Source organism: Streptomyces sp. NPDC048419 (assembly GCF_043200415.1).
In the GTDB taxonomy this organism is placed as follows: Bacteria; Actinomycetota; Actinomycetes; order Streptomycetales; family Streptomycetaceae; genus Streptomyces.
Genome location: NZ_JBICXT010000027.1, coordinates 57,672 through 112,191, shown reverse-complemented (window position 1 = coordinate 112,191; position 54,520 = coordinate 57,672). Strand labels below are relative to the sequence as shown.

At 68.5% G+C, this 54,520-nt stretch carries 44 protein-coding genes and 5 pseudogenes; 25 read left to right on the top strand and 24 right to left on the bottom strand.

Features of this window, described 5'->3' with window-relative positions:
* Positions 1-101 precede the first annotated feature (101 nt).
* Positions 102-510 (bottom strand): annotated as a pseudogene (locus ACGFYN_RS38545) (transposase family protein); the annotation flags it as partial.
* 75 nt (positions 511-585) lie between these two features.
* On the opposite strand from ACGFYN_RS38545, the gene ACGFYN_RS38540 reads away from it, so the two are divergent.
* Positions 586-1,032 carry a hypothetical protein gene (locus ACGFYN_RS38540; protein ID WP_393870634.1) on the top strand — a complete coding sequence of 149 codons (447 nt, stop codon included), beginning with the start codon at positions 586-588 and terminating at the stop codon, positions 1,030-1,032.
* Positions 1,033-1,593: 561 nt separating this feature from the next.
* Positions 1,594-2,481: an arylamine N-acetyltransferase gene (locus tag ACGFYN_RS38535; protein WP_393870633.1), complete on the top strand. Its 888-nt coding sequence runs from the start codon at positions 1,594-1,596 to the stop codon at positions 2,479-2,481.
* A 299-nt stretch (positions 2,482-2,780) separates the two neighbouring features.
* Here the strand turns inward: ACGFYN_RS38535 and ACGFYN_RS38530 are convergent, their stop codons facing one another.
* Positions 2,781-2,951, bottom strand: coding sequence for a hypothetical protein (locus tag ACGFYN_RS38530; protein ID WP_393870632.1), 171 nt, complete (start codon positions 2,949-2,951; stop codon positions 2,781-2,783).
* A 302-nt stretch (positions 2,952-3,253) separates the two neighbouring features.
* Here ACGFYN_RS38530 and ACGFYN_RS38525 point away from each other — a divergent pair.
* Positions 3,254-3,816: pseudogene (locus ACGFYN_RS38525) on the top strand (helix-turn-helix domain-containing protein).
* 663 nt (positions 3,817-4,479) lie between these two features.
* Positions 4,480-4,695, top strand: a complete 216-nt coding sequence (locus ACGFYN_RS38520) for a hypothetical protein (RefSeq protein ID WP_393870631.1) — start codon at positions 4,480-4,482, stop codon at positions 4,693-4,695.
* Positions 4,696-4,739: 44 nt separating this feature from the next.
* On the opposite strand, the gene ACGFYN_RS38515 is transcribed toward ACGFYN_RS38520, so the two are convergent.
* Both ACGFYN_RS38515 and ACGFYN_RS38510 read right to left on the bottom strand, forming a co-directional pair.
* Positions 4,740-5,687, bottom strand: a complete 948-nt coding sequence (locus ACGFYN_RS38515) for a DUF3048 domain-containing protein (RefSeq protein ID WP_393870630.1) — start codon at positions 5,685-5,687, stop codon at positions 4,740-4,742.
* Positions 5,688-6,648: 961 nt separating this feature from the next.
* Positions 6,649-9,903, bottom strand: coding sequence for a hypothetical protein (locus ACGFYN_RS38510; RefSeq protein WP_393870629.1), 3,255 nt, complete (start codon positions 9,901-9,903; stop codon positions 6,649-6,651).
* Between the two features lie 749 nt (positions 9,904-10,652).
* Between ACGFYN_RS38510 and ACGFYN_RS38505 the strand changes: the two are divergent.
* A pseudogene (locus ACGFYN_RS38505) lies at positions 10,653-11,470 on the top strand (IS5 family transposase).
* Between the two features lie 694 nt (positions 11,471-12,164).
* Here ACGFYN_RS38505 and ACGFYN_RS38500 read toward each other — a convergent pair.
* Complete coding sequence (locus tag ACGFYN_RS38500; RefSeq protein ID WP_393870639.1) at positions 12,165-13,652, bottom strand: ISL3 family transposase; 1,488 nt, start codon at positions 13,650-13,652, stop codon at positions 12,165-12,167.
* A 142-nt stretch (positions 13,653-13,794) separates the two neighbouring features.
* Between ACGFYN_RS38500 and ACGFYN_RS38495 the strand changes: the two genes are divergently transcribed.
* Complete coding sequence (locus tag ACGFYN_RS38495; RefSeq protein WP_393870628.1) at positions 13,795-14,430, top strand: cation transporter; 636 nt, start codon at positions 13,795-13,797, stop codon at positions 14,428-14,430.
* 444 nt (positions 14,431-14,874) lie between these two features.
* On the opposite strand, the gene ACGFYN_RS38490 is transcribed toward ACGFYN_RS38495, so the two are convergent.
* Both ACGFYN_RS38490 and ACGFYN_RS38485 read right to left on the bottom strand, forming a co-directional pair.
* A complete protein-coding gene (locus ACGFYN_RS38490; RefSeq protein ID WP_393870627.1) occupies positions 14,875-15,993 on the bottom strand; it encodes a fatty acid desaturase family protein in 1,119 nt (372 codons plus the stop codon).
* A 7-nt stretch (positions 15,994-16,000) separates the two neighbouring features.
* On the bottom strand, positions 16,001-17,056 hold the full coding sequence (locus ACGFYN_RS38485; protein ID WP_393870626.1) for a ferredoxin reductase: 1,056 nt from the start codon (positions 17,054-17,056) through the stop codon (positions 16,001-16,003).
* 86 nt (positions 17,057-17,142) lie between these two features.
* Here ACGFYN_RS38485 and ACGFYN_RS38480 point away from each other — a divergent pair, with 86 nt between their 5' ends.
* Entirely contained in the window at positions 17,143-18,282 is a 1,140-nt protein-coding gene (locus tag ACGFYN_RS38480; RefSeq protein WP_393870625.1) for a PucR family transcriptional regulator, read from the top strand.
* Positions 18,283-18,980: 698 nt separating this feature from the next.
* On the opposite strand, the gene ACGFYN_RS38475 is transcribed toward ACGFYN_RS38480, so the two are convergent.
* Entirely contained in the window at positions 18,981-20,051 is a 1,071-nt protein-coding gene (locus tag ACGFYN_RS38475) for a tetratricopeptide repeat protein (protein ID WP_393870624.1), read from the bottom strand.
* 267 nt (positions 20,052-20,318) lie between these two features.
* On the opposite strand from ACGFYN_RS38475, the gene ACGFYN_RS38470 reads away from it, so the two are divergent.
* The gene (locus ACGFYN_RS38470) at positions 20,319-20,486 is read left to right on the top strand and encodes a hypothetical protein (protein ID WP_393870623.1); all 168 of its coding nucleotides are present in this window, start codon (positions 20,319-20,321) and stop codon (positions 20,484-20,486) included.
* 509 nt (positions 20,487-20,995) lie between these two features.
* Here ACGFYN_RS38470 and ACGFYN_RS38465 read toward each other — a convergent pair.
* Positions 20,996-22,567, bottom strand: a complete 1,572-nt coding sequence (locus ACGFYN_RS38465; protein ID WP_393870622.1) for a carboxylesterase/lipase family protein — start codon at positions 22,565-22,567, stop codon at positions 20,996-20,998.
* A 191-nt stretch (positions 22,568-22,758) separates the two neighbouring features.
* Here ACGFYN_RS38465 and ACGFYN_RS38460 point away from each other — a divergent pair, with 191 nt between their 5' ends.
* Together ACGFYN_RS38460 and ACGFYN_RS38455 are read left to right on the top strand one after the other, a co-directional pair.
* Complete coding sequence (locus ACGFYN_RS38460) at positions 22,759-23,517, top strand: TetR/AcrR family transcriptional regulator (RefSeq protein WP_393870621.1); 759 nt, start codon at positions 22,759-22,761, stop codon at positions 23,515-23,517.
* 332 nt (positions 23,518-23,849) lie between these two features.
* Positions 23,850-24,068 (top strand): transposase domain-containing protein, encoded by a 219-nt coding sequence (locus ACGFYN_RS38455; protein ID WP_393870620.1) that lies wholly within the window; start codon positions 23,850-23,852, stop codon positions 24,066-24,068.
* A gap of 556 nt (positions 24,069-24,624) precedes the next feature.
* Here the strand turns inward: ACGFYN_RS38455 and ACGFYN_RS38450 are convergent.
* From ACGFYN_RS38450 to ACGFYN_RS38425, 6 genes are all read right to left on the bottom strand, one after another.
* Complete coding sequence (locus tag ACGFYN_RS38450) at positions 24,625-25,425, bottom strand: hypothetical protein (RefSeq protein ID WP_393870619.1); 801 nt, start codon at positions 25,423-25,425, stop codon at positions 24,625-24,627.
* A gap of 789 nt (positions 25,426-26,214) precedes the next feature.
* Positions 26,215-26,418: a cold-shock protein gene (locus ACGFYN_RS38445; protein WP_393870618.1), complete on the bottom strand. Its 204-nt coding sequence runs from the start codon at positions 26,416-26,418 to the stop codon at positions 26,215-26,217.
* Between the two features lie 570 nt (positions 26,419-26,988).
* A complete protein-coding gene (locus ACGFYN_RS38440; RefSeq protein ID WP_393870617.1) occupies positions 26,989-28,215 on the bottom strand; it encodes a PP2C family protein-serine/threonine phosphatase in 1,227 nt (408 codons plus the stop codon).
* 213 nt (positions 28,216-28,428) lie between these two features.
* Positions 28,429-28,761 (bottom strand): Uma2 family endonuclease, encoded by a 333-nt coding sequence (locus ACGFYN_RS38435; RefSeq protein ID WP_393870616.1) that lies wholly within the window; start codon positions 28,759-28,761, stop codon positions 28,429-28,431.
* 36 nt (positions 28,762-28,797) lie between these two features.
* On the bottom strand, positions 28,798-29,004 hold the full coding sequence (locus ACGFYN_RS38430) for a hypothetical protein (RefSeq protein ID WP_393870615.1): 207 nt from the start codon (positions 29,002-29,004) through the stop codon (positions 28,798-28,800).
* Between the two features lie 423 nt (positions 29,005-29,427).
* Positions 29,428-30,471: a saccharopine dehydrogenase family protein gene (locus tag ACGFYN_RS38425; RefSeq protein ID WP_393870614.1), complete on the bottom strand. Its 1,044-nt coding sequence runs from the start codon at positions 30,469-30,471 to the stop codon at positions 29,428-29,430.
* A gap of 128 nt (positions 30,472-30,599) precedes the next feature.
* Between ACGFYN_RS38425 and ACGFYN_RS38420 the strand changes: the two genes are divergently transcribed.
* The 3 genes from ACGFYN_RS38420 to ACGFYN_RS38410 all read left to right on the top strand — a co-directional run bounded on the left by ACGFYN_RS38420 (position 30,600) and on the right by ACGFYN_RS38410 (position 33,807).
* Positions 30,600-31,547, top strand: a complete 948-nt coding sequence (locus tag ACGFYN_RS38420; RefSeq protein WP_393870613.1) for a helix-turn-helix domain-containing protein — start codon at positions 30,600-30,602, stop codon at positions 31,545-31,547.
* 118 nt (positions 31,548-31,665) lie between these two features.
* Positions 31,666-32,604, top strand: coding sequence for a MerR family transcriptional regulator (locus tag ACGFYN_RS38415; protein ID WP_393870612.1), 939 nt, complete (start codon positions 31,666-31,668; stop codon positions 32,602-32,604).
* Between the two features lie 969 nt (positions 32,605-33,573).
* Positions 33,574-33,807 carry a hypothetical protein gene (locus ACGFYN_RS38410; RefSeq protein ID WP_393870611.1) on the top strand — a complete coding sequence of 78 codons (234 nt, stop codon included), beginning with the start codon at positions 33,574-33,576 and terminating at the stop codon, positions 33,805-33,807.
* 325 nt (positions 33,808-34,132) lie between these two features.
* Here the strand turns inward: ACGFYN_RS38410 and ACGFYN_RS38405 are convergent, their stop codons facing one another.
* Entirely contained in the window at positions 34,133-35,656 is a 1,524-nt protein-coding gene (locus ACGFYN_RS38405; protein WP_393870610.1) for a serine hydrolase domain-containing protein, read from the bottom strand.
* Between the two features lie 103 nt (positions 35,657-35,759).
* Positions 35,760-37,622 (bottom strand): alpha/beta fold hydrolase, encoded by a 1,863-nt coding sequence (locus ACGFYN_RS38400; RefSeq protein ID WP_393870609.1) that lies wholly within the window; start codon positions 37,620-37,622, stop codon positions 35,760-35,762.
* A 203-nt stretch (positions 37,623-37,825) separates the two neighbouring features.
* On the opposite strand from ACGFYN_RS38400, the gene ACGFYN_RS38395 reads away from it, so the two are divergent.
* Positions 37,826-38,539, top strand: coding sequence for a hypothetical protein (locus tag ACGFYN_RS38395; protein WP_393870608.1), 714 nt, complete (start codon positions 37,826-37,828; stop codon positions 38,537-38,539).
* 342 nt (positions 38,540-38,881) lie between these two features.
* Here the strand turns inward: ACGFYN_RS38395 and ACGFYN_RS38390 are convergent, their stop codons facing one another.
* Both ACGFYN_RS38390 and ACGFYN_RS38385 read right to left on the bottom strand, forming a co-directional pair.
* Positions 38,882-39,268 (bottom strand): fic family toxin-antitoxin system, toxin component, encoded by a 387-nt coding sequence (locus tag ACGFYN_RS38390; protein ID WP_393870607.1) that lies wholly within the window; start codon positions 39,266-39,268, stop codon positions 38,882-38,884.
* Entirely contained in the window at positions 39,265-39,561 is a 297-nt protein-coding gene (locus ACGFYN_RS38385; protein ID WP_393870606.1) for a DUF1778 domain-containing protein, read from the bottom strand. The genes ACGFYN_RS38390 and ACGFYN_RS38385 overlap by 4 nt, the downstream gene beginning before the upstream one ends.
* A gap of 261 nt (positions 39,562-39,822) precedes the next feature.
* On the opposite strand from ACGFYN_RS38385, the pseudogene ACGFYN_RS38380 reads away from it, so the two are divergent.
* The 9 genes and pseudogenes from ACGFYN_RS38380 to ACGFYN_RS38340 form a co-directional block, all read left to right on the top strand.
* Positions 39,823-40,530: pseudogene (locus ACGFYN_RS38380) on the top strand (zinc-binding alcohol dehydrogenase); the annotation flags it as partial.
* Between the two features lie 23 nt (positions 40,531-40,553).
* Positions 40,554-41,354 (top strand): sugar phosphate isomerase/epimerase family protein, encoded by an 801-nt coding sequence (locus ACGFYN_RS38375; protein WP_393870605.1) that lies wholly within the window; start codon positions 40,554-40,556, stop codon positions 41,352-41,354.
* Entirely contained in the window at positions 41,351-42,706 is a 1,356-nt protein-coding gene (locus ACGFYN_RS38370) for a trehalase family glycosidase (protein ID WP_393870604.1), read from the top strand. The genes ACGFYN_RS38375 and ACGFYN_RS38370 overlap by 4 nt, the downstream gene beginning before the upstream one ends.
* A pseudogene (locus ACGFYN_RS38365) lies at positions 42,703-44,615 on the top strand (glycogen debranching N-terminal domain-containing protein). The gene ACGFYN_RS38370 and the pseudogene ACGFYN_RS38365 overlap by 4 nt, the downstream one beginning before the upstream one ends.
* A gap of 177 nt (positions 44,616-44,792) precedes the next feature.
* Entirely contained in the window at positions 44,793-45,077 is a 285-nt protein-coding gene (locus ACGFYN_RS38360; protein ID WP_393870603.1) for a hypothetical protein, read from the top strand.
* Positions 45,078-45,421: 344 nt separating this feature from the next.
* On the top strand, positions 45,422-45,763 hold the full coding sequence (locus ACGFYN_RS38355; RefSeq protein ID WP_393870602.1) for an STAS domain-containing protein: 342 nt from the start codon (positions 45,422-45,424) through the stop codon (positions 45,761-45,763).
* Between the two features lie 1,058 nt (positions 45,764-46,821).
* Positions 46,822-46,959: a hypothetical protein gene (locus ACGFYN_RS38350; RefSeq protein WP_393870601.1), complete on the top strand. Its 138-nt coding sequence runs from the start codon at positions 46,822-46,824 to the stop codon at positions 46,957-46,959.
* Between the two features lie 341 nt (positions 46,960-47,300).
* Positions 47,301-47,639, top strand: a complete 339-nt coding sequence (locus tag ACGFYN_RS38345; RefSeq protein WP_393870600.1) for a hypothetical protein — start codon at positions 47,301-47,303, stop codon at positions 47,637-47,639.
* A gap of 502 nt (positions 47,640-48,141) precedes the next feature.
* Complete coding sequence (locus ACGFYN_RS38340) at positions 48,142-48,552, top strand: hypothetical protein (protein WP_393870599.1); 411 nt, start codon at positions 48,142-48,144, stop codon at positions 48,550-48,552.
* 63 nt (positions 48,553-48,615) lie between these two features.
* Here the strand turns inward: ACGFYN_RS38340 and ACGFYN_RS38335 are convergent, their stop codons facing one another.
* Positions 48,616-49,173, bottom strand: a complete 558-nt coding sequence (locus ACGFYN_RS38335) for a TetR/AcrR family transcriptional regulator (protein WP_393870598.1) — start codon at positions 49,171-49,173, stop codon at positions 48,616-48,618.
* 73 nt (positions 49,174-49,246) lie between these two features.
* Between ACGFYN_RS38335 and ACGFYN_RS38330 the strand changes: the two genes are divergently transcribed.
* The gene (locus ACGFYN_RS38330) at positions 49,247-50,404 is read left to right on the top strand and encodes an FAD-dependent monooxygenase (protein ID WP_393870597.1); all 1,158 of its coding nucleotides are present in this window, start codon (positions 49,247-49,249) and stop codon (positions 50,402-50,404) included.
* 517 nt (positions 50,405-50,921) lie between these two features.
* Here the strand turns inward: ACGFYN_RS38330 and ACGFYN_RS38325 are convergent.
* The gene (locus tag ACGFYN_RS38325; RefSeq protein ID WP_393870596.1) at positions 50,922-51,545 is read right to left on the bottom strand and encodes an NADPH-dependent F420 reductase; all 624 of its coding nucleotides are present in this window, start codon (positions 51,543-51,545) and stop codon (positions 50,922-50,924) included.
* A 33-nt stretch (positions 51,546-51,578) separates the two neighbouring features.
* A complete protein-coding gene (locus ACGFYN_RS38320) occupies positions 51,579-52,313 on the bottom strand; it encodes an SDR family NAD(P)-dependent oxidoreductase (protein ID WP_393870595.1) in 735 nt (244 codons plus the stop codon).
* A gap of 144 nt (positions 52,314-52,457) precedes the next feature.
* Here ACGFYN_RS38320 and ACGFYN_RS38315 point away from each other — a divergent pair, with 144 nt between their 5' ends.
* Positions 52,458-53,069, top strand: a complete 612-nt coding sequence (locus tag ACGFYN_RS38315; protein ID WP_393870594.1) for a TetR/AcrR family transcriptional regulator — start codon at positions 52,458-52,460, stop codon at positions 53,067-53,069.
* Positions 53,070-53,776: 707 nt separating this feature from the next.
* Here the strand turns inward: ACGFYN_RS38315 and ACGFYN_RS38310 are convergent.
* Complete coding sequence (locus ACGFYN_RS38310; protein WP_393870593.1) at positions 53,777-54,151, bottom strand: fic family toxin-antitoxin system, toxin component; 375 nt, start codon at positions 54,149-54,151, stop codon at positions 53,777-53,779.
* A complete protein-coding gene (locus ACGFYN_RS38305; protein WP_393870592.1) occupies positions 54,151-54,372 on the bottom strand; it encodes a hypothetical protein in 222 nt (73 codons plus the stop codon). The genes ACGFYN_RS38310 and ACGFYN_RS38305 overlap by 1 nt, the downstream gene beginning before the upstream one ends.
* Between the last annotated feature and the right edge of the window lie 148 nt (positions 54,373-54,520).

Below are 54,520 nucleotides of genomic sequence, written 5' to 3'. Positions count from 1 at the left end.
AGATCACCACACCAACGACGAGGGGCTTCGCCACGTCACCCCACCTGACCAGCCTGTTTCACTCCTCAGACCCCAGGATGAAAGAGGTTCACTGAGCCCGTTCAGCGTTGGCGCTCCAGGGTGAGGACGGCCTTGGCGATTGACGTCATTCGATTCGGGCTGCATCGCGCCTTGCGGAAGATCTTCCAGGTCCTGAGTCGGGCCGGACCGCGCTCGACGGCTGCCCTGGTCCGCGACAGCGCTCGGTTGACGGTCTGCTGGGTCGGTGTCAGCTCGCCTCCGGGAGGGCACCGTTTTGGGGTGGTGACCTAGGAGCCAGCCCCGATGTAGGCGCAGTCAGCCAGGATCGGGACGCCCTGGCGCTCGCAGATCCGGATGATCCGGTGGGTCCGGGCGGCCGTCAGGTCGTTGGGTGCGTCCGGGCAGAGCCGGGGAGATCCACAGCAGCCGTCCGTCCTGGTCGCTCACCAGCTGCAAGTTCACGCCGTGCAGGCGGTGCTTGGCCGAGTAGCCGCCACCCATCGGACGGATGGCTGCACGAGCACTACTCTGACGGCAGTTTTCCGGATCTGAAGGGGAACCCGCGTGCCCGACCAGAACACCCGCAGCGAGGATGCCGGGAGCACTCCCTCCACCGGCGGTACGGCCATGAGCCTGCTGAAGGGAGCCGCCATCCTGGCTGCAGTTGCGGCTGGCCTGCTCATCAAGGGCGCCATGAAGCAGTCCACCGTGGGGGCCGTCGAGGTCGACGAGTCGCCGGGCACCAGGATCCCGACGCCTGCCGAGATCGAGTTCGCCGCCCTCGTGCGTGCCGTCGCAAAAGACGCCTGGAGGGTCAGGAAGGTCGTGACGAACGGCTTCTGCGTGGAAGCACTGATCGAGTCCAGCGGGAGAGGAACGTGGACGGCGTTCTTCGTTTTTGATCCCGAGACAGGCGACTACCACCACTCCCACCCTTATCCGGGCGCGAAGGCTCCTGTGTTCTTCGGTGACGAGGTGCGTCGCCGGATGAGGGAAGCCGCGGGCTACTGACAGCCAGCTCCAACCGAGCGCGTCACTTCGCGTGGCGCTGTTGCAGGTCCTCGCCTTTGGGCTGCTGGGCCCACGGGCGCAGGCCCCACCCTTCGTTGAGCTCGGCCCCGTTCCGGGCCCACTCGTCGACCGCGGCCGCAATCGCTCGCTGGCTGGTCTCGATCGCGTCCCATGCCTTCCAGGCGGCCCCTGGGGCCGAAAACGGGCGGACGGCGGCCTTGCGCGACGGCCCGACTCCCCTGTGCGGGCCGTCGCGTAGCAGGCCCCCGCGGCCCAGAGGCGGGCGGAGTTCACCGCGGCCTCCGGCCACCCCGCAGCGGATCGTCGCCGCACACAGGGAGCAGCCATCCGCCGGGGTGTTCACCACCAGGCAGACCAGAGCCTAATGCGTTCGCAGTGTGATGGTGCCGGCCCGTCAATTTCTCACTCAGCGTCCGGGCCTTCGCCCCGTCAGGAACGGCACCGCCGCTCCAGCCCCAGGCAGCAACGTCGACCTCGTATGACGGCTTCTCCCTGACCTCGAACGGTGCACATCGTTGGTGAACAGGAAACAATGAGTGGATGTTCGCGTCGATGGCCCCGCTGGACCCTGATATCCGGCACGCGTACCTGCACCGCCTCGGTCTCGAGGCCATGCCACCGTCGGTGGACGCCATGCGCCTGCTGGTCGCGCGCCATGCCGAACGCGTGCCGTACGAAACCCTGTGGATTCCTGCCGGCGAGGCCTGGGCCATCGACCCCTACGAATCCGCGGCCCGTATCGCCCTGCACGGCCGAGGCGGCTACTGCTACCACATGAACGGCGCGCTGGGCCTGCTGCTCGGTTCACTCGGCTACGCGGTACGCGGCCACGTCGGCGGAGTGCACGGCCCTGACGGCCCTCAACCCGCCGCGATGGGAAACCATCTGGTCCTGACCGTGGAGCAGCTGCCGAGCGACACCAACCCCGGCGGTGTCTGGTACGTCGACAACGGGCTCGGCGATGCCCTGCACGAACCGCTCCCCCTGCTCGCGGGAAGGCACGACCAACCGCCGTTCGTCCTCCATCTGGAACAGGCCGCCGACCGGTCGCAGTGGCATCTGACCCACGACCCCCGCGGCGGCTTCACCGGAATGACCTGGACCGTGGCCGACGCCCGCCTGTCCGACTTCGAGGCCCAGCATCAGTGGTTGTCGACGTCGCCGGAGTCGGGCTTCGTCCAGGTGCCGATGGCCGAACGCCGCGACGCGACGGGGGCGGACGTCATCCGCGGCCTGGTGCTGAGCCGGATCGGCGACGGCGCACGCACCGACGAACACGTCACCCGCCGCGCGGAATGGTTCGACCTGCTTGCCGACCGATTCGACCTGCGACTGCACGGCATGCCCGCCGAGACGCACGAACGACTATGGACGAACGTCCTGACGGCACACCACCGCTGGCAGGAGTCACAATCCGCCCAGCGCTGAGGTGTGTTGGCGGCGCCTGTGTCCACGCCGCCCTGCCCGACTACCGGATCAAGGCACCGACCCCCGTCAGCTTCGGCGCCGGCGGGTGAGCTTGGGATGTGAAGCGCAGTACTACACAACCAGAGGCAGCCGGCCCTCCCGCCAGACGGGCACCACGTCGGAGCCCGCACCACAATCACTCATTCCGGCCCAGCCCCCCCGCCCGCAGCCGAAACGGCCGATCCCGACCCGCAAACGGCCTGACATCCTCCCCTTCCACTCACGAGGCCGGACCAAGGCAACGAGGCTTGCCTGCATCACTAATTGCCGTCCAGCGAGCGGCGGATCTCGAACGCAAGAAGCTGGAACTGCTCGAACTCCCTGACGAACGCGCACCACAGCGTCGCATTTGGCTTGAGGCGGCGGCCGTGCAGAACGCCGTTACCCGCTACGCGCGAGCTGGGCGCCAGAACCGCTTCGGCGTTGAACACCAGCTACGGAGAGGTGTCAGGGGCGACAGCAACAGATGATTCGGCGACCCGCCGCCCGGCGGGGCCGACCTCATTCCCAGGCACCGGAACGGTGCGATCAGCGCCCCTGGCGGCGCTCCCACCCTCGGTACGCTACATGTTGGGCAGGTCGACCATGCGGTGGTAATCGGGTTCGAAGCGGACGGCCGCCCTACCGGTCTGTCGCCAGTTTCCCCTGCCAGACGCAACCTCCTGCCGGACAAGGGAGTTCGGCTTCCTACAGAGCCGTACAATGATCCACAATGCGAAGTCCGGAAGAGACGATGCCTGAGCGGAACATCGAGTTCGGCAAGTACGGCGCCAGCGGCATCAAAGGCCACGAAGCCGCCGCCCGCCAGCTGGACGCCCTCGCCGGCTACATCGCCACCCCCGTCACCGCCCAGCGCGGCCTGCTTGCCTGCCTGCGCTATCTGACCCGCACCGACCACGCCCGCACCGCCGGCCTGACCGTCACCGAAACCGCACCCTGCGCGCCTGGCTCGAGGGCCGCCGCGCGCCCTCGAGGAAGAACCTCGAACGCATCGAGCAGGCCTACCGCACCGTGCGGCGCGCGAACGTCGCCCGCTACCTGGCCGCCCGCCTCAACCGGCAGGACCGCGGTACCCGCGTGGAGATCCACCCGCTCAAGCAGTCCGGCGTCTCGCGGCCGCGGCAGAGGGCGGTGGGCTTTCGCGCCCTGAACGTTCGCCGCTGGGACCGGATCGTCGCCGTCTGGGCAGCCGACGACGACCAGCAGCTTGACGACGCCTGGGTCGACCAGATCGTCGACGTCGGCTCGCAGTGGGGCCAATACGAGTACGTCACCAACGTCGGCTTCGCCGCCTGATGAGTCTCAACAGGCCCAGAGCGGGGCGCAATTGCCCGTAATCAACGGTGGCCGGCCGCCGCAGCGGAGATAACCTGGTCTTTCGTCATGTCAGCCGCCGATATGGGTTCCACGATGGCCGGTTGGCTGAACTGCTCGTGCGAGCAAGGCGGGGGTAGGGTGCCCTTATCGTCGGAAGCTGTGCCACGGTGGGGGCGCCGCCTGACCGCCCCGGGCCGCAGGGGATTGCCACGCATCGGTATCGCACGCTCGACTACGCTGGCGCGAGCACCTACCGCCCGCAGGCGGGCCCCGACCCGACCTGTATGGAGAGCAGTCCAGACGAGCCGGACCTGGAGCCGGAAGGGATTGCTCTAGTCCCCGGCGACTACCCCTACCAGCGTTTCGCCCTGGACGAGGTATTCCACCGCCGGCGGAATCGCCTGGCACGGCGTCGGTGGAGCAGACCACCGAAGAGCCTCCGAGCCGACGCGGCCGCCCACCGGAGCCGGTCAGCGACGAAGTCGGCGCCACCCACCGCGCGTGGCTGGAGCCCGTAACCGGCTCTTTGCCAGAGGCCTGACCCTCGACGAACTCGTCAGCAAGTCCGACGACTCCAAGGCCCGGCTGTCCGAACTCCTGCGCCGGTAAGGCTACTACCCCGGCTGGGAGATCACCTACAGCGTGGTCCGCGCCCTGGACATCCCCGTCTGGCCCGTGCGCCGGCTGTGGACAGCCGCGGCCCGGGAGGCGAACAAGAACCCCAACTGGATCAAGAATCGTATCCACGACGTGCAGCCGTTAGGTTCCGAGGAGCGGCCGGTGGCCCACGAGGGCTTCACCAAAGCCATGACCCACCCCTATACCGCCTACGCGCGTGCCTTCCCTGCGCCCGCTTGAGCTGTGCCGTCGTGCGGTGCGGCTTTTACGCCTGCCTGAGGATGTCAACGGAGTATGATCCATGTCCGGCCGGTGTGCAGCTTCATGGTTGTGCCATGGAACGTGTAATGCGTCGAAGCTGACTTGGAGCTTCGGCTCCAACTACCGTGGTACGCCTTACCGTCGCGGTAAACGGTGGCTTTGCCGTCCCCCAGCGTATCGGAGAACGGCACCGGCCCGCCGTGGCTTTTGCGGACCATACTGACGGATACGTCCTGAATGACCACGTTGTCTGCGTGCCAGGGCGACCGGCTGTGATCCATCCCCACGTTGTAGTTCTTGCCGTTCCAGTGGAACTGGAAACTGGCTGCTGGCATGGATGCGGAAATGCTTGCCTGAGAGGCGCCACCGGCCGGCAGAGGGCCGAACTGCAGTCCGATGGACCTCGCCGCCGGCACGCCGTTCAGGAGCTGAGGAGGCGTCCTCAGATACTCATTGTGAGGTGCGAATCGATTGTGGTTCCGGTAGAAGTCTCCGAACTGCCCTGGGGTTACGTTCTTCCATGGTCCGGCGTTCAGCTCCGGGATGATGGACGTAGTGGCACCCGAGTATGCAAAGGCCACGCGGCCGAACTGCGGAATCAATGTCAGGTCAGTCTCGCGCGCGGACCTGACCGGCCCAACGAAGCTAGGAAGACGATGGCCGTCGTAAACAGCCATGATGCGTGACAGGCCGCCTTCTACCTGAATGCCATACACGATGTCTGCCTGGTCCAGGTTGCTGGCCGGGCGAGCCGGGGTCGCATTGTCAATCTTGACGATAAGAACGGAGCCTGCTTTGCCGGACTTACCCGTGAGAGCATTCACGGCGCCGCGCGGCGTACTCGCCTTTGGAGTTGGCGTTGTTGTCGAGACATCACCTCCTCCCAACATGGCACCGAAAACGATCCCGATCCCTGCAAGAAGGACGAAGGTGCCGGTGATCAGTATGTGCTTTTTCGTCAACCTCCTCATTTCCGTGACCTCCTTCCTGTTGTGGCCTAATTCTGCCGCGCCTCCGACCCAATTCTTGTTGTTTTACAGCTTTTGGTTGTGTCGGTCGGTGCGTCACACCTGGAGGGCTAAGGGCGCATTATTGTGCGCGTATAGCCCCGACTCGGCAATCGACCGTTTCTCTCGCCATGGCATTTTTGCGGGTAGATCAACGGTTTCGACGCAAAATCTCCTGGTGGATGCTTGCTTCAGTCGAGCATGTGTGAGTCGGGGAACTTACCTTCCCGGAGGACACCTCCGATCGGGTGACCGTCGAGCGTTCCCTGGCCGGTGAGGACGGAATGGCCGTTCTCACCGGCGATCATCCAAGCTCTAGTATGGAACCAGAAGAAGGAATGAGAACCCCACCATGTTGAGCTAATAGAATTTGAGGCCGTAATTCATGACATTAGCTTTTGATTCTCGCTAATGTCTCCATTGTGCGCCCCATGGCTCTGATCGGCGAGTCGGTTCAGTCGATGTGATCCCTTTCGTCTGGGACTGAACTCGGGTTGTCGTAGCCGCTGACAGTCCTCGATCCTCGCGGTGCGCCGTTGTCGAGAAGTACGCGCAGGGCGTATGCCTGTTGGATGGGCGCAGGCACTTCCGCGAGGGGATCCGCATGATGGCCGCTGAGTGGTTCGCCTCTGGTTCGGTGGTCGCGAAGGGGTGCGCAGGCTGCCGATCGGGCACGGCGTCTCCTGCCAGGTCTCGGCCAGACGGGCCGTCGAGCGTGATGAAGAGCAGATCACCGGCTGGGTGAAGGAGCCTCGGCCGCAGCTAAGAAGGACACGGCGGCGCTCGGGGCACGGATCGTTACCGCCTGATGGTGCGGGTTCGGCGAGCGGGGACGGAGAGCAGTACACGAGGAACCGGCGTCTGTACGTCTCTTAAGCCCGAAACGCCCCCGACCACGCTGGGCCACTGCAGTGGACGGGCTCCGTCACTCTTCCGGCTCTCGGCCCGACCGGGTTCCCCGCACGGGCGCCCCCTCGGGGAACGGCGTCAAGGGCGAGGGGGAGTCAGGCTCCTCCCCACCACCTTCCCCGTCCGGGATGGTGCCGAGTTCGGCCGAGCCCTCGCGGTACTCGACTGGGAATACGCCGGTTCCGTCAGTGCCGTGCAGAGTGTCAATGCCAAGCGCTTTAAGTGGCATATCTGTACGCATATCCGTCGAAAGGATTTCGGCGATGCGTCGGAGAACGGACCCGACGCCGAACATCGCTTCAGCGTCAGGATCAACGATGCGCACGTCGTTATCGACTCCGATGAACACATAAGTGTCTCCGAAGGGGCGGTACCATCTACCGCTGTGCATTGTGATGCCCTGACTGAATCCGAGGTCAGTGATAACACGGTTCTGCCATCCCGTTTGCTCTGCTCCGCTCAGCACATCAAGTAGCCGCATGCTGGCCTTGGTAGCCCTTCTTCCGTCATGGAAGATTTCGACCATTGCGGCAAATTTGATGACCCTGCCGCCCCCCATTGAGTAGGCAACTATGGCATCCGAGTACCGGAGGCTCCCGCGGGCTGCACGACCGCCACGGAGTTGAGTGAAGGTCCAATGCCCGTTGCCGAACCGGAGTCCCACGAAAGCATTGCCCGTGTGCCCCGTACTCTTGTATTCCTGCTGCCCCTTGTCGGAGAGCCCATCGGCGACTCCCTCTGGCGAGGATGATGAGGAGAGCCCGGAGGTGGGTGCACCGCTGGCTGTACCCGGACCACCGCGGAACGTGACAGGGAACACACCCGTCCCGGTTGGGGCGTGCGTAGTGTCGATGCCCAGTGCACGGAGTGGCAGACTGCTAGACAGATCCATTCCGAGGATTTCAGTGACGGATTTACGTCGACTCTCGCCGGCAGCCATAACCTGGGTGGAGGGATCCACGATACGCACTTCACCATCGCCCCCAATGAACACATAGGTAGACATGAAGGGTCGGTACCATGTGCCCCCGTGCACTATGTCACCGCTGTGGTATCCGGTGGCGAAGATCGTGCAGTTGTCCCATGCCGCGGATGTCTCCGCTCCTCCAGTAACCCTCATTAGCTGCATACTGGCCCCCGTTACCCTCCCCGGCGCCTCCACAGACCCGCCGGTGTGGTGAATTTCCACCTGCGCAGCAAAGGTGATGACCCGGCCACTCCCCGTCGTATAGGTAACCGTACTTTCCGGGTACTGGGTGCTACCGCCCGCGAAGTGCGCGCCCCCGAGTTGTTGGAAAGCCCACTGCCCCCCATTGCCGAACCGGAGCCCCACGAATGGTCCGGCGTCGACGGTCTTCTTCTCCTCCACACGCTTGTCTTCGGGAGCGCCGCTGTATCCTGGTGCATCGACAGTTATGCCAACCCCTCGGAGAGTCTCTTCCGGTATGGTATAGGCCTCGCTAACAATGCGGGCAATATCATCGGGCGAAAGCCATTTCGCGAGATCCGGAGGAAATATGCTCATGATACAGCGAGCGAATATCCTCACCGCGAGGGCGACGGCCGGATTGGCCAGTCCGGCGGACAAGGCGAAATCGGCCCCGATCGTGCCTGTTGTCAACTTGCCCGCCTCGTGCTTGAGGACGGCGGTCGTGCCAGGCACAGCTTCCCCCTGCACGACGCCCAAGAGTCTATCCGCGAGTTCCTTGCCTATCCCCTCGCGTTCTGCAGAAGTCATCGTTTCGAGATTTTTCTCGAGTTCGTCCTTATATGCACCGAATATGCCGCTGAGCGTGCCGGTGATAATGTCCCAGATGCCAGGGATGGGGATCCAGGAAGCTGCGAACCCCGCAAGTCCCAGTGCGAGGTTGAAGTTGGCCTCCATGCGGGCAATGGCTCCCTTGCCGATCCTTCCGGTACCGTCTTGTTGCATCGCCTCCAGGAGCGACTGTCCGTTCTCTTTCGCCTGTTGCACCAGCTTGTCGTATGCCGCTTGAGACTGCCTATCGAGTACAAAGCGCTTGACCCCTGCTTGGGTCAGACCTGCCGCCGCGAAGATGGGATTGCCCGGTAGCGCGAAGACTGGAGCGAGGCTCGTGGCGTAGGCGCGACCGAGGCCAAGACCAAGGCTGGTCGCCCTGTCGACATTGTCCAAGGTCACAAGCGCTCCTTGAGCCTGCTCCCATCGTGACTGGTCTTGCTCTCGATCCTTCTCAATTTCCTCCTTTTTAGCAGTGGCGTAGTCCTTCGTCGCCTGCCGTACGATACTGTCCAACTCGCGGACAAGGGCCGTTCCAGTAGTGGCTCCCAGTGCGGCCAGCTTTCGGTATTTCTCTCCTACCTTGTTCCCCTCCTTGACGTATAGCGCCACATTTTCGCCCAGCGCTATCGCGCCCTGCATACCCCCGACGCACAGAGCGCGGAATTCATCCTGAGCAGGGACTACGGGAACCTGCGTGCTCAAAGCGACGGCCTCATCCCTGAGCTGCCTGAGAGATTCCACTATGCGTCGATAGGCCGCGACATCTCCTGCAATCTTCAGGCGCAACGCGCCGGCGTGAGCTAGTTGACTACCTTGCACTTGTTCCAGCAGGTGTATGAGATGTTCGTAGTATTCAATGCGCGCACTGATGGAGGATACCTGCCCTGTAAACTCGGGCTTTTGGCTTTCTTCGGGATTGAAGAGTGCCAGCTGGGCCTGCAAGGCCGTTTCATAGGTCCGGCGAAGCGCCTCAACACGATCAGAAAATTCGTACAGTCCCACCGTTGCACTCAGAGCGGTCTCCAGCATGCGGGATCGCGCCGCGAGTACTCGTTCAAGATTCTTGCGGCGCCACTTTCTTTTGTCGAGATAGTGATAGATTGCTGCCGCCATATTGCGGACTCGGGTTTCTCGGGCTTCCCTGAGCTGCGCGACAACAAGGCCGATGTCACCCCCTGCCGGGACGGCAGGACCTTGGTCAGGTTCTGCGGACTCCTCGTCCGGTTCTGCGAAAAACTCGTCGATATCTACTTCCTCCGCTGGTTCTTCATCAGAATCTGCAACCTCGAGTTCCGGAATTTCCGTCACCGAGTTCTCCCCTATAAGTCTATTGGGGTTCGGTGTGGGCGGAGTTGCCGCGAAAGGAGGTTCATTTCGCTTTACTTCGAGCGCCTCATCATCTCCGTCGTCGGATTCGATGATGTATGCGTCGGGTTCGGGAACGTCGTCTTCATTCTCGTCGTCATCGTCGGGTTCTGGAGCAAGCCTAAATCCTTCATCCTCTGACATGTTCTCTCCTCATTGCTTTACTCACTGAGCTGCTCCCGATCTGCCCGCGAAGGGAACGTCGGATTGCGACTGGATAGTGCCGGTGGTCAGGTGACGGATTTTCGTGAAAGTTCTATACGCAGGCCACCTGGTCAAGGTCTGCGCTCAGGAACATTTTCAGGTTGTGGCAAGAACTCGTTGAGGGTTTCCACCGATGACGCTCCCGCTCGGTTGTCACCTGGTTCTCGCTGCGAGGGTCAACGAGGCCTCCCGGGATTGGCGGTCAAGGCACCCACTGCCAGCCGTCGCCGTACTGGTAATTGAGTACGGCATCCGGACCGACGAACTAAAACTATCTGGCCTACCGGACTGCCAGAGGCGCACCATTGGGAGGTGCGGGTCCTGCTGCCCGGTTTGCGCTGGATCACTCCTATGGCCAATGTACGCCGGTCTGGACGACCTGGGTATCGGCGCGCGAACCCACCAACGCCTACCTGCTGGCGGATGCCCTCGATGCTCAGGTGCCCAGTGAAGCGCACATTCGTATATTGCACTCGGCCTCCGATTGGTGAATGGGCGAACCGCACCCACGTGTTTACCCTCGTGGGTGGGGCGTCACAGCGCCATCCGAAATGGCACGTCGACCAGCTCCACGTCCCGCTTGACCGAGTCGAAGTCGATGCGGCCCAGCGCGCCATGCTGGGACTTACTGGCTCTAACAAAAGCTGATGATCATGTGACTGTTGGCTTGTCTGCTCGTTGGGCTGGGGGTGGGGAAACGTCAGTCGCGGCCGTGGATCGTGTCGGATGAACTCTGGTCGCTGATCGAACCGTTGCTGCCTGGGCCGGCAGCAAAGTTGGTCGAGGGCAGACCTCGAGTGCCGGACCGGCAGGCGCTGTGCGGGATCCTGTTCGTCCTGCACACCGGCATCCAATGGGAATACCTGCCCCAGGAGCTGGGCTTCGGTTCGGGCATGACGTGCTGGCGGCGCCTGGCGGCCTGGAACGATGCCGGCGTCTGGGAGCAGTTGCATGTAGTGCTGCTGGAGAAGCTGCGGTCGAAGAACCAGCTGGACTGGTCCCGGGCGGTGATCGACTCCTCGCATGTGCGGGCTGCCCGGCGGGGCCCAAAAGCGGTCCCAGCCCGGTCGATCGCGCACGGCCGGGCAGCAAACACCACCTCATCGTCGACGGGCAGGGCATCCCGCTCGCGGTGACGCTGACCGGCGGCAACCGCAACGACGTCACCCAGTTGATGCCCCTGCTCGACAAGATTCCGGCCATCGCGGGCCGGGTCGGCAGACCGCGACGGCGCCCCGACGCGCTGCTGGCCGACCGCGGCTACGACCACGACAAGTACCGCCGCCTGCTCTGGCAGCGCGGGATCCGGCCCGTGATCGCGAAGCGGGGCGAGCCCCACGGCACCGGCCTGGGCATCTTCCGCTACGTCGTCGAACGCACGATCGCCTGGCTCCACGGCTTCCGCCGCCTGCGCATCCGCTGGGAACGACGCGACGACATCCACGAAGCATTCCTCGGCCTCGCCGTCTGCCTGATCACCCACCGCCACGCCCAACGGCTTTGTTAGGGACTGTTAGGCACGGCCAAGACGTAGCCGACGCCTGCTTCCTTCAAAGCATGCGGCGCAGCCGCCATTCCTGGCCGTAGGCGGAGTCCACGGTCACCCAGGCAACGGGCAGCGGCGAGTCCTGGGCCTACCGCCTCGTCCACCAGATGGGCGGCGGTTTGTGCGGCGCCCGGGCACCGACCGCCCAATGGCGCGGTCCGCCTTCCTGGCCTGAAGTCGGCTGAGGCACGCATGAGAGCTCGGAGAACTCCGGCTCCTGCCACACGAGTTGCTGGCCCAGCTACTCGCCCGTCTCAACCGTGAAGGCCGTGGCACCCCGGTCGAGTTCCACCCACTGAGCTTCTTCGAGTTGGCCACCGATCGGGTGTCGGCCAGGTTGGTGCAGGTCAGATGGTTTTGTCCCTCCGCTTGGGGCGCCGGGTTGAAGAAGCTCACTCAACCAGTCCCAGCGTCTGCGCCTCGCTGCGGTGGTGGTCAGGGTGCGCAGGGGATAACCAGACGCCCGTGACGGATCGGAGCCGGTGGGCTTCCGAGCTCAGCGTCTCGAACCGGGTGCGGGGCTGAGCTGTGGCACCGACCTTGACGTACGAGGCCGGTCCGGCCACCTGCAGGACGTAGATATAGCCAACGACGGGGGAGGGGACTGTAAGACGTTCGGCTCTGGCCCGTAGTCGGTGGTGACGCCGAGTAGCAGTCAGGGGAGAAGGATGCGGTGGCGGAGGAGGTCGAATCCGGCGCGTCCGTGCATCTGCCTCATGATCCTCTTGGTGCGGGTGTTGACGCCTTCGGTGCGGCCGTTGTGGTAGGGCAACGTGAGGCCGGCGTTCACGGCGGACCGGTCGATTTCGAGACCGTTGGTAAAGCTGCGCAGGTGAGGCATGCCGATGGCTCGGGCGGCCGTGATCCACCCGGTGAGCTTCACGTCGTTGCCCTCGGCTGGTTTCAGCAGGGTGGCGAAGTTGCGTATGAGGTCGGCGAGTGCGGTCATCTCCGGGCAGGCTGCAACGATCTTCTCCAGGAGGGTCGTTTCCTTCGGGCGCAGGTTTTCGGGGTCGGTGAGCAGGAGGCGGCTGACGTGACGTGGGGTGGTGACGGGGCGGTCGCCTTCGGTGCGGCCCTGGTTGAGGTAGCGGACCAGCAGGTTGGCGCTGCCGGTGTAGCCCAACTCCCGGATCTCTTCGAGGAGGTGGGTGACCGGGACGGCTGGTTCTTCGGCACGGAGCCGGCGAAGGTGTTCGCGGTAGGGGTCGACGAGGGTGGGCCGGTAGGCGGCGGTGATGCGCAGGGCCTGGGGTTCGGGCATGCGGGCGTAGCGTTTGACGGTGTTCAGGGCCAGGTTGAGGCGGCGGGAGCAGTCGAGCAGGCCGATGCCCTGGCCGAGGAGATCGTGGATCTTGTTCCAGCGTTCGAGTGTGGTCTGCTCGCGTACTCCGCCGGGACGGGGCGGGTTGATGGTGGCCCAGCCCTCGAGCTGGACTTTGTCGCAGAGATTTCGCCAGAGGTGCCATCGGTCGCTGACCTGCACCGCGTCGGGCAGGGCTCGGCGAACGGCCTCGGCATAGGTGGCCGAGCCGTCCCGGCACACGATCTCGGCACCAGGATGTTCGCGCAGCCAGGACTCCAGAGTGGCCGCCTCGCGGTCGGGCAGGACCGCGACGCGCCGGCCGGTCTCGGCATCGGTGATGATCGTGGCGTAGCGGTGGCGGCGGCGCAGAGCGAAATCGTCCACGCCGATCACCCGCGGGACCGCCTGCCGCGGCAGCGGCAGGCGCCGCAGATGGCGCAGCGCGGCACTCCGGGAAACGGGCACGGCCAGCAGGCCGGCCAGGCGTGCGGCCGCCCGGCCGCATAACTCCCTCGCCACCTGGGATATCTGCCCGACAAGACGCACCGTGCGGCGCTGATGGCGCTCCAGCAGTCCGGGAATTTGCTCACGGAAGATCTGCCGCCGACAGCCCAGGGCCGGACAGGCCAGCCGCCTTACGCGCAGGTGGACGACGACCTGGCGGCCGTCGACCGGCACGTCCCTCACCGTTCGGAGGTGATAACCGTGCACCTTCGCCGTCGGGGTCTCGCACACCGGACACGACACCGCCACGTCCCGGGTGCGGGCCGAGACCACCACCGCGTCGCCGCCGTCCGCCACGTCCTCGACGACCAGCGCCGAAAGCCCCGAAAACACCTTCCCCATAAGGAAGTTGATATCCACCACAAGATCATGATCAAGGGCTGCTACTCGGCGTCGCCACCGACTACGGGCCAGAGCCACTCGTTTGACAGTCCCGAACGTCGTACGCAAGTGGCTGATGCCATGTGACCGGGGTGTGATCGACGGCTGGGAGGATGCGGGCATGCCATCGTCTTCTCTTGCGGCTGCTGCAGACACCGCTCACCTGCTGCGGCGGGGATTCGCCCTTGAATGGGCGACATTGGGGTGGAATGTTGTCGGCATCGTGGTACTCGCGATCGCGGCGATCAGTGCGCGGTCTGTCGCACTGGCCGGGTTCGGCCTGGATTCCCTGATCGAGATCGGTGCATCGACCGTGGTGATCTGGGAGCTGTCGGGGACCGGTGAGGAACGCCAGCGTCGTGCCCTGCGGCTGATCGGTGTGGGGTTCGCTCTGCTCGCTGCGTATCTGCTGGTGCAGTCGACGCTGGTGCTGGTCAGCGGCCATCACCCGCGTCACTCGGTGCTGGGAATCGTGTGGACCGCGGTGACCGCGGGCGTGATGTTCGCGCTGGCGGCCGGCAAGGCTCGCACCGGTGCCGCGCTGGGAAACCCCGTGTTGCAGACGGAAGGCCGGGTGACGCTGGTCGATGGCCTGTTGGCGGCCGCGGTACTGCTGGGCTTGGCGCTGAACGCGGCGATGGGCTGGTGGTGGGCAGATCCAGCGGCCGGCTATGTGCTGGTGTACTACGCAGTTCGCGAAGCGCGCGAGATCTTCTGGGGCGAGCACTGAGCCTGGCGGAGCGCAAGGCCAAGGCGGAGCGCCAGCAGCGAGTGGCGGCGTGCATCGCTCGGTGGCGACGGTGTGCAGACCATGTGCCAGGGCCCGCAGGTGCGGCCAGTGACGCTGCCCCCAACCCGTACCGTGCGGGCGACCTCTTCGGCGGGCGGGGGCAGAGAGGCGATCTCCAGAGATCCGTACTTCTAGCCGGCTCGTCCGTATCGGAAACGAGCCGCCCGCACATGGGGCTCGGGGGCGGCTTCGCCACGCTCGTGCGTTCTTCAACTACATCATGGCTCAAGGGAATTGGGGTAGAGACCGGCGCTGCCATCGTCGGGGTCGGCGCTGACGGCGGCCGCACCGCGTGTGAGGCCCTCATGGTACGAAGGCCTCACACGCGGGATGTCCTCGCAGCCACCCCGCGGGCGGCCGAAAGATCTGAACCGGCGCCGGGAATCAGGCCGCGACGAGCTCCTGCTCGCGAGCCGGCGTCTTGACCTCGGGCTTCTTGTTCGGCAGCGAGAGCCGGAAGACCTTGTGCCACGCGGAGAACACCTGCTTGGGCAACGGTCCGGTGACGTACTCCAGCTCGTACTTCTCGAACAGCGCGCGCACCTTCTCCGCGACCTCGGCGTACCGGTTGCTCGGCAGGTCCGGGAACAGGTGGTGCTCGATCTGGTGCGACAGGTTGCCGGTCATGAAGTGCATGGCCTTGCTGCCGCTGATGTTCGCTGAGCCCATCATCTGGCGCAGGTACCACTGGCCGCGCGTCTCGCCCTTGATCGACCGGCGCTCGAAGACCTGCACGCCCTCGGGGAAGTGCCCGCACATGATCACCGAGTGGGACCAGATGTTGCGGACCACGTTCGCGGTGAACGTGGCGGCGAGCGTGGGGAGGAACGACGGGCCCGACAGCAGCGGGTGGATGACGTAGTCCTTGAGCACCTGCTTGCGGATCTTGCGGCCCACGGCCTTGGCCCGCGCGCGGAACTCCGGGTTCTTGCGGCGGCGCTTGTTCAGGTTCTTGCCGAGCTCCAGGTCGTACGCTGCGATGCCGTACTCGAAGAAGCAGGCGTTGAGGAAGTTCCACAGCGGCTGGCCGAGGTGGAAGGGCTGCCACTTCTGGTCCTCGTCGACGCGCATGATGCCGTAGCCGAGGTCGTTGTCCTTGCCGATCACGTTGGTGTACGTGTGGTGCAGCTCGTTGTGCGAGTGCTTCCACTGGTCTGCCGGCGAGACGTGATCCCAGTCCCAGGTGGTGGAGTGGATCTTCGGGTCCCGCATCCAGTCCCACTGGCCGTGCAGGACGTTGTGGCCGATCTCCATGTTGTCCATGATCTTCGCCACGGACAGACCGGCGGTGCCGATCAGCCACGCGGGCGGGAAGATCGAGAACAGCAGTACGCCCCTGCTGGCCAGCTCGAGCTTGCGCTGCGCCGAGATGACCTTGCGGATGTAGGCGGCGTCCTTCTCGCCGCGGCCGGCGATCACCTCGTCTCGGATCGCGTCCAGCTCGCGGCCAAGGTCCTCGATCTGCTCCGCGGTCAGGTGGGCGGTGGGGTCGATGGCGGTCAAGGTGCTCCTACCGTTCGATGTCGCAGGGGCCCGCCGCGGCGGACACGCAGGTCTGGATGAGGACGCCCGGCTCGGCCTCGGTGATCTCGCCGGTGCGCAGGTCGCGGACGGCGCCCGCCTTGAGCGGCGTCACGCAGCCGAAGCAGATGCCCATGCGGCACCCGGAGGGCATGAGCACGCCGGCCTCCTCGCCGGCGTCCAGCAACGGCGTGGCGCCGTCCGCGTCGACGGTCTTGCCGGTGGTGCTGAACGTGACCTCGCCACCGTCGCCGGCGACGACGACGCTGGGGCGGAAGCGTTCGGTGTGCAGGCGCTCCGGGATGCCGTGCTCGGTCCAGTGCTCTTCGGCGGCGTCGAGCAGGCCCGCGGGCCCGCAGGCCCAGGTCTCGCGCTCGGCCCAGTCGGGCACGAGTTCGTCGAGACGGGCGATGTCGAGCATGCCGTCGGTGTCGGTGTGCAGCTCGGTGAGGCGCAGTTTCTTGTCCGCGACCAGGTCGTGCAGTTCGTTGCGGAAGATGACGTCTTGCGGCTGTGGCGCGGAGTGGACCATGACGACGTCGTCGAACTCGGTGTCGCGCAGCATGCCCATCACGGGCGTGATGCCGCTGCCGGCCGTCAGGTAGAGCACCTTGGCCGGCTTGGCCTGTGGCAGCACGAAGTCACCGGTCGCCTGGTCGAGCTGGATCAGCGTGCCCGGTTTCGCCCGGCGGACCAGGTGGTTGCTGACCTTGCCGTCCGGGATCGCCTTCACGGTGATCGTGACGCGGCCGTCCCGGCGGTTTGCCGGTGAGGTGACCGAGTAGGCACGCCACAGGCGCACCCCGTCGACGTCGACGCCGATCCGCAGGTACTGACCGGCGGTGTGGCCGCGCCAGCCCCGTCCCGGCCTGATCACGAGGGTCGCGGCGTCACCCGTCTCGGGGTGCACGGCCTCGATGCGCCCACGCAGGTCAGCGCCCGCACGCAGCGGGCTGACCAGGTCGAGGTAGTCCGACGGCAGCAGCGGTGTCGTGACCATCTCCAGCAGTTTCCACGCCCTGCTGCGGAGGGTTGCACTCGTCATGACTCCAGTTTGATGCGCCTTAGGGCGTAAAGTCCTGACCGCAGGACGTAAATCTGACCGGCTGAATTGTTCGCAGGGAACAAAACATGACCCATGCAATCCGGAGAGTCACCGAACTGGCGCTGGATGAGACGACGGTCACCGCACTGCGGGCCGCGCTGAAGAGCACCGCAGACGAGGTCGTCCAGGCGATCATCGACGAGGTCCCTCCCTACGCCAACGCCCTGTCGGGCCACATGGGCGCCACCATCCGCCGAGCCGTCCGCACCGCCCTGGGGCACTACCTGGACCTCGCGAGCGGGAACAGCACGGGTGGCGACGCCGGTGACGCAGCCTACGAGCTGGGCCGCGGCGAGGTCCGGGACGGCCGTTCGATGGACGCCCTGCTCAGCGCCTACCGCGTCGGCGCCCGCGTAGCCTGGCGATGCCTGGCCGCGGGTGCCGTACCCGCAGGTCTGCCCGCCGCCGAGGTCGCCAAGTTCGCCGAGCTGACCTTCGCCTACATCGACGAGCTCTCCGCCGCGAGCGCCGCGGGCCACGCCGACGAACTGGCCGCCCGGGGGCGGGCCCACGAGCGCCACCTGGAACACCTGGCCCGCGACCTCCTCGCCGACGCGAGCCCGGACGTGCTGCTTGTCTCTGCTCAACGGGCCGGGTGGCAGCCTCCGGTTTCGCTGACCGCGGTCCTGTTGCCCGCCGACCAGGCCCGGCCTGCCTACCGCGCGCTCGACCCGAGCACCCTTGTCCTCGACGATCTGCCGGAGGCCACCGGTGTGCTGCTCGTCCCCGATGGCGACCGATCACATCTCTTGAGGCAGCTGACCGACCGCACCGCCGTGGTCGGCCCGGCAAGGCCATGGACTCGTGCATCCGCCTCGTACACGCGAGCCGTACGCGCGCGCTCCCTCTCCTCCGATATCCGCGACACTGAGGACCACCTGCCCGAGCTGGTGCTGAGTGCCGACGTGGACGCGTTCGCGGACCTACGTGCCCGAGCCCTCGGACCGTTGCGGACCTTGCCTGTCGCCACCGCACGGCGGCTGGAGGAGACGTTGCGGGAGTGGCTGCTGCACCAGGGCCGGCGGGAAGAGGTGGCGGCGGCCTTGTTCGTCCATCCCCAGACCGTCCGGTACCGGATGTCGCAGCTGCGGGAGCTTTTTCCGGATCTCGCATCGCCGCACCGGGTCCTTGAACTGACGCTGGCCGTCGGTCTTCGGGTCACCTGACCGCGTTCTTCGACCGTCCTGGACCGCGTTCTTCGACCGTCCTGGACCGCTGAGCGGACTGGTAGCGGGATGTTCGCACCGCGACATGGCGACCTCCTCGTGGGTGACATCGCCGACGACTACACGGACCGGCAACAGGATCGGCCCCTGCTCCGCCATGTCTGCGCGGACGGCCGTCAGGCGGGTCTCGCGCGAATGTTCCTCCTCGAGGCAAAGAACATCCGCAGCTTGAACTCACTCGCGTGCGTGAAGCGGAGGAGATGAGAGTCGGCGCGCACGTGGCGCGAGCGTTCCCGAACGTCGCCTCCCGTCGCGAGCCGGTGGCCCGCCGGGGATCCCGCCGCGAGGTCTCGTCGCCGGTGACGTCGGATGCGACGACCGGGGGAGCGGTGGGCAACGGCCCCGACCGCACCACTGCGTTGGCAACAACGGGCTCCCGAGCAGCACTCGACGGGATTGAATGCGATGGACGCCGGGCCGGGCCACCACGGATGCCGGGGCGGTCCCGTGCAGGTCGTCCGTCCGCGCAGAGCGGCGAGACTGTGCCGTGGCGGCATTGCGCGGTCGCGGGCGGCGACGGCCGTCGATCCGGGCGCTCCGGGCTGCGCTTCTCATGTGCGCGCAGCCGCGGCAACAGCGGGCGCCCGACGCTAACCTGCACGGTCGGCGGCCCCGCCGTGGGTGGCAGAGGGCCCGGGTCAGTGGCCGCGGATGTGCCATTTGCTGGAAGCCGGGTGCCACACCAGGTGGATCTGCCCTTGATCGGGCCTTCGGAGCGTCAGTTCGTCCAGGTCCAGCGCCGACAGGGCCCGCAGCGCCTCATCGGAGGCGTTCGACCAGAGGAAGAGCGAAATGCCTGCGTCCGGGTCCTGGACGATGGCAAGGCCCGCGTCGGCGTCGACGGCGGGCGGGGAAGGCGGTGTGTCTTCGTCGTTACTGTCGTTGCCGGTTACACGGTTTCGGCGCACCAGGCGCTGGATGAACTGCCGGGCCTGTCCGTAGGTGTCGTCGGCGATCTTGGACACGAGTGCCTGAACGAACGGCACGAAGGCGGTGGTGACCACGGCCGTCACGACCACTTCGACCCAGCCCGGCCCGGCCGGCACCCCTCCCGCGTACGTGCCAGGACTCAAGGCCTCGGCTCGCGCGCGCCAGTCGGCGGCCTCGTCGGCCCGGCCCAGCCGATCGAGGGCTTCGGCCAGCCGCCTGGCAGCTGCCCACGAACCCGCTTCGGCCTCCGCCCTCACATACTGCTCTGCTTCGGCCGAACGGTCCTGTGCGATCAGGAAGGAGGCAAGGTCACCACGTGCTGAGGCAAGTCCGTGGGCGATGGCTGCGCGATACCACTGCTCTGCTTCGGCTGCCTGTCCTTTCCCAGCCAGCACGTCGGCGAGGCGCAGCATTTCGCGCTTGGCTCCGCCGCCGGCGGCCCGGCGGAGCCACAATTCCTCCTCGTCCGTGCCTGCAGTGGTCAAGGCCATGGCGCGCATCGCGACAACCAAGCCTGCGTCTGCAGCACGCCGGCACCAGCTCTTCCAGGCGTCGTCGTCGGCTCGGTTGAGGTAGAGCATCGACAGTTCGAACATCGCCTCCGGATCTCCGGCCTCGGCCGCGGCGAGCAGCCACCGTTCAGCCTCCCCCCGGTCGGTGCCCGGCTCGGGAGCCGTCTGCAGGTACTGGCCCAGCACCCTCATCGCAGTCGGATCGCCCGCTTCCGCGGCCAGCTCGATGTTCTGATCCGGCTTGCCGGGCACCTTCAGCGCAGCCACTCGTTTCCTCCCCGTTCCAGCAGCCCCGGCCCCGTGTGCTTGGACGAATACGGCGCGGGCATGCGCACCTTAGATGCTCGGTTTCGCGGGGCGTCTCGCGCCACACGGCCCTGCGCACCCTACTGCGCACCCCGTTGCCCACCGGACGGAATTCCGCGTCATCGGCATCGATGACTTCGCTCTGCGCCGGCGGCACTGCTGTGCCACCGTGGTGCTCGACCAGGGTGCAGGAGCTGACGCTTGAGGGCCGGGCGGCGTCGTGTGCCGATGTTGCCACCGGGTACCTCACCGGGACACCGCTGCGGGCGGCCGTTGAGGAGTGCGGCGGCACACTGGCTGTCCGGGGCCGCCGTCATCGAGGAGATGATGGCCGGTCTGGGCCCGGGACCGGTCACCGCCCCGATGACGGCGTACGTCTTTCGCGCCGCGGCCTGAAGGCAGGGCGCGTCCGCGCCGGGGATGGGCGTGAGTCGACGGGCGGATGTCGGCGTCGGCCCCTCGGTGGCGCAGGAGCCAGGGGGTTGGCCGCCACTCCAGCTGATCCAGTGAGGCTTGCGGTGGGCAGCGGGAGTTGATGCGGGACCAGGCGGTGTCCCTGGCCCCTAGTTGTCGAATCAGGCGAGGAGGCGGACGTTGTTGGCTCCGTGGCGCTTGGCGAGGGTGCGCGTCGCTGTTCAGACGTCGCCCCAGTCCTCGTTCCGTAGGACCTGTCGGCGGGTGAGCTGGTCTTCGGGCGCCGGCCGCAAGGCGCTCGGCCGGTCCCTGTGGTCTTGGTCGGTCGCCTCCAGCTCGGTCCAGCGATCCAGGACGTGTCGTGGGCGTCTCGTCCTTGCTTTGGAGGCTCCTGTCCGAGGATGCGGAAGGAGCTGCCGCAGACTGACGGGCGGTGAGCCCAGTGAGGACAGGCGCGGTGACAGCCGTGCGGACAGGCCCGGTGGCAGCCGTCAGCTGCGGATGGTCTTCCAAAAGCCGCACTGGTGTTCCCGGGCGAGATCGGCCGGTTCCGTCTTCCCCGGTTGCAGCGACTGGACGTGCCGGCCGGTATTGAATCGGGGCCAGGGCGCCGTGCCGTGGCCGTTGGGGTCGCCCGTGTGGGCGAACTGGGCCCAGTAACGCATCATCGTGTCCGCGAGTTGGTGCTGAGCGGGTGTGGCCGGACCGGGGAGTTGCTCGTCGGCGAAGAGATACTGCAGCTCGCTGCCGTGGAACGCCCCGGTGGGGAAATTGGGCTTTTTGAGGGTGCTGAACCAGGGAGCTTCGGCGTCGTCGAACTCGTAGGCGTAGACCGGCACTTGCCGGCCCAGGGCTCGGTCCCGATCGAGGACCGTGCACCCCCAGGCCCAGTCGCTGATGACGGCGGACAGCGCCTCGCCAGGGGACTGGAAGCGGTCTGCGGGGTAGCGGGCCAGGACGCGGGCCGCGTCGGTCGGGGTGAAGAGTGTGCGGATCTGGCGCCGGTAGCCGGCGTCGGTCGTCGTCTGGCCGGTCGCGGCTTCGATGGCCGCGGTGAACAGGCGATGTTCGTCCCGGGTGGTGCCCTGGATGATGGGGACCCGGTTGAAGTGGCCGGTGGCGAAAGCCTGTTCCGGGCTCACCGGCAGTATGCCGGCGCCGACCGTCGGTCCGGATCCGAGTCCGTCGTCAGACCACTTGACGAGTTCCTCCACGGGTTGGGCGCGCAGACAGGCCGCTGCTGTCCGGGGGTCGGAGCAGCCGACCTTGGCCGCTACGTCTAGCCCGTGCCGCTCGCGCTCCGCGCGCGGCAGCGGGAACCAGGTCGCCGGACCCGGTGACCATTTGCGTCCCGTGCACTGGGCGCTTTGCAGGATCGCCTTTTGGAAGAGGCCCGCTGACCCCGGCGCCACGAGATGCGCGCAGACGCTGGTACCGCCGGCCGACTCGCCGAAGAGCGTGACGTTCGCCGGGTCGCCGCCGAATACCGCGGCGTTGCGCCTCACCCACCGCAACGCGGCCTGCTGGTCCTCCAGGCCGAAGTTGCCCGACATGTGCCGGGCGAGACCGTGGTCGAGCGCGGGATGGTCGAGGAATCCGAGGACACCGAGCCGGTAGTTGAGGCTGACCACGATCACCTTGCCCATGCTGGCCAGGCGCTGTGCGTCGTAAAGGCTCCCGGCGCCGTTGATGAAGCCGTTGCCGTGGATCCACACCATCACCGGCAGATTGCGGGCGCTGCTGCGCCGAGGCGTGGTGACGTTCAGATAGAGGCAGTCCTCACTGCTGCTCTGCTGGTCGATGAGCCCTGCTGCCTGTGCACACCGGTTGCCGGGCTCGGTCGCGGTCCGTACGCCTGCCCAGGACGCGGCCGGCTGGGGCGACGCCCAGCGCAGCTGGCCGACCGGCGGGGCGGCGTAAGGGATCCCCTGGAACATCCGGGTGTCCGTGCCCAGGCGGCCTTCGACCAAGCCGGCGTCGGTCCTGACCACGGTGGCGGGACTGCCTTGGCCACCCTCGGCGTGAGGTGCCGCCTGCGCGCATCCGGCTGTGCCGCTGATCATGGCACCGCAGAGCAGAGCGGTCAGCAGGGCCCGTAAGCCTGGCCGCACCGTGGCCTGCGACCTGCGATGCCCTCGTGAGAGATCTTGACCTATGGGATTCACCGGTGTTCACATCCTCAAACAGTTCGTGTGGGGTCCACACTAATATAAAGTGTGAGGCACCCACAAAGTCAATGGGCCGTGGACGAGACATGGAGATGAGCCCGATGCCGACTGGTGACGATGAGCGGCTGCCGCCTGGCCTCGCCCTGGCGTGGGGGCTGACCGCCAAGCCGGGGCGACTGGGCCGAAAGCCCTCGCAGAGCGTTGAAGCAATCGTCGAAGCAGCTGTCGGGCTGGCCGACGATGAAGGCTTCGCGGCCCTGTCCATGCCGAACATCGCCAGGAGGGTGGGGCTCACCGCCAACGCGATCTACCGGTACGTCAGCTCGCGGGACGAACTGCTGGTGCTCGTCGCCGAGACCGCGTGGGGCCCGGCGCCGGACCTGGAAACCGGCACGGATCAGTGGCGAGGTGCGGCCGCCAAGTGGACCAGGGCGATGATCGAGCGATGCGACACTCATCCATGGTTGCCTGACCTGCCCATCCGCGGGGCGCCGACGACCCCGAACCTGCTGCGCTGGACAGAAGTCCTGCTGAAAGCGCTCACCGGCGCCGGGCTGAGCTCTGCCGAATCGCTAGGGTGTGCGCTGCTGCTTGACGGCTACGCGCGGCGCATCGCCAGCGCCCGCCGCGACGTGCGCAACAGCAGTGCGGCGCCCGTGCAGTCGGCCGCCGTGGCACGGTTCCTTCAACCGCTCCTGCATGAGCACGGATATCCCATCCTGGCGGCCATGATGACGCATCACGAATACGACGATGCCATCGGCGACGACGACGTGGACTTCGGCCTCACCCGGATCCTGGACGGAATCGAGGTCCTGATCGCTCGACGCACCGATACCCGCTGAACTGCCTCGCAAGAAGCGGGACATCGGCCCGACGGCCGCCGGTACCGCCGCACGCATCGACAGCCCTTGACCAGCCCCGTTGCCCCCGCCGGCAGCGAAGCCGACGCCCAGTGGTCGATGACCATGCTGATGGGACGCGGGAGAACAGCCCTGCCTCTTCAATGCCCGAGCGACCGTGAACTTCCGCATGCCCGCCCTCAGCCGCTCGGCAACAGCGTCCTAACCACCTGCCAGGGACACGATTCTGTGGGAGCGCAAGAGCGCTATTCGCGCGGTGGGTCGGGATTCGCCCCATGGACATGCGTTGACGCCGCTGGTCAGATGATCTTCGAGTGGAGCGTGCCGAGGGCGGGGTCGCTGGGCAGCTGGTGGATGACGTGTCGATCGGGCTGCTGGGGGCGGTGTTCCCGGAGGAGGCCGTGCTGGCGGCGATCGATGAGGCGGGGACGCTTGAGGAGCGGACGCGGTCGTTGCCGGCGAAGTTGATGATCTGTCTGGTGCTGGCGTTGTGGCTGGAGCCAGGCAAGGGCTATGCCCGCAGGTGCGGATGACGATGCTGTCGCCGTCGACCCGGTGGTTGACCGGACGGATCACTGGCTGCGCCCGCTGGGCGCGAGGCCGGCTCGGCCCAGGGGGATGCCGGCCAGCAGGGCCAGGGACTCCTCGCGGCCAGTTCGATCGACCGCGCCGCGGCAAAGGGGCGGGGTGCGTTCGTCATGGCAGCTCCCTGGCGGTGGATGCTGACAGATACCTGATGATCGTCCCGTATGCGGCCGCCCCGAGGTATCGGGGACTCAGATGAACTCAGCTGTCCTACGGAGAAGTTGGGCCTGTTTCGCGCGGTAAGGACGGAGCGCCAACGGGCAGCAGAAGGCGGGAGATGGCCGCACCCGCCTCGCCGGTGCCAGACGGCCACGCGCGGGACGTGCGTCGTCCCCTGACACACGTCCCGCGCGAAGCTCCGAGCCCCGGCGCGTTGCGAGAGGATCGCCCCCAGTCTCCCCCCTTGGGGTCCGCTGGCCGCAGAAGGAACGCCCGCTGGGGGCTGGCGGTGTCATTGCTCGGGATGCCGCCGTGCATAGGGCTCTGTGTGTGGCTGCCGTTTCGTCATTGGGGTAGGGGGTTTTGTGGGTCGGGGCCTTCCCAGAATTCGGGGCCGAGTAGGTCTTTCAGCAGGGTGTACATCCGCTGGCGGAAGTGGGCGGTCACGCGCCATGGGCGGGTGAAGATCCGGATCTCTGCGACGTCGCCCGCCTCGTCGAGGGTGAAGATCTCGACGAGCTGCTGCACGTGGCCATCGACGAATTCGTCGATCACGACCGCGAAGGCCGATCGGCCCTCGACGTCGAGGACGGTACGGACCTTGAGGTCGCTGAAGCTTTGCGCCGCTGCCTTGAGGACGGGGCCGACCACGGCTTTCCCTGTCGGCTCTTCGCTCAGGATGGGGGAGTACAGGATGACATCCTGTGCCAGCGGGGGAACGTGCGGATGTGCGACCCACACTGGCGACGGCCCCTCGGGGGCGTAGGGGCCGGTTCCGAGATCCGGGTCCGCGAGGGCAGGGTCGGTCTTGGCGATCGTTTCGCGCAGCAGGGCCATGAAGGGCCATGGCCGGCCGTAGGCGTCGATGGTGGTGATCAGACCCGCGGCGTCGAACCGGGCCAGTGCCACGATTTCCGTCGGTCGTCCGTCGGGGCTTGCGCTGTAGACGATTCCCTCCACCTGGTCTCCTTTGAGCCGGAGAGTGGCTTCGGGTGCGGCGAGGGCCTGCTGGTAGGTGCCCAGGGTTGCCGAGACCGCGTCGCGGCCGGTGATGCGGGGTGCGGTCAGGGGAGTGGCGAGGGAGACGTCTTCGGCGAGGGCTGCCGGGGCCTGTCCCGACAGCGTGGCATTCAACTGCTGCGACATGGCGCGCTCCTCGTGGTCACGATCAGGGCGGCCTGAGCGTCGGGGGCACGAGGTCATGCGGGCGGGCGCTCGGCGCCCTGGGGTCGCCAAGGATCTTTTGAAGTGCCGCGGCTGCACCCATGCCGCTCACCGCATCCCGGCGCCGCGGCTTGGGCCTCGCCGCACCTTTCAGCATGCGCCGGGAGTGGGGCCCGGCGCACGTCGGTGACGTGCGTAACTGGGTGCTGGCCCCGGCCGGGGAGGCGCCGGGCACTGCCGGGAGTCTGACTGGACCGTCCTCCCGTGAGCAGGTGCCCATGTGGACGACGGCGCCGTAACGCCCATGTGCCGGTGCCATCGCGCGCCCGCTGGAGGGGGGCAGCCGCGCTCGTCGACGACGTCCTGACCCACATTCAGCCGCACGCCGAGGGCCCGAGTGTCTTCCTGTCGGCCGTCCAGGACACAGCGTCGATCGTGGACCTCGTGGCCCGCACCGTCCGCGAGCGCCCAGACCAGGGCGCCGACCAGGACCAGGACCTGGCCCTGACGATGCCGCTGCGCGCCTTCGGGATGTTGCTGTGGCATATCGACGTCCACGTGGGCACGGGACCAGGCCGCCATCCCGTTCTGCTGCGTGAACGGGTCCGAGTGGAGCAGGAGTTCACCAGGGGAGCCGGGCTGCGCAAAAAGCCCTTCGGCCGCCACGCTGCAGGCGTTGCCGATCCGACGGTGGCTGGTGGGTCTGTCCGCAAGAGCGGCAAGACCCGGCATCGTGAAGCTTGGATGCCGGGTCTTGCGGGAGCGGTGCGATCAGAGGGGGCGGATGTTCTCCGCCTGGGGGCCCTTCTGGCCCTGGGTGACGTCGAATTCGACGTTCTGGCCTTCCTGCAGCTCGCGGAAGCCCTGGGCGGCGATGTTGGAGTAGTGGGCGAAGACGTCGGGGCCGCCGCCTTCCTGCTCAATGAAGCCGAAGCCCTTTTCGCTGTTGAACCACTTGACGGTGCCCTTGGCCATGGCCGTCTCCTTCGAGGGAATATGGGCCCGCACCCTGCGTGCCCGGGAGGTGATCGCCCTGGTCCAAAGAGAGACGTCGAAACGCAAGAAACGCCCGTGATGGCGATCACGGGCGAACGGAACTTCGGAACCACGACTGCTAGATCCAAACGCTACACCCCGCGGGTGGCAGCCGCTAGTGAGAAGGCGCCGGGCCGAGCGCCCGGCGTGTCGGTGTGTTCCCCAATCAGGTCACCCGCGTGCCGGACATCATCGGCCTGGACGAGTGCGACCGGCTGTTCACCCGGTTCGAGCACACCGCCTAGCGGCTGGGGACCCCGCGCCGGTACGCGTTCGACGAGATCAGTGACACTACGCCCAGTTCACCCGGGGCGAGAGCGTCAACTGGACCGGCAAGGACGCGCAGTGGTGCGCCGAGCGGCGTCTGGCTGATCGTGCGGGACCCAGAATGCCTACCTGACCGGCTGCTCTCACGCCTCTGGCGCCGCGACAGGCGGTCCTTTCGCGTTGCGGCGTGTGTTCGAGGTCGGCGGCCCGTAGTCCGTGGGGTTGGTGTGTGGGGTGTTTCGTTCACAGGCGGATGACGACGAGGGCGATGTCGTCGGTGTTGCCGGTGGGTGGGAGGAGGTCGGTCAGGAGGGTGTCGGCGAGGTTTTCGGGGGTGCTGTGTCGGTGGTGGGTGAGGGAGGTGGCGAGGCGGGTCAGGCCGGTGTCGATGTCTTCGTGTCGGCGTTCGATCAGGCCGTCGGTGTACAGGATCAGGGTGGCGCCCTCGGTGAACGGGGTGTGGGCCTGGGGGCGCGGGACGTGTTCGGGGCGGGCGCCGAGGGGTGGGTCGGTGGCCTGGTCGAGGAAGGTGACGGTGTTGTCGGGGTGGAGCAGGGCGGGTGGTGGGTGGCCGGCGCTGCTGTAGGTGAGGGTGTGGCGGTCCCAGTCGATGAAGACCGTCACCGCGCTGGTCGACTCGGCGCCCTGGACATGGCGGGCGTACAGGCCCAGGGCGTCCAGGGCGCGGGCGGGGCCGTCGGCGACGCGGCAGGCGGCGCTGAGCGCGCTGCGCAGCTGTCCCATGACGCAGGCGGCCGCCAGGCCGTGGCCGACGACGTCGCCGACGGCGACCGCGATGCTGTCACCGGGCAGGTCGGCCAGGTCGTACCAGTCGCCGCACACGTTCAGGGTGGAGGTGGCGGGCTGGTAACGCACGGCTGCCTGGTGGTGGCCGACGGGGCTGGGGGTGGGCAGCATCGCCTCCTGCAGGGCCACGGCCACTTCGCGCTCACGGGCGTGGGCCTGGCGCAGGCGTTCGTTGACTTCCTGGAGTTCACGAGAGCGGGTGTAGAGCTCGGCCTGCAGGACCCGTGACCCGTTGCCGGCGGCCGCGCTGTCGCGGGCGCGAAGCAGTTCGGTGATCTCCTCCACGCGGTGCACGATGAGCACCACCCGCCCGTCCGGGTCCAGGACGGGGGCGTTGACCGGGCTCCAGTAGTGCTCCTCCCACAGCCCGGGCCGCTGGGGATCCTCGATGTCGTAGCGGACCAGTGCCATGGTGTCGCGCTCGCCCGTGGCGACCACCCGCAGCATGGACGCCTGGGTCTCCCGCATACCGGCGGCGGCCGGATCGTTCGGGTTCTCGGGAAAGACATCGAAAATGTAGCGGCCCACCAGCTGCTCGCGGCTGCGTCCGGCCAGCCGCTGGAAGTCCTTGTTGGCGTCGGCGTACACCAGGTCCGGCGTGAGCAGCGCCACCATGCCCGGCAGGGCGTGGAAGACCGCCTCGTAGTCGATCTGCGGGTTCATGGGCTGCCTGCCTCGACTCCGACTGTCAGTGGGCTGTTCACGGTAAGAGCCCACACGCCACCCTGCCCCGGCACCGTTCCCGTCGGTTGGCCCCAGTCACCTGGCCAGCCCTGTGCCGCGGCATCGCCCGGCCCCCTTCTCCTCAAGCGGTGCGACCGGACGTGGCTTCCGAAAGCCGGTAAGGATGTGCCTGGGGCCGGGTGTCGTTCGACGTTACCGCCGGCAAGGAGCGAGCGGTCGGTTTGCGGGGCGGGGGACCGTGACAGCAAGGACGGCAGGTTCGGGGCGGTTCTTCTCGTTCAGCTTGACGGTCATGTCCCGGTCCATCACGCATCCCTCAGCGGCCTGATGGTCCAGTGCGGTCGTCAGCCGGGTGACGACGCGGGCGTGCCAGGACCGCTGCGGGGAGATCATAAAGATCAGCGCTCCATCGATCAGCTTGGTGTGCCGGGGGAGGCCGGGTGCGTTGTCGAGGTCATCGGCCTCCCACCCACTGGGCCGGGGCGGCAGCATCCAGTGCGGCAGCGCGTCCCACGCGGTCGTCATCGTGTCCTCCTTCGGGCGCCCTGGCCGGCTTGGCGATCAGTTCCGCGGGGCGGCGGCGGTGCGGGCCGTGACCGGAGCAGCGACGGGGTCGGCTGCGGCGGGGGCGCCGGGCCACCGTACGGCGCCGCTGCCTTCGCGGGTGCAGGGGTGCCGGCGGTTGCCGGGGCCGAGGCGGATCTGGATGCCCTCGTCGTCGGCGGTGAGGCGGCTGCGGGCAGGAGCGTAGCCGCACGGTGCGGGCAATGTCGTCGGCGTGTCGGCGTTGTCGGGGCGGCGAGGTCGGTGGGCGCGGTGCGGGCGGCGGCCATGTCGACGGGGCCGGGGGTGAAGGGCGCGCGGGCGATTGCGACACCCGCGGGTCCACCGTGACGGTGGGCTCGGACCAGCAGGGCGAAGTCCGGCGGCGACAGGCCGCTGGCGCGTACGAGTCGGTGGAACCAGTCCTCGCTGACGCCGGTCGCGGCGAGGCGTATCCCGTCCTCGGGCGGGGTGGCGGTGAGCGAGGCGGTGAACCACAAGAAGTGGACCGGAGCCCGGGTTTGGGCAGCGGTTGTTCAGCACGGGGGACAGCGCGGGTGAAGGTGAGGGAATCGAACGAGGCCGCCGACGTCGGTGTCGTCGCGGCTCGCTGAGGGCGCGGCCGGCAGCCCGGGCGGTTGGCTGATGTCACGCCGTCTGCTTGCGCGGGTGCAGGTCGAGTGCGAGGTGCGGGGCGAGGGCGTGCAGGAAGTCGGGGGCGTCGAAGATCTCGCCGGCGGAGGCGACGCCGGTGGTCTTGGTGCGGCCGGTCAGGACGCGTTCGAGGGCCTCGGCGACGAGGGGCGCGGTGACGGCGTAAATGTCCAGGCCGCCGGCCGTGGCCCGGCGTTCGGCTCCACCCGCGCGCACGACGACGTCGACGAGGAAGGTCTGGTCCGAGCGCCCGCTCTTGTCGGCGGCGGTCGGGGCCGGCGTATGGGGCGCGGCGACGTCGCGGGCCGCCTCGGCGGTCATGTAGGTGGTCACGTCGGGGATGGACAGGTGCTGGGGGACGGTGACGACGTCCGCCATCGTGAACTCCCCGATCACCGGCCGGGGTCCCATCGGATCCGGGAAGGTCCACTCCAGGGTGGGCGCGTCGTCGGTGCGGTGCTCCCACCGTCCGCCGCGGTAGCGCAGGCGGTGGGCGCCGCGCCGCTGGCGGGAGACCGCGCCCGAGAGCCGGGTGCCGGTGGTGGGGTGCCAGCTGCTGAGCGCGTAGGCGATGTGTGCCTCGTCGGCTTCGGTCCAGTCGCCCATCGCCGCGGTGGCCAGCAGGTCGCCGAGACCGCCGAAGAAGGCCATGGCCGGGACGATCACCGCTTGCGCGTCCCGGGCCCGCTCGCGGTAGTGGGCGAAGGTGTCGAGGTTTGCCTCGAGCTCGGCGGCGACGTCCAGGTAGGGGATCTTTGCGCGCAGCGCAGCCTCGATCACGGGGCCGGCGGTCGAGGCGAAGGGGCCGGCGCAGTTGATGACCGCCGCCGTTGCCTCCAGGGCCCGGTCCAGCAAGGCCGGGTCTGCGACCGACGCCACCCGGGCCTGCAGCCCGTGCTCGTCGGCCAGCTCCTGCAAAGCCTGCGCGTTGCGCCCGACGGGCACCGGCAGGAACCCACGCGCGGCCAGCTCCGCCACCACGAACCGCCCGGTGTGGCCGTACGCGCCGAACACCGCCACCAGCTGCCCTGACCCCATGAGACGGCTCCCGTGCACTCGAACGCCCGCTGCGATGTTGATCCGTTGCGGCTTGACACCCCCATCCTGTCCTCGCGGCAGCGCCCCGCACGAGAGTCGGAAACGACATGCCGCGTACAGTTTCGGACATGCCCACTGTCGCGCTGGCCGTCACCGACGGCATGCTCCACTACGAACTGTCCGTGGCCGTCGAGGTCTTCGGGGCCGACCTGACCCACATCGTGGACCCCTGGTACGACTTCGCCCTCTGTGGCAACGGTCCGGCGCGCGTCGGCCGCTTCCGCCTGGACAGCGACCACGGGCTCGACCACCTTGCGCACGCGGACACGGTGATCGTCCCCAGCTGGGCCGACACGGATCGCGAACCGCCCGTCGAGCTGGTCGAGGCGGTGCGCGCCGCCCACGCGGCCGGCGCCCGCGTGGCCTCACTGTGCACGGGCGCCTTCATCCTGGGCGCGGCAGGACTGCTCGACGGCAAGCGCGCCACCACACACTGGGCCCACACGCGGGAACTGGCCCGGCGCCACCCAGCGGCCACCGTCGATCCAGACGTCCTCTACGTCGACAACGGCGACGTCCTCACCTCCGCGGGCAAGGCCGCCGCCATGGACCTGTGCCTGCACCTGGTCCGCCTCGACCACGGCTCGGCCGTCGCCAACAAGATCGCCCGCCGTCTGGTCATCCCGCCCCACCGCGACGGCGGCCAGGCCCAGTTCATCGCCACGCCCGTCCCCGCCCCGGGCAACCACCCCCTGGGCGAGCTCTTGCCCTGGGCGCTGGAGCGACTGGACCAGCCGCTCACCGTAGAGGACCTGGCCCACCAGGCCGGCATGAGCTCACGCCATCTCAGCCGCCACTTCAAACACCTCACCGGCACCACACCACTGCAGTGGCTCCACACCCAGCGCATCCGCCACGCCCAGGAACTGCTGGAAACCACCAACGCCACCGTGGACACCATCGCTGTGGCCACCGGCATGGGTACCGCCACCACCCTGCGCCGCCACTTCCACCGCACCGTCGGCGTCCCACCCGACACCTACCGCCGCACCTTCCGCACCCAAGAAGGAGAATGAGTCCAAGGACTCGTAGCCGGAGGTTGCCGGCGGGCCGTGACGCACACCGTTGCCTTCGCGCGCCCAGCTGGGGAAGAGGCTTTGACTCTCCAGTGACTGGAGACAGCAGAGTGGGGGCATGGACGTTACGAATCTCTACTCGATCGGGGAGCTCTCCCGACGGACCGGCTTGCCAGTGAGGACAATCCGGTTCTACTCCGATTCGGGGGTGGTAGCGCCGACCACCCGAAGTCCCGCCGGCTATCGGCTCTACGACCTGGACGCACTGCTTCGTCTGGAACTCGTCCGCACACTGCGTGAGTTGGGCATGGACCTGGCCACGATTCAACGGGTACTGGACCGCAAGCTCTCCATGACAGAAGTCGCCACGGCGCACGCCGACGCCATGGACGTCCAGATCCGGACGCTGCTCCTGCGTCGGAGCGTGCTGCGAGTCGTGGCCAGGCGCGGGTCCAATCTGGAGGAGACCAAGCTCATGCACAGGCTCGCGCAGTTGTCCGGCGAGGAACGCCGACGTTTGATCGACGATTTCGTGTCTGGCACCTTCCGCACCGCGGATGCCGATTCGGCCGCGGTGGCCATGGTGGTTGCTGCAACCCCCGACCTCCCCGATGATCCGACCGGCGAGCAGGTCACCGCCTGGGTGGAGCTCGCCGAGCTGGTCGGCGACGAGGATTTCCGTGCCCGGATGCGCCGGATGGCCATGCGCCAGGCCGCCGGGCGTCCGCTCGACATCGAAAGGGATGCCGGCGAGGAACTGACGGAATTCACCCGCCAGAAGGTCGCCGAGACCATGGAGTCGGGCATAGACCCGCTCAGTGACAGGGCCGCACCCGTCATCGACGACCTCGTGCACCGCTTCGCCGAGGTGTTCGCGCGCACCCCTGACACGGAGTTCCGACACTGGATGGCGCAGGAGTTCGAAGAGGCGCACGATCCTCAGGTGGAGCGGTACTGGCGCCTGGTATGGATCGTCAACGACTGGCAGGTGGTACCGAGCCTCATCCCGGTGTACCCCTGGCTCATCCAGGCACTGCGAAAGGACCGCGTCGCATAGTCACCGCAGTAAGGACCGCTCCCGATCCCGGAATGAGACCAAAGGGCGGCCCGCGGACAGGGCGCCAGGGAGTCCGACGCCGGCGTGTGATGACCCACTTGGACTCCTCGCAACGGCACGGTAGGTCCGGAGCGACGACGTGTTGAAGGCATCGCCGCATCTGGCTCCGTGTCGTCCGGCCGCCGGATAGCCCCCATGCTCAGTGACGCTCAGCGGTGTCGGCCCCGCTCGGCTACGCCTCGAAGCGGCGTTGCTGCGGCGCGCGGGCCGGGACTTCTGGCGCCCGCGCCTGGTGTGCACGCTGGCGCTGCGGTCGGGAGTCTCGGGCAGGCCGGCCCAGGCGGCGTCCAACGCGGCCTCGTCCGCCTGCCCGCCCCGTGGCAGGCGGGCGGGCGGGGCTTTTCAGGTCTTTGTGGCCGTCGTGCGCTTCGTCGGCTCCATGACGAGTACCGGCAGCGGGTCTGCCGGTGCTCAGGCTCGGCCGGGCGTCGTGCACGGCGGTGGGGTGGAGCCGGCTGCGCAGGGCGGCGGGTCTGCGCGATCGGCGGCGTATTCGCTGCTGTGACCGTGACGCGAATCCCTGTGCGCAGGGTTCGCGTGCGGTGCGCGGCCATTCGGGGGTGGTGCGCACGGCGCTTTGCGGACCCCGCGGCTGCTTCAACTGATGCGTAGTAGGCAGCTGATTGCGCAGGTTTGGCCGTGCCGTCTGCGCACTGCTGCGACCTGCTGTGGTCCGGTCCGTGGTCGGGGTTGAAGCCGGTCGTGGTCGGGGTGGGGGGCCTGCGGTTGTGACTGCGCAGGGCGGTGGTGGCCGGCTGCCGGAGGTTGGCTTTCTGTGTGTCGCACAGAGGGAATCGGACGTTGAAGCTGGTGGGAGGGGTGTCACTCGTCCGGGTGGCTTCTGGTTACTCTCTGTCGTTTTGAGGGTGATGTTCATGGGACAACAGCCTCCATTTCACGGGAGTACCCATGCGTATCCGTATCGCAGTCGCTGCTACCGCTCTCGGCGCCTTGGTCGTCTTCGGTGGCGCGGCCGCTGCCGCCGCTGACACCGGTGACGAGGGGACCAGCAGCCAGGTGGACCAGGACTGGCAGGGCCCCGCGTTCGATGACCAGCCCGCCGCGGGTCTGGGCACCGAAGGGGACCTGGACCTGGGTCAGAAGGACAGCTTTGGTGGCGCTGACGCCACGTTCCTGAAGTAGAGCAGCCTGGTGAGCGGGGCCCGGCCGCCGTCAGAGGGGCGGAACGGGCCCCGTCCGCCTTGTGCGAACGGCCCGAGAATGCGCTCAGCGGTCAGGGGGACTGCCAACCTGCCGTTCCATATCTGGGTAAACACCCGTCACATTGCGCAGGGTTCGGCCGCATGGGTCTGTGTGGTGCTGTGACCTGCCGTGGGGCCGGGTCGTCGATGGTCGGGCCGGCTGGGGGAGTGGTCGGGCTGGGGGATGGCGCTTGATCGCTGATGAACATGGGGGGCGTGCCCACCCCACGCTTGCTGGAGGTGCCCCGGAGCCTCGTCCGCGCGTGTCACTGTGTCTGGTGGCGGTGCAGCCGTCCGTGGTTGCGCCACCACGCCACTTTCCCGTCGGGTCCGCGCACGAAGTCGGAGCGGGTGCCGACCGGTCTGCCGTCGGGGGTGAGGTCCAGCGCGAAGTCCTCTCGGTAGAAGGCGACTTTGACCTCGCTGGTCTGGTCCTGGACCGCGTCCTCTTCGTCGGGGGGGACTGCGGCCTTGCCGGCCGGGCCGTGGGCACTCTGGGTACCGCGCAGCCGTCCGTCGTGCCGAGTCAGTTCGATGACGGCGTCCTCCACGGCGCCCTCGTCATTGATCCGCTGGGCGATGTAACGGCCCTCGTAGGGTGCCAGTTCCCGACCGCTCATGGCGGTGGACCTGGCCGGCAGGTTGGTCACCCCGGCGAACCGGCTGAGGGCCCAGTCGTCGGTGAACAGCTCGTCCCGGAGCCGCGTCCCGCCTTCCGAGTTGGTCAGCAAGGTCAGTGCGAAGCCTCGGCTGGGAACCATCAGGAAGCCCGAGATCTGACCCGGCCAGGTCCCGCCGTGCTGCACGATCCGGTCTCCCTGTGCCGTCGGACGCAGCATCCAGGTGACTCCCATGCCGTCGAGTTCCACGACCAGCGTGCCGCCGGGGCCGGGTGTGGAGCGCATCTGTTTTAGCGATGCCCTGCTCAGCAGTCGTGTGCCGCCGTCAGCCGTACCGTCCCCGAGGTGGAAGCGGGCCCAGCTCAGCTGGTCGCGCACGCTGGAGATCAGGCCGCCGGTCGGCGCGAGGCTGCGTGGCTGGGGCCAGAAATCCGGATCCAGCACGGCCTTTGCGTCGACGACGTTGTGTGACGCCGCGACGTTGAAGCCCACGATCTCATCACTGGAGAAGCGGGTGTGGTCGAGGCCGAGCGGATCGATGACCAGTTCGCGCACCGCCGCCTCGTAGGCCGTGCCGGTCACCACCTCGATGATCCGGCCGGCCACGCACAGCGCCGCGTTGTTGTAGGCGAACACCTTGCCGGGGGCGGTGAGTTGCGGCAATCGGGCCATGGACGCCACGAAGCGGGCCAGCGCGTCGTCCCCGGGGCCGAAGTCCTGGTAGTCGTCGCCCAGCCACCCGGCGCTGTGGTTGAGCAACTGCCGCACGGTGACCTGCGCCGACGCGTACGGGTCGGCGACCGCGAAATCGGCGAGGTAGCGGCGCACCGGGGCATCCAGCTCGACGTCGCCCCGCTCGACCAGCCGCATCATCGTCGTGCCGGTGAAGGTCTTGGTGGTCGAGCCGACCCGGAAGACGGTGTCACCGTCGACCGGGACGGGATGGTCGACATTGGTGATGCCGTACCCCTTCACGTACTCCTGGCCGTCCAGGAGCACGCCCACCGCCGCTCCGGGGATCGAGTACGCCCGCATGGCCTCCTCGATCTTGGCGTCCAGGGCGCTGAACGGTGAGTTCCCGGTAGCGCCGGTGCCGCCGCCGCGGACAGCGGAGCGCGGGGACGCGGCCGCCGGCGCCGCCGTCCCCAGCGAGACGCTCGCGCAGCCCACCGCTGCCGCAGCGCTCAGAAGGCCGCGGCGAGACCACCGCGCGGGGCCGACAAGTCCAGAGGGCGTAGAGCGCACGGTGTCGGAGCCGGCCGACAGCAGATCATCATTCACGGGTTTTGGCCTCACCGTCGGTGACGAACGGCGCCGGTTTCACGGAGTTCACGCACCGGGTGTCCGGGCTTGCGGGGTCGTCGAAGAAGGAGGTGATCACCTTTGCCCCGCACGGAGTGTCGAACGTCCCGTGGGCGACACCGGCCAGGGTGACCACCGTGGAGCGGGAAAGCGTCCGGGCCACGTAGCGCCCCCACTGAGCCCCCGTCTGGGCGTCGAAACTTCCGGAGATGGCAAGGGTGGGAATGCTGCTCCGAGTGACCGCACGAACGGAGTCGGGTGCCTTCGCAACGTCCCAGGCCTGACATGCCTGACGCAGGAACGGCAGCTGCGGCGCCTGGGCCAGGACCGAGCGGGGAAGCTCGGGAAAGGCTCGCCGCCCCTTGGCGAGCTGTTCGGCGGGGGTCTCGAACGGAACCCATTCGCTGCACCACACGCTCAGCGAAAACCCGTGGGCGAACATCCCCTGCGAGCCGGGGAGCCAGGCGGCCGCCCACTGCTCGGCGATGCGCTCGGGGCGGCCGTGGGCCAACTCGTCCACGCCCACCGGGAAGGTGTCGGGGGCGTGACTGGCGCGCACCATCCAGTTCAGCAGCGCCCCGCCGTCGAGGACCACCTTCACCGTCCCGACCTGCGGCACCGTCACGTGTGTGGTGACCGGATGAGCCTCCAATTGACGCACCATGCGTAGGAAGGTGGCACCGATGTCCGGGTGGCGCTGCCGGCACGCGGGCTGGGTCGCGCAGGCGCTCACGATGTTGTCGAACGACTCCCGCATGCTGCTCCACGTCCACCCGGGCGTTGCCACGGACGGCGGCACGACGCCGTCGACGGTCACCGAACGGACCCCTTCGGGGAACATGCGCATATAGGTCAGCGCCAGCTGTGTCCCGTAGGAGTGGGACAGCACGTTCCACTCCCGGATTCCCAGGGCCCTGCGCAGATCCGCCACGTCGGCGGCGTTCTCGCTGGTGTTGTAGGCAGCCGGATCGACTCCCTGGGCTGTCAGGCGCTCGCGGCACCGGGCCGCTGCCCGAACGTATCGGTCTCCGGTGGAGGGGGCGTCGTAGAGGAGGCCGACACGCTCCCCGTAGAACCGGTCGATCTCGGGACAGGTCAGCGGCCGCTGGGACGAGTACGTTCCGCGCTGGGACAGGACGACCAGATCACGGTCGCGGTTCAGTCCGGCCTCGGTGAGTTCCGATATGTTCCCAAGCGCGTCCGCGCCGGGCCCGCCGGTGAAGAACACGATCGGATCGGGGTGTGGCCTCGGTGATGCCGAGCGGACGAGCGCAACGGCCAGGCGAAGGGTCCGCGCAGTGGGATGGGCCCGGTTTTCCGGTACGACGAGGAAGCCGCAGCGGGTCTCCTTGAGCTCTCCGTAAGTGGTGGGGCAGGGGGCGGGCTCGAAGCGCGACGACGGCTGCGTCTGTGCCGCCGGTGTTGGAGGCAGGGTGAGTACGGTGCCCGGAAAGATCCAGTGGCCCCGGTCACTGGAGGCGTACCCGTGCCGACGGGCCTCATCCTCGATGCTCTGCTGATTGAGCAAGTAGACGCTGTCCCACCGCAGTGCGTTGCCGAGGGCCTGCTGGGCGATGTCCCACAACGTGTTCCCGGAGGCGACGGTGTGCGTGCCGGCCGTCGAGCGTGCAGGCAGCGCCTCACCGGTTGTCCGTCCCACCGACAGGCCGGGCTGTGGGCGGCTGATGAACGGGGGGCCGCCCGCCCTCGCCGGGGGCTTGTGGCGGGTGGCGGCCACGACGGACGTGCCGTGGGCCGGAGGCGCGCTCAGCACCGTCAGGCCGGCCAGGAACATGGCAGCTGCGGCGGCCGTGCTGCGGTTGCGTATGGGCATGTCGTCCTTCCGTATCGGTGCCGGTGACAGCCCACCGGCACCGATCGATCTCGTCACCGCCTGGTTGGGGGTTCTCAGACGCCATGCTGCGAAGACCACCCGCGCCCCGCACTCCGGCAGGCCCAATGGGGTCACACGCGCGCCCACCGGCGGCGACATGGCCGGGGGCCGTGATGGGGGAGGAGATCGCGGAGGGGGCGGGCGTGCAGCTGACCATCGACCCCAAGAGGGACACCTACGAGCAGGCGATCCCGGCGGTGCGGGCCGCGTACGGCCTCAACCCCGCAACCCTGTCAGGCAGTTGGCCGGACACCCCCGTTCTCGAGCCGCGGCCGGGCCCGGAATTGCTCAGCAGCGAGGATCTGTGGCAGGGCTGGACGGACCGGCTGCTGTTCGACACCGTCGCCGCGGTGATGCCCCGTGCCCGCGCGGTGCTGCGCCGGCTGGTCGAGGTGGGTGGCACCGCCTGTTATGACGACATCCGCGAGCACGTCATCGACGACCCCGCGACGCCGATCCCGCGGTGGCGGCACAGGGGCTCTTCCGGGGCCTCGCGGCGTGCCCAGTGCCGCTGGCGTCCGCCGTCGTTGCCGTCGCATCAGGGACGCTCAGCACCCGCCTACACCGCCTGCGGCAATGCCGCGATGCGGCGCCGGTCGCCGGCTCGGGAGGGGAATGATGTTGATCATTCGTGGAGTGCTGTGTGTCCTCCTGCTGTTGGCGACCAGCGCCTGCACGGTGGTTGCGTGCGGTTATCGCGGCGTCGACGTGTGGGTCTGGGACTGGGCGGACGCAGTGCGCAGGCCGTACGGAAAGTGCTGGCGAAGCCTTACCACCATGCGGATCTTCTTCGGGATCACGGGCGTCCTCCTGCTGGCGGGAGCGTTGCGCACCGGGGTGAGTTGACCGCGGCCTGACGAGCATTGGCACCGTTGCGGGTAGCCGTCCTGGTGGATGGCGCGGTCTGGCAACGGTGTTGCTGCCCTTCGGCAGTCGGTGCAGGGCTTCTGCCGGCCGACGGGTTGTCTTTTGCGCATACGGGGACTTCTCGCCTTCCCAGGACTCGACGAGGTCATCGATCACGTCAAGTCCCACATGGGTGAAGCCATCAATCCCGTCCGCACGCCGTCGGCGAATCGCTAGGCAACGTGGTCGGCAGGGCAAACGTGACCCCGGCGGGACGTCACGAACTACCTCGGTCAGCTCGCCGGAAGCGCTTGGAGCACGACTGCGGCGCGAACTTGGCCGGCCTGGGTGGGTCAGTCGATGGCCCAGTCGCGTAGCTGGCGGGCGATCCGGGGAACACCGAGTGCTCCGGAAGCCGCGTCGCGCATGAGCGCGACGGCGGCCTTGGGCGGGTAATCCATCTCTCGCCCGTTGAGGATCAGGTAGGCCTCGGTCGCGTGCCAGGCGAACGCTTCATTCGAGTGCTCCAGGCACGGCAGTTTCGCGAGGGTCTGCAGCAGCGCGGCGGCCTTGAGATGCAGGGAGCCGTAGATGTCGCGCTCCATCGCCCTGGCGTTGACCCGGGCGACAGCGGCGTACAGCGGTCCGAAGTCGTCGACCTGTGGATCGCCGGCGAGCAGCTCGGCGGCGTGCAGAAGAAAGGTGACGTCGAGCGGGTGGAGCGGCTCCGACTGGGTCACGCGGCGTGGCCTCGCTCCTGGTGCCCGAGCTCCCGCTGCGCTTCCTGCTCGGCCGCCCGATGCTCGGCGCTGGGGTCCAGATTGCCGGGCTTGGCCGCGAACGCCGCGCCGCTACGGCCCATGGATGCCTTGAAGCCGTCCAGGAACCGCCGTTCCACAGCGGTCGCACGGTCATAGGCGGCGGAGAGGATGTACTCCTGCATGCTGACCCCCGCCTGCTTGGCCGCGGCCGCGATAGCGGCCCGCTGTGCAGGGTCGGGAAAGCGTAGGCTCATGGCTTTGGGATCCGACATGGTATTAACGGTACCAGCGATACCAAGCGGGTGGGCCTCGAAGGGCACAGTCGCACCGGCTGCGCTTGTGGACCGGCCGCGTAGTCGCGGTGTACCTCATAACCCCGTCTGCTTCTCGGGTGGGCGGCACATGGACGGCGCGACACAGGGCGCGGAAGGGCAGTGGCCACAGCCAGGACGACGCACGGTGCCCAGCTCAGGCATGCCGGTTCAGCTCCAGCCATTGGCGCCGGCAGGACTCCATGGGCTTCACCACGCCTGAGCGAGGGCATCGTCCCGGCCGAGCGCATGATCGGCCACACCCTGCCCGCCGGGCTCGAGCCGCTGGCCGGCGCCTTCGCCCGCGTCGGCGCCATCGCCTACAACGCCGTCCTGGCCGGCGACATCCACCTCGGCGAGGACGTCGCCGTCTTCGGGCAGGGCGTCATCGGACTGCTCACCACCCGCCTCGCCCAGCTCAACGGCGCCCGGGTCACCGCCGTCGACGCCCTCGACGGCCGGCTGGAGACCGCCAAGCACTACGGCGCCCAGCACACGCTCAACGCCCGCACCGACTCCGTCGCCGAGCGCATCCGCGAGACCACCGGAGGCCTCGGCGCGGACCTGGCCATCGAGATCAGCGGCGCCTACCCCGCGCTGCACGAGGCCCTGCGCTCGGTCGCCGCCGGCGGCCGCGTGGTGGCGTCCGGCTTCTACCAGGGCGACGGCGTCGGCCTGCGCCTGGGCGACGAGTTCCACCACAACCGCGTCCAGCTCGTGTGCTCGCAGATCGGCGGCGTCCCCCCGCAGCTGTCCCACCGCTGGAGCGTGGAACGCCTCCAGCAGACCTTCCTGCGCCTGGTCGCCGAGGGACAGGTGGACGCCACCAGCCTCGTCAGCCATGTCGTCCCGGTCGCCGACGCCGCCGACGCCTACGTGCTGCTCGACGAGCGCCCGGCCGAGGCGCTGCAGGTCGTGCTGGAATTCTGAACGTCTCGAAAGGCCCCCTCCTCATGCTCAAGACCGCGGCGCAGGAACAGCTCCTGCCCGGAGACACCCTGCAGGCCAAGTGGGAGTTCGCCCAGGAAGCCGGCTACGACGCCATCGAACTGCGCGGCAAGGGCGACCTGCACTTCGCCTCCCGCCTCGAGGAGCTGCGCCAGGCCCGCAAGGACGGCGTGGTCATGCCCACCGTCTGCGTCGACATGCTGCACTTCTTCGGCGCTTTCGACGCGGACCGGCGACGCGACGCCATCGTCCAGATGAAGTCGCAGCTCACCGTGATCGCCGAGATCGGCGGCCGCGGCGCGCAGACCCCGGCCTCGTACGGCATGGCCTCCCGCCGCCTGCCGCCCTTCGAACCGCCGCGCAGCGAGGCGGAGGACCGCGAGGTGCTGCTGGCCGGCCTGGCCGAGCTGGGAGAACACGCCCGCAAGGAGGGCGTCATCCTCTTCCTGGAGCCCCTGAACCGGTACGAGGACCACATGGTCAACCGCCTGGAGCAGGCCGCCGACCTGATCCGCGCGACCGGCCAGGACTCGGTCCGCATCGGCATCGACAGCTACCACATGAACATCGAGGAGACCGACCCCGCGGCCGCGATCCTCGCGCACGCCGACGTCATCGGACACGCCCAAATCTCCGACTCCAACCGCTTCCAGCCCGGCGCCGGCCACCTCGACTGGCCCGCCTGGCTCGGCGCCCTGCACACCATCGGCTACGACGGCCACCTCGCCCTCGAATGCCGACTGACGGGCGATCCCGTGGAGGCCGTCCGTTCCGTCCCCGCATTCCTCAAGAGGTCCGGCGCGTGAAGTCCCTCCTGGACCGGCCCGCGCCCACCGACGCCGCAGCCCTGACACTGCGGCGCGGTACGGCGCGGGTCCTGATCGACAACTGGACCGGCACCTCCACCGTTCCCTCCCGCACCCTCTACCCGCACCAGTGGAGCTGGGACTCCGCGTTCATCGCCATCGGCCTGCGTCACCTCTCGGCGCGCCGCGCCCAGCAGGAACTGGAGTCCCTGCTGGCCGGGCAGTGGACGGACGGACGCATCCCGCACATCGTCTTCAACCCGGCGCTGCCGTACGACGCCTATTTCCCGAGCCCCGACTTCTGGCGCTCCTCCACCGCAGGCAAGGGCGCGGGCGCACCGGCGGCCGCCGAGACCTCCGGCATCGTCCAGCCGCCGGTGCACGCGCTGGCGGCCTGGCTGGTGCACCGCGCGGACCCGGTGGAGTCCCGCCGGCGAGGCTTCCTCGACCGCGTTGTGCCACGCCTGTCCGCCTGGCACGACTATCTCCTCGCCCAGCGGGACCTCGGCGGCGCTGGGCTGGCCGCGGTGGTCCATCCCTGGGAGCCCGGCATGGACAACAGCCCCTGCTGGGACGAGGCGCTGCAACGGATCGAGCCCGCGTCGCCGGACGCCTTCCAGCGGGCGGACCTCGATCACGGCCACCCTGCCGACCGGCCCACCGACCTGGACTACGGCCGCTACGTCCGTCTCGCCGCCGACTACCGCGCTGCGGGATACGACGACCGGGCGGCCCGGTTCGCCTTCGCCGTGGAGGACCCGTGCTTCAACGCCCTGCTGATCGCAAGCGAGCGGGCCCTGGCCGCCATGGCACGGGAGACGGGCGCCGATGCCACCGCGCACACCGCGCGCGCCGAAGCGCTCACCCGGCACCTGGTCAGCCGTCTGTGGGACGAGCAGGCCGGCATCTTCCAGGTCCGTGACCTGACCACGGACACCCTGGTCGAGGAGCGCAGCGTCAGCGGACTCGTCCCGCTGCTCGTCCCGGACCTGCCACCGCACATCGTCGGCCGTCTCCTCGACACGCTCACCGGCCCGCGCTTCACCGCACCGGCGACCCGCCTGGTCCCGAGCTACGACCTGCACGGCCACGCCTTCGACGCCCACCGCTACTGGCGCGGTCCCGCCTGGTTCAACACCGCCTGGCTGATCCACCGCGGCTTGCGCACGCACGCCCTGGACCCCCAGGCCGCAGATCTGCGGTCGGGGTTCGTCACCGAGGCCGGCGCCACCGGCTTCACCGAGTACGTCGACCCCGTCACCGGCCGCCCGCGCGGCGCCCGGCACTTCTCGTGGACCGCCGCGCTCACGCTCGACCTGCTGTGCGCCGACCCCAAGGAGCCCACCCCATGAGCCCGGCCGACGACCGCGTCCAGCTGGTGCGGGACGCCACCTTCGCCCGCCTCGACGCCGGGGGCGGCATCAGCGGTACCCGGGGCACGGCACCGGACGGACTGTTCCTGCGCGACGCCCGGCACCTCAGCCGCTGGCAGCTGACCGTCGACGGCAGCGAGCCGACCGCGCTGGTGCCCGCCACGGCCGACACCGACGACACCGCCACCTGCGTACTCACCCCGCAGGGCACCCGCGACAATCCGCCCCCCTACACCGTCTTCCGCGAACAGACCGTGACGGCCGGCACGCTGACCGAACACCTGCGGCTGGTCAGCAACCGGCCCGAACCCGTCACCGCCCGCGTCGACCTCACCGTCGACGCCGACTTCGCCGACCTGTTCGAACTGCGCGCCGACGACCGCCACTACGCCAAACCCCGCGCCAGCCACGAAACCGGTCGTACAGCCGACGGCCTGCAGGTCGACTACCGGCGCGAGGACTGGCACTCTCGCACCACCATCACGTCCAACCCCGCCCCGACCACGGTCGGGGACGACCCCGGCACGCCGCACACCAGCTCCCAGATCCTGAGCTGGGAGCTGGAACTCGCCGCACAGGCAGAGGCCGACCTCCGTCTCACCGTCCGCGCCCACCCGCACGGCATGCCGGACGTGGCCCCTACCTCACCGCGGCCAGGACACAGGGCCGCCCCCGCCACCGACGACCTGGCGCGCACCTGCGAACGAGGCCTGCACGACATCGACCTGCTCACCATCGCCGTCACCGGCGTCGACGGCGAGGACGTCCACGTCCCCGCCGCAGGATCCCCTGGTTCCTCACCCTCTTCGGCCGAGACTCACTGCTGACGTCGTACTTCCTCCTGCCATACCGGCCCGAGACAGCCGCCGCGACCTTGAGTGCGCTCGCCGCCACCCAGGGCCGGCGCCACGACCCGAACAGCGGTGAACAGCCAGGACGCATCGTCCACGAGACCCGCCACGGCGAACTCGCCCACTTCCGCCAAGTCCCCTACGGCCGCTACTACGGCGCCGTCGACGCGACACCGCTCTTCCTGGTGCTCCTCCACGCCCACTACGAGACGACCGGCGAACCAGCTCTCGCCCTTCGCCTGGAGCGGCACGCCCGCCAGGCCGTCGACTGGATGCTCACCGACGGAGGCCTGGACCGGCACGGCTACCTCGTCTACCAACCCGACCCGAACGGCCTGGTCAACCAGAACTGGAAGGACTCCGCAGGAGCCATCTGCTGCACCGACGGCACACAGGCCGAAGGCCCCATCGCCGTCTCGGAAGCCCAGGGCTACGCCTACGACGCCCTGGTACGCACCGCCCAACTGGCCGCCGACGTCTGGCAGGACGAGGCCTACGCGCACCGCCTGCGCCACATCGCCACGGACCTGCGCGGCCGCTTCCTGAGCGACTTCTGGATGCCAAACGCCGAGTTCCCGGCCCTCGCCCTGGACGGCCACGGCCACCAGGTCGACGCCCTGGCCTCGGACGCGGGGCACCTGCTGTGGTCGGGCATCCTCGATGCCGAGCACGCCCGCCGGGTCGGACAGCGCCTGCTGCAGCCGGACTTCTTCTCCGGCTGGGCGATCCGCACCATGGCCGCCGGACAAAAGCCGTACTACCCGCTGTCCTACCACCGCGGCAGCGCCTGGCCGCACGACAACGCCCTGATCGTGCTCGGGCTGGCCCGCCACGGACTCGCCGAACAGGTGCACACGGTCGCTCAGGGCCTCGTCGCCGTGGCGGCCCACAACGACTACCGGCTGCCGGAGGTCCTGGCCGGATACGACAAAGGCGCTACCAGCCGTCCCGTGCCCTATCCCCATTCCTGCTCACCCCAGGCCTGGGCGGCGGCGACACCGTGGGCATTGCAGACCGCACTGCGGGCGGTGGGATAGCGGGCAGCACGCCCCTATCGGTGGCTGGCGCGACCCGTCGGCCACCCTCCTCAAGGACAAGTCCGGCGTGCCGTCCCGGGGCCCCACCCGGGCCCAGTTGGTCCCGCGGCAAGTGCAGCAACTGCTTCACCGCATCAGACCGAGGCCGGCCGGGGCTGGGCAGGGCCTCTAGGCGTTTTGACCACAAGCGTTGTTGACGCGGGCAGCGAGGGGTCCGCGTCGAGGCTTGGGCGGTGCGGTCGTCGGCCGGACGGTCGGCATCAGGAGGCTGAAGCGCATGCTTGCTCTGGGCCGCTCGCAGGTCGAGTCCCTGCTTCCGGCAGCAGACCGAGGCGCACCGCGCCGGAGCAGATCACTCTCTACAAGTCGGCCGGCATAGCGATCCAGGACGCCGCGGCCACCGCCCTGGTCCTCTCGTCCGCCCGCGAGCAGTCGATCGGCAAGGAGATCACGCTGCGGTGACGCCGCGGCACGCGATCGCCCCACCGTGTGACGGCCGAATCCGCACCGCGCGGCAACCGGCCGGGCACCATCGCCCGTACTCGGCCGAGCACGTGCGCGTACGCCGACAGACATGCGGGTGAAGTGGCCAGGCCGTTGCGGATCACGGCCGCCTCCGTAGGGGGCACGGGTCTTGCCGTGCGACGATGGGCAGACACGAGACCGACTGGCCCTACGGGTGCCGGTTTTTGGGTTCTGGGCGTGTCCCCTTCCAGGGCACCCAGCTCCCGCCATCGTCGGCCGCCCCTGTCAGGGGGCGCTTCGCCTTTGGGCTCCTGACCCCCTGGAAAGGGGGCTCGCCCGCCATGCACTTCACCCTGCGGATCGACGACACTGCCGCCCACATCACCGTGCACGGAGAGATCGACTACAACACCCTGCCCACGCTCCGCGCCGCCGCTGCCGGGCTGCCGTCGAATGTGACCGAGCTGGTCTGGGACCTGCATGACGCCTACTTCATGGACGTCGCCGGCCTCCACCTGCTCTTCGAGCAGCCGTCACCAGAGGGCCCGCCCCGCAAGACGACCGTGACCAACCTGGCGCCCCAGCCGCTGCGGCTGCTTGTCGTCGCTGCCGAGGTGATCCCCGCCCTTGAACTCGCCCGCCTGCTGCCTGACACACCCCCAACCACCCTGTTCGATGACTGACACCCACCCGGCCCCCCGATGCGAGGCGGTCCGCAACGCGAGCTCACCGAAGCGTCGCGGTCGGTTGTGAAGGTGTTGGTGGGCACTGCGCTTGGTGGGCCGCGTGGACGGCGACGATGGCGGCCGCTGCGGCGACCTAGCAGGCCTCCAGCGACAGGCCTATTGGGATGACCATGGCTTCATCCCCGTAACGGTCAGTGGTTTGCGACTCGTGGCCCACGTAGTCAGTGATTCCGAGTGCTGGATGAGCCGTTCGTGGTCCCGGGAGTGCGTGATCCAGGCCCGCGAGCGTTCGACCACCCAGCGACGCGGCAGGCTGACGACCCCACTCTGGATGTATCAGCCGCAGCCGGAACCGGACTTCCCTCGTCGCGTCGCGATCGGTCATGCCGGCCGGGGTGACCATGACGAACGGCGGCAGCCCCTCGGTGTCGAAGACCAGGTGGCACTTGCTGCGCCTGCCGACCGCCGTCGTCGGCCACGCCGTCGTCACCCGTCCGCACCGGTACAGCCGCGCACAGCCGTCGGCTGCGGTTGGCCTGATCGTGTCAGCGGTCCCGAACCCGCTGTAAAGGAAGCCTTGACGGTACGGAGTTGTAAAGGGATGCTTGACATGTGATCGACGCTTCGATGTCTCTTGGTGCCGCGAGCGCTCTGCCGGCTCAGCAGGCCTCGGCTCTGGCCAAGGTGGTGGAGAGCCCGCTGACAGCGCAGGCATACCTTGAGCTGGTCCGGCATTCCCAGGGCGTGGACGACCTGGCGGGGCAGGTGCTCAAGCTGTGTGTGCAGCAGTCTCGGGACGCCGGCCGCACCTGGCAGGAGATCGGGCACCTGCTCGGAGTCACTCGCAAGCCGCGTTCCAGCGGTTCGGCAAGCTCGTCGACCCCCGGGACCGGAGAACCCATGGGCAAGACCGTGCGCATGGCCGGCGCTGCACAACGTGCGACCGCGATCGTCGCGGTCGTCCTCGACGGCTGCATGGACGAATCCAGGCGATCCTTCAACGCGCAGGTCATGGCGGCTTTCACCGATGAAGTCCGCGGGATGGCCTGGCCACGGTGGCCGGCTTCGTCGGCGCGTTCGAAGGCTTCGGCCAGGGCGAGCCGTTCGTCCGCCGCATCGGCGACCACGCGGTCGTCGACATCCTGCTGCGCTACGAAGCCGGCGACATGAAGGCCTGGGTCGCGTTCGGATGAAGAGGTCGCCGGAATCGTCGTCATATCCCCTGAAATCCCGTAGACCGAGGGCCCGCCACGCCCGAAAGCGTGGTCGGCGGACCGGGCGGAGGAGCAATGCCCACAGGTGACAAGCCGGACGCGCGGATTCTCACCGCGATTGCCGTGCTGCACACGGCAGCTGCGGCACTCACGTGGCGGGACCTACGCACCAGATCGGCCCGGCAGGTACGCGGTGACAAGCGGATCTGGCGGATGGCCAGCGCCTTGAACACCCTCGGGTCGGTCGCTTACTGGCTGTTCGGACGCCGGCAGGACCCAGCCCCGGCGACGGGGCACAACCAGAGCTGCGGGAGGCATGAGTGAGCCAGGCGAGTACGACCACCTACGAGGACGGCGGAATACGATGCGACGACCAGGGCCTGGTCGTCCGCCGCTACTACCCCTGGGGGGCGAAGCGGATCGGCTACACCTCGATCAAGAGCATCGAGAAACTCGACCTGACCGGCATGAACAAGGTGCGCAGGTGGCGGATCTGGGGCACCGGCGACTTCCTCCACTGGTGGAACCTCGACCCACAACGGCCCAGGAAGAACTGTGCGCTGGTGATTGACGTCGGGCGCCGCGTGCGGCCCACGATCACCCCGGACGACCCGGACGCGGTCCTGCGCGTCCTCACCGCAGCTAGTGGCCGCACATGACCGGACCGGCCGACAGGAGCCCGTGGGTCGCGCTCGTGCCGCTGATCGCGACGCTCCCTGCCATCGTGTGCATGATCGACATCGTTAGGCACCCGAACACCCGGAGCCTGACACCTCAGACATGGCTGGGCCTCCCGGCCTGACGCCCCGGCGAGCCGGGCCGCGGCGAGCACGTGGCCGTGCCGTTCACCCGGGGCGGGTCGTTGGCCCGGTGACACGCGCGCATGTGTCGGCGGCCCGACCTGTTTGCTTGCCCGATGGCGGGTCGGGCCGCGTGCCTTTTCCGGTGGGCAGAGCGGGCGGTGAAGGCGGCCGCGGGGGCCTCGCGGCCATGAACCCCCGGGGCTGCTGCCGTGTCGGCACTTGTCCAGTCCGTGGTGGTTGCCTGTGGTGATCCCTGAACGATCTGGTCGGTGTACGGGCACTCGGCCAGATCATTGTGCTCACGTTCGGGCCTGCGTCGATGACGAGGTCGGGCGGGTGCTGTGGGTACGGTGGTGTGATGGACGTCACAGTAGCGGAGAAGGTGCTGATCGTCGGCGGGGTGTTGAACCTGCTCTACGGGGCGCTGCTGGGGTTTCCCATCGTGGCGGTGCGCGCGAAGGGCGCGCCTGCCGTTCCGAGGTATCTGATGGCGGCGCACCTGAGCACGCTGCTGCACGGGGCGGTGTTGCTCGCCTTGGTGTGGGCGGCCCGGTTGTCGATGCTGGGTGCGGGCTGGGAGGAGGTGGCCGCCTGGCTGCTCGTGGTCTCCTCCGCGCTGGTCGCGGCGAAGGACACCCTGAACTGGCTGACCGGGGTGCAGGACGAGTTCGGCGAGAAGGCCAAGCCCGCGCTGCTGGGTGCGCTTGCCGCGCTGCCGGAGACAGTAGGTATCGGGATCTTCGTAGTGGGCGTTCTTCAGGCGTTGTGACGCCTGGCCGGCGGAGGCGGATGAGGCTGCAGGCCGGTTCTCGGGGCCGTGGGTGCCCGGGTTCTAACGTAGGGCGGCGGCGACGAGGCCTTCGAGGGCTTCGCGCGGTACTTCGCCGCCGCTCACCAGCCGGTCGAAGACCAGTCCGTCGATGCAGGTCAGCAGGGTGTGAGTGCGATTGTCGATGTCCGTCACGCCGTGCGCGGCGAGGAACAGCCGGACAGCGTCGCGGCCGGCGTTCTCGCGGGGGATGAGGATCTCGCGCAGTTCACGGTCGCGCACGCTCTCGACGGCGCAGGCGTAGCGAGCGAGCGAGCGGCGGCGGCCCTCGCCGGTGAGTCGCCGTCGGGTGAACAGCACCATGCCGTCCACCAGTTCCTCGACGGTGCGCAGGGGTGGAAGGGTTTCGGCCGTCGTTTGCAGTTCCGCCTGGTCGAGGCGGACCAGGCGGGTGACCAGTGCGGTGAGCAGTGCGGCTCGGGTGCGGAAGTAGGCCGACGTGGTGCCGGGCGGCATGGCCGCCTTGCGGTCCACCGCACGGTGGGTCAGGCCGCGGACCCCTTGTTCGGCGAGTACGTCGAGAGCCGCGTCCGCGAGGAGGGTGCGCCGATCCGAAGCCATGACTCCTTTCTACACCTGTAGAGCCTCGGCTAGAGTCATCCTTCTACAGATGTAGAAGGGTGGGGGCTTCGGCATGGGCAACACGGCAGTGGTGGTCGGAGGGGGCATCGGCGGGCTGGCCGCCGCCATCGGACTGCGCCGCATCGGATGGGAGGTGACGGTCCTCGAGCGTGCCTCGACGCTTGAGGACGCGGGGGCGGGCATCTCACTGGCAGCCAACGGGTTGCGGGCCCTGGATGAACTCGGCGTCGGCGACGCGGTACGGGAGGCCGCGCGAGGCCAGTACAACGGCGGCACTCGCACACCACAGGGCGGTTGGCTGGCCCGGATGGACGGCTCGGCGCTGGAGAAGGCGGTGGGCACACCGATCATGGGCATCCCCCGCGCCACCCTGCACCGGCTGCTTCGCGACTCCCTGCCCACCTCGGCGCTGCTGATCGGCGCCGAGGCGGACTGGGTCGAGCGGCCCGGCCCCGGCACGGTTCGCGTCGGCTGCGGCGAGAGGGTCCTGGACGCCGATCTGGTGGTGGCGGCCGACGGCATCGCCAGCAACGTGCGCAGCCATCTCTTCCCAGCGCACCCCGGTCCGCTCTACAGCGGCTCGACGGTGCTGCGCGCCATCACCGAGCAGGCGGTCGACCTGCCCACCGACTTCGAGCTGACCTGGGGGCACGGCGCCGAGTTCGGGCACATCGCCTTCCCCGACGGCCGGGCCGAGTGGCACGCCGTCCTCAACCTCCCCGCCGGGACGCGGTTCGCCGACCCCCTGGAGGAACTGCGCAGCCGCTTCCATGCCTGGCACGACCCGATCCCGGCCCTGCTCGAGGCGACCCGGCCCGCCGTCGTGCTGCAGCACGACGTCAACGAACTGCGCACACCGCTGCCCTCGTACACGGTCGGCCGGACCGCGCTGCTCGGCGACGCGGCACACGCGATGACCCCCCACCTCGGGCAGGGTGCCTGCCAGGCGCTGGAGGACGCGGTCACCCTCGCCGCCGCGCTGGCCACCGAGCCCACCGTGAAGGCCGCGCTGGCTCGCTACGACGCCGAGCGCCGACCGCGCAGCCAGGCCGTCGCGCGGGCCGCCCGGCAGGCCGGGCGGATGGGCCAGCAGCTCTCCCATCCACTGGCCGTCGCCCTGCGGAACACGGCGATGCGGCTGACACCCTCCCGCGCCGCAACGCACATGATCCTCCGGCATCACGCCTGGGTCCCACCCCAACTGAGCTGATCCACTCGCGCCCGAGGCCACCGTGCTCGCTGGAGATCGTTCCGGCCGGTCCTCTGAAAGAGCGCGGCCTCGGCATCCACTTCGTCACAGCGTTGTGGCGATCGACCTGTCCGGCCTGCGACAGCCGTGGGCAGCACCGCAAGACGCCGGCGAGGACCGAGGCAGCCCGCGCAGCTGCCTTGGCTGTCGCAGGGGGAGGCATTCCTGGTGGTGGCCGACCATAGGAGATCACCTCAGAGTGGTGTGGCGGCGTGCCGGCGTGCCGGCGTGCCGGCGTGCTGGCGGAGCAACGGGCAGTGGCTGCGTGCGCTGGCACCTGGGCCGGGCCGACGTGAGTTCGGTGTCTCGCGTCGGTCCGTTCGCGGACCATGTCCGCGGTGCGGGGTCAGCGCCGGAGCAGGGCATCGATCTCCGCGCCCGTGGGGGCGTCGTCCTGGTCTCCGGCCACTTGCCGCCCGATGGCTGCGCGCACGGCGGCGACAACGAGGGTGCTTCCGGTGATGCGTCAATCGTTTGCTCAGGCGGGAAGTTCGGTGATGCTGAGGGCGAAGTCCAAGTTCCCCACCCCGTGGTTGGCGAGGCCTACCGTGACCACGCCTGCTCCTTCGAGCCAGTGCGCCATTTTCAGGCCGCCGACGTCCAGCGGGCGCAGCCCGAGGCTCTCGACGAACGCCTCCACAGTTGCCTTGGCCTGGGCATTGTCTCCGGCGATGAAGACGTCGGGCCGGCCCTTTTCCAGGACGTGGCGGAAGATGGTGTTGAACGCCTTCACCACGCTGGCGCCGGCCGGGGCGGCCTTGGCGACTTCCTGCGCGATCGAGGTCTCCTCGCGGTGGGCCAGCCCGTCGAACGTGGAGTTGAAGGGGTTGCTGATGTCGACGATGACCTTGTTCGCGAGGGCGTCTCCGTACTGGGCGATGGCCGGCACGACACCGTTGTACAACAGGGCCACGATGACGATGTCCCCGGCCGGGGCGGTGCCCCATGTTCCGGTCGTGGCGCCGTCGCCGAGACCCTTGGCCAGGGCGGCGGCCTTGGACTGATCGCGGCCCATGATCTCGACGGTGTTGCCGCCCGCTATTGCCCGCGCGCCGATGGTGCGGGCCATGTTCCCGGTGCCGATGATGCTGATGTTGCTCATGAGTTGTCCTGCCCTGGGTGTGGGTGGTTCGGTTCAGATGGCGGTGGTGCCGCCGTCGGCGACGAGTTCCATGCCGTTGACGTAGCTGGAGTCGTCGCAGGCGAGGAAGAGGGCGGCGGTGGCGATTTCGTCGGGGCGGCCCATCTGGCGGCGGGGGATGAGGGACTCGAACTGGCGCTTGGTGGCCTCGTCGAAGAGTTCTTCCTGCTTGGCGGTGGCGACCTGGCCGGGGGTCAGGACGTTGACGCGCATGCGGCGGTCCTTGAGTTCGTTGAGCCAGATGCGGGCCCAGGCCTGCTGGACGGCCTTGCTGCCGGCGTAGACGCTCCAGCCGGGGAAGGCGCCGAGGGAGGCGTTGGAGCCGGTCATGAGGATGGAGCCGCCGTCGTTGAAGAGCGGGAGGGCCTTCTGGACGGTGAACAGGGTGCCGCGGGCGTTGAGCCCGAACCAGGTATCGAACTGGGCCTCGGTGATCTCGCCGAGCGGGGCGGGCTCGCCGCCGCCGGCGCTGGCCCACAGTACGTCGAGGCTGCCCTTCTCCCGCTTGACGGTGTCGTACAGGCGGTCCAGGTCGTCCAGGTCGGCGGCGTCGCCCTGCACACCGGTGACGTTGCGGCCGATCTGGTTCACGGCCTCATCCAGGGCGTCCTGGCGGCGGCCAGTGATGAAGACGTGTGCTCCCTCGTCGACGAACAGCTTCGCGCCGGCCAGCGCCATGCCGGTGGTGCCGCCGGTGATGACCGCGACCTTGCCGTCGAGCTTTCCCATAGTCGTTCCCTTGGGTCGGTGGTGCCGTGCGCACCTGAGACGACGGTGTTATGTACACCGTCCTGTGTACGTACCGTACGGGGCGGCCGGTCGGGACGCAAGCTATGTACACCGGTCGTTACCCTGTCGGGGTAGCATGGGGTCATGACGGAGTTGGAGAAGGGCCCCACGGGCCGCCGCCGCGGCCGGGGCGCCCGCGAGCGCATCCTCAGTGCGTCCCAGCGGCTGTTTCGCGAGCAGGGCATCAACCGCACCGGGATGGACCAGCTTTGCGCGGCGGCCGAGGTGTCCAAGCGCACGGCCTACCAGCACTTCACCGGCAAGGACGAACTCGTCGCCGAGTACCTGCGCCGGTTCGACCCCTCCGTTCTGTCCGGCGTGTTCGACCGTGCTGACCTCACGCCCCGTGAACGGCTCCTCGCCGCCTTCGACATCCCCTCCACCACCCCCCTGTGCCCCTACATCGCCGCCGCCGTCGAACTCCACGACCCACAGCACCCCGCATCCCAGTACGCACGCGACTACAAGAAGGCCGTCGCCGCGCGGCTCGCCGACACCGCCCGCGAAGCCGGCGCCGCCGACCCTGAACAGCTCGGCGAGCAGCTCGCGTTGCTCATCGACGGCGCCGCCGCCCGCACCCGGGTCCTCAACGCCGACGCCTTCCCCACCGCCGCCGCCATCGCCGCCGTCCTCATCGACAACGCCATCCCCGCAACAGCCGGCGATGACCGGCGACAAGTGGAAGCGTCAAGCTGACATGGCACTCCGCGGCCAGGCTGGCCGCGCTGCCGGCCGCGCGGCTGCACCCGCTGGTACGCGACACCAGCCGCCCGGCCCCTGGCCCGGACCTGCTGGCTTTTACAGAGTGGCAGCGCGCCTGCTGAAGGCCGCGGCAAAGCCGCCGGGGAGACCGGCGACCCCGAGGACCCGCCGACGTGTTCGGCCTGGCAGTTGCCGGCCCCGCACGCTGCCGTAGTGCTGAACAGCCTCAGCGCTCTGCCGGACAGGCCGGACGGCTCGCCCGTGTACAGCACGAACTTGGTCTCTACGCCCGCCTTCAGCTGGTAGCCCAGGCCGCGCAGGCGTAGCTGCTGCGCGGCAAGCATGTGGCGGGGTGCCACTCGGACGGGAGTGGCGTCGTCGTGGACGGGAGTGCCGATGACCAGGGCGGTGCCGGACCGATGCGGCAGCATGCGCACGTGGTCCAGGGCGGGAGTGACGAGGAAGTACCCGAAGCCTTCCTGCCGGACGCCGAGGTCGACGCCGTCGAGGGGTGTCATGTCGCTGTCGGTGGCCACGCGGTCGAGCAGCGAGCTGGACAGTGCCGCCTTGATATACAGGTGGTCTGCGCTGGATTCCCCGACTCTCGGCCGCCGGCACGCGTGCTGGTTTCCGTTGGTCTGAGTTGCCGTCAGTGGCGCGGATGCGCGCACCCGCCCCTCGGGCGCGCTCAGCCGAGGAAGTCAGCTCCAGTTCTTCAGAGTCTCGGCGACCTGGCGCACGTCGAGGCGTCCTTCGACGACGTCGATGACCAGCGTGATCGCCTCCTGGCTGCCGACCTTGACCTGGAGACCGCTGGCGTGGAGATAGGCGTAGGCGACCTGGGCGGCGAACAGCTCGTTCGAGTGCTCGAGGGCGGGAATCCGGGCGAGGGCGTGCAGGAGCGCGGCGGCTCGGTGGTGCGCGGCCGGGTAGACCAGGGTGTCCATGACCTCGTGCCGGTGGCGGGCGACAGCGGCGGCCAGAGCACCGTAGTCCGTGACGTCGGGATCGCTGGGCACGAGGTTCTGCGCAACATCAAGCAGCCAGCGCTCATCGATGAGCACTACGGAGGGCATCAGGCGGCGTGGCTGCTGCGCCCGGCCCCGAAGCGGTCTGCGAAAGCCTGCCCGTGCTCGTCAACGAACGCCCGGGCACCTTCAAGGAACCGGGTGCGCGCCAGGTCGTCGGTCAGTCGCCGGCTCGCGTACTGGTCCGGGTCCTCGTGGCCGTCGGCCGCGCGACGCTGCAGCTCCTGGTATGTCTCGTCGTCGACTTCGATGCGGATCTCCTTGCCCATGCACCCACGGTAGCGGGCCCCGACTGCTGGTGGGAAGGAATCCCGCGCACCGGGCGCTTCGCGCGCATCGATGGTCGCAGATCCGCCTTTCCTGCTACGCGGCAGCGAGCTGGAGGAGTTCCGGAACGCCCTACCCGTCCCGGTAGTG

Coding starts and splice junctions, on each gene's coding strand:
- ACGFYN_RS38535 (WP_393870633.1), top strand. CDS start 1,594: ATGTTCGCGTCGATGGCCCCGCTGGACCCTGATATCCGGCACGCGTAC.
- ACGFYN_RS38515 (WP_393870630.1), bottom strand. CDS start 5,687: ATGAGGAGGTTGACGAAAAAGCACATACTGATCACCGGCACCTTCGTC.
- ACGFYN_RS38510 (WP_393870629.1), bottom strand. CDS start 9,903: ATGTCAGAGGATGAAGGATTTAGGCTTGCTCCAGAACCCGACGATGAC.
- ACGFYN_RS38485 (WP_393870626.1), bottom strand. CDS start 17,056: ATGACGAGTGCAACCCTCCGCAGCAGGGCGTGGAAACTGCTGGAGATG.
- ACGFYN_RS38480 (WP_393870625.1), top strand. CDS start 17,143: ATGACCCATGCAATCCGGAGAGTCACCGAACTGGCGCTGGATGAGACG.
- ACGFYN_RS38470 (WP_393870623.1), top strand. CDS start 20,319: ATGTTGCCACCGGGTACCTCACCGGGACACCGCTGCGGGCGGCCGTTG.
- ACGFYN_RS38465 (WP_393870622.1), bottom strand. CDS start 22,567: ATGATCAGCGGCACAGCCGGATGCGCGCAGGCGGCACCTCACGCCGAG.
- ACGFYN_RS38460 (WP_393870621.1), top strand. CDS start 22,759: ATGGAGATGAGCCCGATGCCGACTGGTGACGATGAGCGGCTGCCGCCT.
- ACGFYN_RS38450 (WP_393870619.1), bottom strand. CDS start 25,425: ATGTCGCAGCAGTTGAATGCCACGCTGTCGGGACAGGCCCCGGCAGCC.
- ACGFYN_RS38445 (WP_393870618.1), bottom strand. CDS start 26,418: ATGGCCAAGGGCACCGTCAAGTGGTTCAACAGCGAAAAGGGCTTCGGC.
- ACGFYN_RS38440 (WP_393870617.1), bottom strand. CDS start 28,215: ATGAACCCGCAGATCGACTACGAGGCGGTCTTCCACGCCCTGCCGGGC.
- ACGFYN_RS38435 (WP_393870616.1), bottom strand. CDS start 28,761: ATGACGACCGCGTGGGACGCGCTGCCGCACTGGATGCTGCCGCCCCGG.
- ACGFYN_RS38425 (WP_393870614.1), bottom strand. CDS start 30,471: ATGGGGTCAGGGCAGCTGGTGGCGGTGTTCGGCGCGTACGGCCACACC.
- ACGFYN_RS38420 (WP_393870613.1), top strand. CDS start 30,600: ATGCCCACTGTCGCGCTGGCCGTCACCGACGGCATGCTCCACTACGAA.
- ACGFYN_RS38415 (WP_393870612.1), top strand. CDS start 31,666: ATGGACGTTACGAATCTCTACTCGATCGGGGAGCTCTCCCGACGGACC.
- ACGFYN_RS38410 (WP_393870611.1), top strand. CDS start 33,574: ATGCGTATCCGTATCGCAGTCGCTGCTACCGCTCTCGGCGCCTTGGTC.
- ACGFYN_RS38400 (WP_393870609.1), bottom strand. CDS start 37,622: ATGCCCATACGCAACCGCAGCACGGCCGCCGCAGCTGCCATGTTCCTG.
- ACGFYN_RS38385 (WP_393870606.1), bottom strand. CDS start 39,561: ATGTCGGATCCCAAAGCCATGAGCCTACGCTTTCCCGACCCTGCACAG.
- ACGFYN_RS38375 (WP_393870605.1), top strand. CDS start 40,554: ATGCTCAAGACCGCGGCGCAGGAACAGCTCCTGCCCGGAGACACCCTG.
- ACGFYN_RS38355 (WP_393870602.1), top strand. CDS start 45,422: ATGCACTTCACCCTGCGGATCGACGACACTGCCGCCCACATCACCGTG.
- ACGFYN_RS38340 (WP_393870599.1), top strand. CDS start 48,142: ATGGACGTCACAGTAGCGGAGAAGGTGCTGATCGTCGGCGGGGTGTTG.
- ACGFYN_RS38335 (WP_393870598.1), bottom strand. CDS start 49,173: ATGGCTTCGGATCGGCGCACCCTCCTCGCGGACGCGGCTCTCGACGTA.
- ACGFYN_RS38330 (WP_393870597.1), top strand. CDS start 49,247: ATGGGCAACACGGCAGTGGTGGTCGGAGGGGGCATCGGCGGGCTGGCC.
- ACGFYN_RS38325 (WP_393870596.1), bottom strand. CDS start 51,545: ATGAGCAACATCAGCATCATCGGCACCGGGAACATGGCCCGCACCATC.
- ACGFYN_RS38320 (WP_393870595.1), bottom strand. CDS start 52,313: ATGGGAAAGCTCGACGGCAAGGTCGCGGTCATCACCGGCGGCACCACC.
- ACGFYN_RS38315 (WP_393870594.1), top strand. CDS start 52,458: ATGACGGAGTTGGAGAAGGGCCCCACGGGCCGCCGCCGCGGCCGGGGC.
- ACGFYN_RS38310 (WP_393870593.1), bottom strand. CDS start 54,151: ATGCCCTCCGTAGTGCTCATCGATGAGCGCTGGCTGCTTGATGTTGCG.
- ACGFYN_RS38305 (WP_393870592.1), bottom strand. CDS start 54,372: ATGGGCAAGGAGATCCGCATCGAAGTCGACGACGAGACATACCAGGAG.